Origin of the sequence: Corynebacterium sp. c8Ua_99, assembly GCF_039907185.1 — a bacterium.
GTDB classification, from domain to species: Bacteria; Actinomycetota; Actinomycetes; order Mycobacteriales; family Mycobacteriaceae; genus Corynebacterium; species Corynebacterium jeikeium_D.
Genome location: NZ_JASBOG010000002.1, coordinates 173,015 through 230,685, shown reverse-complemented (window position 1 = coordinate 230,685; position 57,671 = coordinate 173,015). Strand labels below are relative to the sequence as shown.

Here is a 57,671-nt window from a genome sequence, read left to right as displayed (position 1 = left end):
GCGGGTTGACCTTCGCCAGCCCCTCAATCTCCTTCGCCGCCGTGGAATAGCCCGTCTTCGTCTTCTTTGTCTTGGGCATTCCCAGCTGGTCAAACAGGACCTCTTGCAACTGCTTCGGCGATCCGAGATTCAGCTCAGGCTTATCGACGAGGTTGCGAGCCTCACTCTCCGCCTCATCGGTAGCCGCCTGCGCCTGCTTGCGGAGCTCCTCGAGCGCATCAACATCGACAGCGATACCGGCACGTTCCATCCGGCCCAACACTGGAGCGAGCGGGACTTCCAGGTCGGCGTACACACTGTAGAGCCCGGCCTCGTCGAGTTCGACAGCCAATCGCTCAGCCAGGTCGATGACGGCGGCGACATAGGAAGCGTCTTCGGCCGGGCCATCGAGCAGGGTCATCTGGCCCTCGGCCTGCGAAAGAGTCTGGCCCAGGTGACGCTGGACGACGTTGTCCAAGCTGTAGCTGCGCTGGCTTGGGCGCAGCAGATACGCAGCCAGGAAGGTGTCGTGGATGACCCCGGCCAGCTCGAAGTCGTAGTTCCAGAGTGCATGCATGGCCGTTTTAGAGTCATGCACCAGCTTCGGATGGTCGCCAGCGAGCCACTCGCGCAGTGCGTCGGCATCTTCAGTGGAAAGCCCGCCCAAGTCGAGAGAAACAGCCTGACCGGAGGTCTTGCTTTTCTCATCGGCGGAGCCAATCATCAGGGTGTGCTCCCCGACCTGCAACGCGGCCGGCTCGTGCAGATTATCGAGCCAGGCAGCCAGGGCGCCGTCGTCAAGCGAAACAGCCTCGAGCTTTGTCGCGCTGTCGCTGATGGAGGCAGTGACGCCCGCGCCTTCGATGGAAAGGGTGCGGAAGACGCGTTCGCGAAGGTTGTCGCCGAATTCGAGGCGGTCGAAGAAGTCGATGATTCCCTGGGCGTCGGCGGGACGGAGCTCGAGCTCGTTCGGACCGTACGGCAAGGGCAGATCCTTGACCATTTCGGTGATGTCGCGGTTCAGCTGGACGTTTGCGACGCGCTCGCGGAAGTTATCGCCGACTTTGCCGCGGATTTCGTCAGCGTGGTCGATGAGGTTTGCCAGCGTGCCGTACTGAACGATCCACTTCGTCGCGGTCTTCTCGCCGACCCCCGGAATGCCCGGGAGATTGTCGGAGGGGTCGCCGCGGAGAGCCGCGAAATCCGGGTACTGAGTCGGCGTCAGACCGTACTTCTTCTCGATAGCAGCAGGCGTGAAGCGATGCAGCGTGGTGACGCCGCGCATTGGATAAAGCACCGTCGTGGTGTCGTTGACCAACTGGAACGAGTCACGGTCACCAGTGACGATGAGCGTTTCGAAGCCCTCAGGCTTGGCTTGGGTAGCCAACGTCGCGATAATGTCGTCGGCCTCGTAGTTGTCCTTTTCCAGCGTGACGATGCCCATCTCTTTCAGCACCTGCTGAATAAGCGGCACCTGACCACGGAATTCCTCAGGAGTCTTCTCACGCTGAGCCTTATACTCCGGGAAGATCTCGTTGCGGAAGGTCTCGCGGGCGACATCGAAGGCGACCGCCACGTGCGTGGGCTTTTCCTCGCTGAGGATATTGGACAGCATAGAAAGGAAGCCGTACACCGCGTTCGTTGTCTGACCACCGGTGGTTGAGAAATTATCCACCGGAAGGGCAAAGAACGCGCGGAAGGCCATGGAATGACCGTCGATAAGCATGAGGGTCTTCTTCATGACATCCCAGTGTAGGAAAATATTGAACAGCGTAGGAAAACTGAGATGCGCGCTGAGGAATCGCGGGCTGCGGAGGATGAGCTGTTGGCCGGTCAGCTTCAGTGAACAATAATTACGGTAATCAGGCTGCATTTTGAAACGGATTCAGCAGCCCCTTAGTCCACCTGAACAGTGATTCGCAAGAGTGAGCCTCTCGAGCGTCGCTTGGCACCTGGTTTCAGTTTCCGAAATGCTGTAATCCAACTTTAATATTCGCCTTATTTTCCTGGAGTTTTTCCATCTTTTCCAGCGATTGTTCAACAGCATGCACGGAACCTGCCCCAAATGAGGCACCTAGAAATTACCCCCTCTTTGAGGTGGCCGCGAAAACATATCACCACGTCCTGCGCATGCCTCTGAAATCAATTGGCGTAGTTACGCTTTCATGGCTTTAGACTCTTCAGCATGAGTGAGTTCGATTCGACCGATTTCCAACGGAGCGCCCAGTCCACCCGCGAGCGCATCATCGCGGCTGCAGCTCGGCACTTCGCGCGCAAGCCTTTGCGAAGCGTGCCGCTGAAGGAAATTGCCAGCGATGCGGGCGTTAGCGCGCCGCTCATCATCAAGTACTTCGGCTCCAAAGAAGGTCTCATGGCCGAACTGATTGACTTCAGCCAGTTCAAAGGCACACTCAGCCGAGCTCCCTTCAATGAACTTGGCCAGCGGATGGCCAGCGCTATTTTGACTGGTCAAGGAATGGCCGGACAGTCCATGATTCCACTGATTGTCGGATCCCTCGACTCCGAGGAAACCGCAAAAGTCATTGCCGAGCGGTTCAATGAAGCTGTTGCAGATGACCTAATTCGCCGCGTCGAAGCGGACGGACCGGAAGACGTTAGCCACGACACTGCTGTGCACCGCAGCCAGATGGCTATTTCCCTCTGCGTCGGATACCTAGTTCTTTCTGATACTGGTCTGATCGATGAGGCCAACGCGCCGAGGATTTCGGTGGAGGCCCTGGGCAGCTGCCTGCAGCAGATCATCGAACACGGCTAAGAACTGAGCACGGCTAAGAAAGCAGCTCCACTGCCCACCGTCTACTGCCCCCCCACTGCCACCGACTACTCCTGCGTAACTCACTGAATCAGCAGCGCCACCCCAGGCGCTGCTTTTTTGTTTTGTGTCCTTAATCGCACCCCGAAGCCACTAATACACACACGGAAATACGCTTCTTCTCAGGTGGAAGACATACAATGGCCTGCGATGTCTACTGAAAATACGAGCGCTCCTGGCGCAGAGTCGACCACGCTGCCGACCACGAGCCCCTACTCTGAAATCCCGAAGCCGACCCCGCTGGGTGTCATCGCCAACGCAGTTCGCGGTGGCCTCATTGGTCTCGCCGAGACGATTCCGGGGGTCTCCGGCGGCACTCTTGCGCTGATCACGGGCATCTACGGACGCCTGATTGAATCGGCCAAGCGCATCACCGACCTGCCGCGGGCAATTTCGAAGGGCACCTTCAAGGAGGACCTTCGCAGAATCGACTGGTGGCTGCTCATCCCGGTGGCTATCGGCATGGTTGCCGTGGTCTTCTCCATGGCAGGCGTCATGGAGAACTTCGTCACCAACCAACCAGTCGCTTCTCGAGCACTGTTCATGGGCATGATCGCCGCCTCGATTACCATGCCGCTGAACGAGCTACCGCCAGGCGCTCTGCGTCAGCCGGGCATGCGCGGCAAGGCCATCGCCGTCTTCCTGTTCTTCAGCATCGCCCTGTTCGCGCTTACTTCCCTGCCACAGGCCGCACCGACGCAGCCGCCTCTCTGGCTCGTACTCATCGCCGCCTCGATTGCCGTGTGCGCACTGGTTCTGCCGGGCGTTTCGGGCTCTTTCTTCCTGCTGGTCATCGGACTCTACGCACCGACCATGGGCGCAATTCACGACCGTGACTTCGCCTACATCGGCACGTTCTTCGTCGGCGCGCTGATCGGCATCGTCCTGTTCATCCGCCTCCTCGAATGGCTGCTGAGTACGCACCAGGCGCTCACGTTGGTCGCCATGTCCGGCCTCATGCTCGGTTCACTGCGCGCTCTCTGGCCGTGGCAGACCGAAAACAACGAGCTCCAGGGCATCGGCTCCGACTGGGGACTCGCCCTCGGGCTCTTCATTCTCGGCGCCGCAATCGTCAGCGTCGTCGCTTATGCGCAGCGCCGTTTTTCTAATTCGGGGTCGATGGACTAAACTAGTCAAAGTCGCTTCGATAGAGCATTTTCGCTTATCGACGGCTTTGCGCCCCTGTAGCCCAATTGGCAGAGGCAACGGATTCAAAACCCGTCCAGTGTGAGTTCGAGTCTCACCGGGGGCACGATTTGAAAACCCGCTTTCACCTGGCTTTTAGTCTGGTGGGGGCGGGTTTTTGCTTGTCTGAGTATTCACTATCTTTCACTCTTTTTCACGCACTTTCACGTACTTTCACGGGTATTTTGCACCAAAAATGAGCCAAAAAAGAGCCACGTATTGCCTGCTGAATCCTGCGTTAACTCCTGGGTGAATCTGTTTTTGGGCATAAGAAAACCCCGCCACTACCGATTGAGTGAACGAGGCAGTGCCATGGCGGGGACTCGCACCCCGCGAATGTGGCTACTCCATGGCTTTTGAGTCCGTTGATTTCAACAGGCGAGCATATGCTCTGAAAACTTCTTCATCGCCATCGACGTACTCGGAAATCCCACTCAACAAAGCTTGCCGCTGCTCTTCTGTGATGGAGACTCGAAACTCAGCGATGTCTTCTGCAAGATAGGTGGCTGCGTCTGCGTAGCGGCGCAGTGTCGCGGTTACTTCTGATTTGCCGCCGCGGTCGCCGATGCGGGCGCGGTTGATAAACGGCACGAATTGTACCGCGCCGAAGTTGTGCTGCAGACACTCGCTCAACTGCCCGGTCACGCATTAAAACTGCCAAGAGGGTTTCCGCTTCACCAGCAGCCGTTCAGTGTGCAGCAAATGCATTCTGGTGAAGCGGAAGCCGTTCTTTTGCAGCAGGCATCCAACTGGACTCTGGCCAATTGGCGCCATCAACAAACGAAGCCCGCTGCTACAGGTTATCCACCGCGTACTGAGCTTCCTCCGGAGTAAACTGCTCGCCGTATTCCGACGTCAGCTGCTCGTAAACCGCATCCGGGGACATTGCCATCGAATCCTGGTAGATTCTCGCCTTTTCCAGTGCGTTCTTATTCCAGTCCGCTTCGAGATTGTCCATCGCATACTGGGCTGCCTCCGGTGAGAATTTCTCGCCATACTCCGAGGTCAGCTGGTCATAAATACCGCCCTTCGACATGTGCATGCGATTCGCGTAAATCTCTGCCTTGCGGAGAGCATTCTTGTATTCGGTCGGAACCTTCTCATCCTGCTTTTGCTGCTCCCCCGTCTGACCTTGCTGCTCATCTACACCTGCCTCGGAAGACTCAGCGAAATCGGCATTCTCAACAGTCCCAGAATCAGCCGCAACGGCAGTCTCCGAACCAAAGAGAGATGCAGCTTCAGAATCGGAACCCGACTCAGTGTCACCGCCACCAGTCAAGCTGGCCGCCACAGCGAGGACCACGACAGCGCCCGCGGCAATACCACCCCATTTGAAGCAGCCACCCTTCTTCTTTTCTTTCGGAGCCGGAGGCATCTGCCCCGCTGCCGACGGACCCTGCGGGTAGGGCTGCTGGCCGAGCGGATCCTGCGGGCTGTGCTGGTAGGACTGCTGCCCCAGCGAATCCTGCGGATTCTGGGAGCCGTACGGATTCTGGGAGCCATACGGATTCTGGGAGCCATACGGGTTCTGTGGACTCTGCGGGTTCTGGGGGAAAGTGGAATCGGACATCGTAAGAAGCCTCCTGCGTAGAAGTTGCAATAAACGAACAGCTCTCTGTCGTCAGTTGGAACTATCCCAGGAACTCCGGATTCAACTTTCCGCACTACACAAATATTTTCGATTCGCGAACCATAAGGCACCACTGAAGGTAAGAAAAAACCAGGCCTCTACCCCATAGAACAGGGCTTGGAACTGGTTAATCTCTTTAAAAACTAACCTTCAACCCCGGCCAGCGCTTACTCAATATCGGCAAATAATATCGCCAACATTCTCCAAACCAATAGAAGGCCAAAAGCGGCCAAGGCATGGAGCCCCTCCAACGACAGCCGCCCATATGGAACCCGACAGCACATAGACACCCCACCGAAGGCACTTCCTAACAAAGATGCTTCCGAGCAAGCTCGATGCACACCTTCATCACAAACGACGCAGCTGAGTAGCCCTTAACACAAACGATGCCATGGCAGGACTCGTCGAACTCGGCAAAAGCCGGGGTTCCGGCATCACGCCCGCGGCCGCCAGCCCCACGACACTTCCCAAATCCCCGCTCCCCCAACCGCAAAGATTTTATTTTCCACCCCACTGTCCATATAATGAGATACCAATCCCGTATAGCAAGACTGGTTTAGTTTTTACGCACACCACTACGTATCACCTGCCAAGCTTTGCTCCCGGCTTTACGCACTGCCCACCAGCAGCTCACGCCGCGGTCGAGTTTTCTCAAAGTACAAAGTACTCAGTACTCAACACGTTTTGGACTGTCATCATGCCTGCTGCGAATTCCCCCTCTAGCTCCTCCGCCCACACTGCGAACGCGAACTCCGCTAAGACGCCACTTCACGCAGTACCGGAGGACACCGCCCCCACAGATCCGTCGACCATCACCGATGCGGAAATCTTCGAGGCACACCGAGGCGGCAAGCTCCGCTCCCACTCCACCATGAAGCTCGAGACAATTCGCGACCTCTCCATCGGCTACACCCCAGGTGTCGCTCGCGTCTGTGAGGCCATCCACGAAGATCCGGCTCTGGCCCGCACCTACACCTGGACCGGCCAGAACGTCGCAGTGGTTTCCGACGGCACCGCCGTGCTTGGCCTTGGCGACATCGGGCCCAAGGCCGCGCTACCGGTGATGGAAGGAAAAGCCCAGCTCTTCGAGCAGTTCGCCGGCATCTCCGCTGTGCCAATCGTCCTGGATACCCTCAATACAGAGGAAATCATCCAGACGGTCAAGGCGCTGGCGCCGTCGTTTGGCGGAGTGAACCTCGAAGACATCTCCGCGCCTCGCTGCTTCGAGATCGAGCAGCGTCTCGACCAAGAGCTCGACATCCCCATCTTCCACGACGACCAGCACGGCACCGCCATCGTCATCGCCGCCGGCCTGATCAACGCCTGCAAGCTGACAGGTCGCAGCTTCCAGGATCTCCGCGTGGTCATCTCCGGCGCTGGTGCCGCTGGTGTCGCTGCGACGAAGATGCTGCTGTCCGCTGGCGTGTCCGACATCGTCGTCGTCGATTCGCGCGGCATCATCCACCCAGACCGCGAGCCACTGAGCGACATCAAGCAGTGGGTCGCCGGCATGACTAACCCGCGCGGTATCACCGGCGCGATCAACGATGCGCTTGTCGACGCTAACGTGTTCATCGGCGTCTCTGCCGGCCGTATCGGCGAGGATGCGATTAGCCAAATGGCCGCTGACCCGATTCTGTTCTCGCTGGCCAACCCGATTCCGGAGATTCCGATGGAAGTCGCCCGCAAGTACGGAGCCGTCGTGGCCACTGGCCGCTCGGATCATCCGAACCAGATTAATAATGTGCTGGCCTTCCCGGGTCTGTTCCGTGGCGCACTGGAGGCGGGTGCCAAACGGATCACCGAGGCCATGAAGCTGGCTGCTACTCAGGCCATTGCAAATGTTGGCGTAGAAGACCTGAGTGCCGACCGCATTATCCCGTCGGCGCTGGATTCGCGCGTCATGCCGGCCGTGGCGAAGGCTGTCCGCGATGCTGCGCTGAGCGACCCGGCCTCCGGCGCGGTCGGCCCGCTCGACGTCACTGGCAATGGCTTTGCTGCAGCTGAAGCGAACTAGAAAACCGGCGCTGACTATCCAACCCGCGCTGACTATCCCTCGGGAGGTCTGAAAAGTGTGCGGTTTTCCTGCACCAGCCTGAAGCGCAGCTGAATAGGGGTACCGAATTTAAGGTATTCCTGTGCCTAGGTAACATATTCAGATATGAAAAGCCCCATCGCATTGGCGGCTGCCACGCTGACTGCGACCTTGTTCTTAGGGCTTACAGGCTGCGTCACCAATGACGAAAGCGGTAACCCCGAGGGCTGGTCAGAGATCAAACCGGCAGCGGTCCCCGAACTGGCGAAACAGGTCCCAGCAGATCTTCGTAAGCGCGAAGTATTGCGCATCGGCACCAACCCAACATTCGCCCCGGCAGAGTTTAAGGATTCCGCCGGTTCCATCATCGGATTCGACATTGACCTCATGCGGGCCATGGCCAGCGTCCTGGATCTGCGGCTGGAAATCCAAGAACAGGATTTCGCACTGATTCTGCCGGCCCTGTCGGCCGGCGCAGTTGATGTTGGTGCCTCCGGCTTCACTTCAAACGAGGAGCGCCGCAAGACCTACGACTTCGTCGACTACCTGGATACCGGCCTGCAGTGGGCACGTCGCCCGGGCAGCGACGCCAGCTCCGACAACTACTGTGGCAAAACTGTCGCTGTTCAGCGCAATACCGTCGCTGACATGGAGGACCTGCCGGTAAAGAATCAGGATTGTCTGGATCGCGGTTTGCCACCAATTAACAAATTGGCCTACCAGGATGCTGGTACCGCAGCTACCACCGTGGTGCTGGGGCGTGCTGACGCGCTGGCAGCTGACTCACCAGTCAGTGCCTACGCGGTCAATCGTTCTGAGGGCAAACTCGAACTTGCCGGAGATATCTACGATGGTGCCCCGTTCGGCTTCGCTATTCCGAAGGATTCAGAACTCGGCCCAGTACTCCAGCAGGCGCTGCAGTACCTCATCGACAACGGCCAGTACAAGCAAATCCTGACCACATGGGGTTTGGAAGACGGTGCTTTGGAACGCGCCACTATTAACGGAGAGGAACTTTAAGTGAGCGACTCATCTGCGTCTGGCGCCCGCTACGAGGCCACACAGGCGGAACTCAACGAAGAAATTAAGGCCAAACCGCTGCCGCACCCGGGTCGCTGGATCACCGCAGCAGTGCTGCTTGTGCTCTTCCTGTGGTTCATCATCGGTGCCGCCCGCAACGAGGCCTACCACTGGGATGTTTACTTCCAGTACCTGTTCGACACACGAATCGCCGCTGCCGCTGGCTGGACCATTGCACTAACGGTCCTGGCCATGCTCATCGGTATCGTCGGCGGTGCCATCGTCGCCGTACTCCGAATGTCGGACAACCCCGTGCTGTCCACTGTTGCTTGGTTCTACCTGTGGGTTTTCCGAGGAACTCCGGTCTACGTGCAGCTGGTCTTTTGGGGCCTCCTCGGCACTATCTACTCGACGATTGACCTGGGCGTTGCCGAGGTTGATCTCAGCACTGTCCTGTCCAATACCTTTGTGTTAGCGTTCGTCGGTCTCGGCTTGAATGAGTCCGCATACATGGCTGAAATTGTCCGTGCCGGCATCCAGGCTGTCCCAGAGGGCCAGACCGAAGCATCGAAGGCACTGGGTATGAGCTGGTGGCAGACTGTACGCCGCACCATCCTGCCGCAGGCTATGCGCATCATCATCCCGCCGACGGGCAACGAGTTCATCTCCCTACTGAAGACCACTTCGCTGGTCATCGCAGTGCCGTTCTCGCTGGAACTCTACGGCCGCTCCACGGACATCGCCAATGCGCTGTTCCTGCCGGTGCCGATGCTGCTTGTCGCCGCCACCTGGTACTTGGTCATCACATCGATTCTGATGGTCGGACAGTTCTACCTTGAGCGCTACTTCGCCCGCGGCGCTACCCGTCAGCTCACCGCCCGCCAGCTGGCCGCGCTTGCCGACGCCGAAGGTGTGCCGCTTGCAAATGCTCGCGTTGTCGATAAGGACGAAGAGCACTTCTACCGAGAGGATCCGCAGTAAATGACTACCAAAGATTTGATGGTTGAGGCGCAAAAGGTTCGGAAGAACTTCGGCCGTCTCGAGGTCCTCAAGGGCATCGACCTGGAAGTTCCACGCGGTACGGTTACCTGCCTCATTGGTCCTTCGGGCTCCGGTAAGTCCACGCTGCTGCGCTGTATCAACCACCTGGAGAAGGTCAATGCCGGCCGTCTCTACGTCGACGGTTCCCTGATTGGCTACCGCGAAAAGAACGGCAGCCTCTACGAGATTTCCGCCGCAGAAGCTGCCCGTCAGCGTCGCGATATCGGTATGGTTTTCCAGAACTTCAATCTGTTCCCGCACCGCACGGTGCTGGGAAATATCACCGAGGCACCGGTGCTGGTAAAGGGTGTCTCTCAGGAGCAGGCTGAAAAGCGTGCCATGGAGCTGCTGGAGACTGTTGGTCTGGCTCACAAGGCCGATGCCTACCCTGTTCAGCTCTCGGGCGGTCAGCAGCAGCGTGTTGCCATTGCTCGAGCCCTGGCCATGGAGCCGAAGCTAATGCTCTTCGATGAGCCGACTTCCGCTCTTGACCCCGAGCTCGTCGGTGAGGTTCTCAACGTCATGCGTGGTCTGGCCGATAAGGGCATGACCATGGTCGTCGTGACGCACGAGATGGGCTTTGCCCGTGAAGTCGCCGACCAGGTCGTGTTTATGGCTGACGGCGTGGTCGTGGAGAAAGGCACCCCGGATGAGGTGCTGGGTAATCCGCAGCACGAGCGCACCCGCAACTTCCTGTCTTCGCTGTTGAAGTAACAGCAAGCCTAAGCGCCAAAAGTTGCGGAGATTCCGCGAAACATAGTGACTGCCGCGCCGGTAGTCGCCAGAATGACCGCGAGCTTTCGGGCTTGCACAATGGGCACTCGTCGGGAAACGCGAGTGCCCAAAAATATACCCACAATCATGGCAACCAAACACAGCGGCCAGAAGATAACCGGTGTGGTGGCGAAGACAGATACGTCACCGCTGATTTCCTTGAACAGCAAGGACAACGCGCCGGAAACAAAGAAGAGCGGTTGCAGGGTGGCTGCAAATGTCTGCGCTGGCCAACGGGAAGCCTGTGCGTAAACGGTAATGGCTGGGCCCGCAATGCCGGCCAGGGTATTCATAAAACCGCCGGCCACGCCTGAGGCAACGGCGTATTGTGGGCCGTCGACACGCATGCGCTGAGGCATAAACGATGTCACCAGCAGCGCAAGTAGCACGAGCCCGCCGACCAACACCTGGAGCGGCCCGCTGGGCGTGTTGTGAACCACCCAAGCGCCGGGCAGTGCGCCGAGAGCCATCACCGGGCCAATCAGCCAGAATTTCTTCCAATCGACGTTTTCTCGCACCGAGATGGTCTGCATGATCGCATTGACCGATGCGAGCACGTTAATAATCAAAATTCCTGCTACGGGACCTGCAACCAGTGAGAGGACCGGACCTCCCAACAGTCCGAGTCCCATACCGGCTATCCGCTGCATCAGGGCCCCGATGAAAATCGTTGCCACGATAAAGACAAAAGCCCACACTGATAACTCCATGGGAGGGAGTTTACAGCGTGGGCTTTTTGGCTATTCGACGGGCGGGGTCGCCGAGGATCCGTCGTAAAGCGGAAACGTTAGCAGACTAGATGACGCCCTGAGCCAGCATTGCGTTAGCGACCTTCTTGAAGCCAGCGATGTTGGCGCCGAGCACGTAGTTACCCTCGTGATCGTACTCAGCGGCGGTGGTCTCGCAGTTCTTGAAGATGTTGGTCATAATGCGCTTCAGGCGCTCATCGGTGTAGGAGAAGGACCAGGAATCGCGGGTAGCGTTCTGCTGCATCTCCAGAGCGGAGGTAGCAACACCACCGGCGTTAGCGGCCTTGCCCGGCGCAAAGTGGACACCGTTGGCCTTGAAGACCTCGATAGCCTCCGGGGTGGACGGCATGTTTGCACCCTCAGCAACGAAGCGGCAGCCGTTTTCGACCAGCAGCTTGGCGGACTCGCCATTGAGCTCATTCTGAGTTGCACACGGCAGTGCGACATCAGCCTTGAGCTCCCAGATGTTGCCGCCCTCGTGGAACTCAGCGCCCTCAGCCTCAGCGACGTACTCGGAGACGCGAGCACGACGAACTTCCTTGATCTCCTTCAGCAGCTCGACGTCGACACCGTTCGGAGTGGAGACATAACCGGAGGAGTCAGAGAAACCGACGACGGTAGCGCCGAGCTCCTGAGCCTTCCTAATGGCGTAGATGGCGACGTTACCGGAACCGGAAACGATGACCTTGGCACCGTTGATGTCGGCACCGTTGGCCTTCATCATCTCTTCAGTGAAGTAGACACAGCCGTAACCGGTGGCCTCGGTACGAACCAGGGAACCGCCCCAGGTCAGGCCCTTACCGGTGAGAACGCCGGACTCGTGCTGGTTGGCCATACGGCGGTACTGACCGAACAGGTAGCCAATCTCGCGGCCGCCGACGCCGATGTCACCGGCCGGGACGTCACGGTACTCACCGATGTGGCGGTGCAGCTCTGTCATGAACGACTGGCAGAAGCGCATGATTTCCAGCTCGGACTTGCCCTTCGGATCAAAGTCGGAGCCACCCTTGCCGCCACCGATCGGCAGGCCGGTCAGGGAGTTCTTGAAGATCTGCTCGAAGCCCAGGAACTTAATGATGCCGAGGTTCACGCTCGGGTGGAAGCGCAGACCGCCCTTGTACGGGCCCAGCACAGAGTTGAACTGAACACGGAAGCCACGGTTGACCTGGACCTGCCCCTGGTCGTCGACCCACGGCACGCGGAAAATAATCTGACGCTCCGGCTCACACAGACGCTGAACCAAGCCGTAGTCACCGTAGTGTGGGTCCTTTTCCAGGACGACCTTCAGCGACTCCAGAACTTCTGCCACTGCCTGGTGGAACTCCGGCTCACCGGCGTTTCGGGTGAGAATCTGGTCATAGAGTCCCGAAACCTTCTGCTCGATATTCAAAATAAACCTCTCTGCGAAACCATTATGGCGCCCACGAAGAACAAACCGTCAGCGGTTGTAAACCACTTCTCGGTTGCCGTAACTCGGTGGCACAGGTTGTGTGCACAAGGACTGGGCAACTGTAGATATTGAAGCGGACATAATTATACAACGGCATATTGCTGGGAAAACTCGTAGCGATTCGCGCTACACCCGTTGGCCAAGCCAATCACTGACTCTGTGGAGGCTTACACTTTTCACGAATTAGGTAGGATATTACCTAAATACGGCAACATTCCAGGGATACGTCGCAACAGATTCGAGCATTTCGTCGAACTCACGCAGCACTGGGTCCGGGGGCAATTCTGCACGCGGAGTCAGTAGCTCAGAGAGGTCCATAGCGAGTTCATTGAGAGAACCGCCGTGCTGATCGAAGCTCAAGAGATAACGGAATACCTTCCTATCCCCCAACGGCTCCTTCGGGTTCTCACGCTCCCACTGCTCCACCAACTGCGCGTCCGTGTCCGCCGACGCCACCGAAACATCCACGTCACTAATTCGCCCGGCGCGGTCAAACTCACTCAACTTGGTACGAAATGCCTCGGCCAGCGCCTCCGATTCGGTCGGCTTCACCAGGCAGTGAAAAACAATCTTCGACATAACTTCACAGGCTAAGCCACGCGAGACGGCCAGACAATAGCTAACCGTCGTCAAGCCCTGTCCCCCTACGTTGGCGCGCCGACCGGCAGCAAAGACGTAGTGTTGGACTTATGCAGGCTTTCAGCAATCCCCTCATCACGCTTGCCGACGGCACGGTGAAGCAAGTCAATCCTTTTTCCGGTACCCAGGTGTGGACAGTCCCAGGTCGTGGCAATCGGCCGTTGGGAATTAAGCACACGGATCCGCAGCCATTGAGCGAGGAGGATTTTGGATCCCGCGACTCCTTTGGCTGGAACAACCTGCTGCAAACCCCGCCGGAGAAGGCCCGCGTTGTCCTCGACGAATCGGTATTCGGCGGCTACAGCACGGTGACCGGAGTACTGCCCGACCAGCTTTTCGACACCACTGCGGAGTTCCGCCGCGTGCCCAACCTGTTCGAGATCGTCTCCTATGACTATTGGTCGGAAAACTACGGCTTCGAGCCCGACCGCGAAACTCAGCAACGTATGGAGGCCTACCTCGACGACCCGAAGGGCCGCGAGCACGTGCTCAACATCATTCGCACGCGCTACCGCGCCGCTGGACGCAGTGAAGAGGAAATCAGCGCGCTTTCCGACGAGGATTTGCTGCGCCGCGCCCCAAGCTATTTCGCCGGCGGCCACGATGTGATTGTTGCCCGTCGCCACTTTGTCGACGGCGCTACTCACGATAATCAGCTGGCTTCTTCTGGCACATTGAGTGTTGCCGAGCACCGCGCACTCATTGCGTTTACCGTCGAGTCGATTGCTGACCTGTACCGACGTAACCGCTACGTGCGTTATGTGGCCGCTTTCCAAAACTGGCTAAAACCGGCAGGCGCAAGCTTCGATCACTTGCACAAGCAGCTTGTGGCCATCGATGAGCACGGCGAGCAGCTCAAGCGCGAAGTGCAGGCGGTGCGCAAGAACCCGAATATCTACAACGAATACGCAGTGGACTATGCGGCCCGCCACAACCTGGTTATCGCGGAAAACGAGCACGCGGTGGCTTTCGCAGGATTCGGACACCGCTACCCGACGCTGGAGATTTTCTCGAAGTCAGATGTCTGCGAACCGTGGCTGCAAACCCGGGCTGAGATCGACGCAATGTCGGACCTGATTCACGCATGTCATGCCGCTGCCGGGCCCACCATTCCGTGTAACGAGGAATGGCACCACCGCCCTGTCGATTTGGATGCCCGCATGCCGTGGCGCGTAATGATTAAGTGGCGCACCTCAAATTTGGCCGGTTTTGAAGGTGGCACCAAGATTTATCTGAACACCATCTCCCCATGGGATCTGCGCGACCGCGTTGTCCCGGAGATGTACCGTTTACGGGAGACCGGAAAGATTTCGGACAGCATTCACATTGCGACCGAGTGCCAGTGCCAGCCAAACTCGCTGAAGTACAACCCGCTCGTCGAAGACGGGTCGCGACTGTAGTTCTCTGGCACAGAGTAGAGAGAAGTTAGGAGTCTTAATCCAGGTGAGCAACAATGAAGCACGACTGAGCCGCATTCGCGACCTCATCGCCACTCATCGAGTGCCATTGGACAGGCAGTGGGAAATCTACCGTTACCTGCACCAGCACCCGGAGCTATCTCAGGCGGAGGAGAAAACTGCCGCGTATCTGGCCGGTGCTCTTCGCGACATGGGCACTTACACGGTGTATGAGGGAATCGGTGGTCACGGCCTCGTTGGTGTCATGGAAAATGGCCCCGGCCCTACCGTGCTGTTCCGCGCTGATATCGATGCGCTTCCGGTGTTCGAGGAAACAGGTGTGGATTTCGCTTCCTCTGCCACCGGTACCGCCCGCGATGGTTCTGCCACCGCCGTCATGCACGCCTGTGGCCATGACATGCACATGACGGCCGGTCTTGGTCTGGCTAGCCTGATGGCAGCAACTAAGTCTGAGTGGTCGGGTACTTTCATTGCCCTGTTCCAGCCCGCCGAGGAACTAGCCTGTGGTGCACAGGCTATGATTGACGACGGCCTGGCAGACCTCATCCCCACCCCAGATGTGTGCTTCGGCCAGCACATTGTTCCCGGCCCCGCAGGTCAGGTAATGACCATGCCCGGCCCGGCACTTGCTGGCTGTGACACCATTAGCATCACGCTGACAGGTCGCTCCGCACATGGATCTATGCCGCACAACGCCATTGACCCGACGTACTTGGCTGCCGCAATCGTTCTGCGCTTGCAAGGAATTGTGGGGCGCGAGATTCCTCCCCACGAGTTTGGTGTTTTGTCCGTCGGCACGCTGCAGTCCGGCAATTCGAATAACACAATCCCCGGCCAGGCCAAGATTGTGCTGAATATTCGCTACTACTCCAACGATGTGCGCGCGAAGCTCGTTGCGGGCATTGAGCGCGTTGTTCGTGGCGAGTGCCTGGCTTCCGGCACTGAGGTTGAGCCTGTGATTGAGTACTCCGATCACGGCGAAGTCACTGACAATGATCCGGAGGCGTTTGCCACGATTCGCCCGGTCATGGACGCTGTGCTCGGCGACGATTCCACCGATGCTGTGCCGTGGACCGCGTCGGAGGACTTCTCAGACCTGCCGCGTGGGCTGAACTGCCCATATGTCTACTGGACTGTTGGCGCCACACCTCGGGATACGTGGGAAGCCGCCGTTGCTGCCGACCGCGTGGTCGAAGACGTACCGTCGAATCACATGCCGACATTCCTGCCGGACTTCGAGCCGACGGCTACCTCCGCGACTTCTGCCGCCGCTGCCGCCGTACTGTCCTACTTGGCAAAGTAAGGGCTGCGTGCCGGCCGCTTGCCACCGCGCACAGCGCAATGATCCCTCCGAACAGCCCGACAGCCCAGGTCGAAAGGCTCCAAGCAAAAAGCCGGTAAGCCCCAAAAGGGCTTACCGGCTTTTCCTAACGCGCCAGAGAGCTAGCGAGCGTCCTCGCCAATAACGTGGACGTGAATCATGTTGGTATTGCCCTCATTTCCTGGAGGGGTACCAGCAACAACGACCAGCGTGTCGCCAGCGTTGTAGTTTTCCATGGTCAAGAGCTGCTCATCGATGACCTGCATGATCTCATCCGTGCTGTTAACCTCGCGCACCAAGAAGGTCTCCGCACCCCACGTCAGCGCAAGCTGCGAACGAACCTGCTGATTCGGAGTGAATACCAGCAGCGGCAGGCGAGAGTGCAAGCGTGCCACACGGCGAGCGGTATCACCCGAGGTGGTGAAAGCAACCATAGCGCGGGCATTCAAGCGCTCACCGATATCGCGAGCTGCGTAGGAAATCACACCACGCTTCGTGCGAGGCATGTGGGTCAGCGCAGGAACTTCCCCCTCGCGCTCAGCGGCGGTGACGATGCGAGCCATGGTCTTAACCGTGGACTGCGGGTACTTACCAACCGAGGTCTCACCCGAGAGCATCACGGCATCTGCGCCATCGAGCACAGCGTTGGCCACGTCGGAGGCCTCCGCACGAGTCGGGCGCGAGTTCGAAATCATGGAGTCGAGCATCTGGGTGGCGACGATGACCGGCTTGGCGTTCTCGCGGGCAATCTGAATAGCGCGCTTCTGAACCAGCGGAACATCTTCCAACGGCACCTCAACACCAAGGTCACCACGGGCGACCATCACGGCATCGAAAGCCAGGATGATGGCCTCGAGAGACTCGACTGCCTCTGGCTTCTCCAGCTTGGCGATAATCGGGACACGACGGCCAACCTCATCCATGACCGCATGGACCAGTTCGACGTCGGAAGGCGAACGGACGAAGGACAGCGCGATGAAGTCGACTCCCAGCTTCAGAGCGAAGCGCAGGTCGGCGATATCCTTCTCTGACAGAGCCGGCACCGAGATGTTCATCCCCGGCAGGGAAACACCCTTGTTGTTCGAGACCGGACCGCCCTCGATGACACGGCACACCACATCGTTGCCATCTACCTCGATGCACTCCAGGCCCACCTTGCCATCGTCGACAAGCAGGCGATCGCCCGGACGGGCATCGTCAGCGAGATTCTTGTACGTGGTGGAGACGCGGTCGTGCGTGCCTTCGACATCGTCGACGGTGATGCGGACAATCTCGCCGTCAGCCCAATACGTCGAGCCTTCCTTAAAACGACCGAGGCGAATCTTTGGTCCCTGCAAGTCGGCGAGAATACCGACGGCATGTCCCGTAGCGTCGGATGCTTCACGCACCCAGTGGTAGTTCTGAGCGTGGTCCTCATGCTCACCGTGAGAGAAATTCAGGCGGGCAACATCCATGCCGGCGTTGACCAGCCCGGTAATCCCCTCCAGCGAAGCAACTGCTGGACCGAGGGTACATACAATCTTCGTTCGTCTAAGCACGGCCTCCAGCCTAGTCCCTTAACGGGCTATGCGTCAGTTGGAAGCACTGTGAGCTTCAGCAGCCTCGCGCTCTCCCCTGACTTCAGCTGCGGTTTCGCGGCTCTTGGACCGCAGAATCCACAAAGCAATGACAGCGCAGAAAAAGACCACGAGCGACGTGATGTTATTAATACGCACACCGAATATCAGCGTTGCGTCATCGACGCGCATGAGTTCAATGAAGAAACGCCCCAAAGTGTAGGCCGCGACATAGAGCGCAAAGACGCGTCCTCCGCCCATCTTGAACTTTCGGTCCGCCCACACAATGACCAGACAGGCGAGGACGTTCCACACCATCTCGTAGAGAAACGTTGGATGCACCACGGCCAGCACTTCGCCTGTCGACGTTCCGGTGACAGGGGCAACCCGGCCAAACTCATCAACTCGTTGGTAGATTTCCAGGCCCCACGGAAGTGACGTTGGGCCACCGTAGAGTTCCTGGTTGAACCAATTGCCCAGACGCCCAATGGCCTGTCCAAGGATGATTGCGGGTGCGGCCGCGTCAAGAACTGGCGCAAACGGTACCTTCCGCCACTTGGCGACCGCCCACGCGGCCAGCACCCCCAGCGCCACCGCTCCCCAGATGCCGAGGCCACCATTGGTGATTTTCAGTGCATCAGCGGGATTGGCGCCGGGGCCGAAGTACTTCTCCCAGTCGGTAGCGACGTGGTAGAGACGGCCGCCGATAATGCCCGCAGGAATAACCGCAATGGCAATGTCGAGGACTAACTCCGGGTCTCCACCCCTGGCCGCGTAGCGGCGCTGCATCCAGTAAATGCCGACGAGTACGCCAATCAAGATGGAAATCGCGTAACCACGCAGTGGTAACGGCCCTAACTGCCACACCCCCTGCGGCGGAGAGGGAATGTTGGCCAGATACGTCGTTGCAGTCTCAGCGAGAACAAGGGTGGAACTCATAAATGCGCTAGCTCTCTCCTCGTACGCCCGCGGCGAGTTCACGGGCGAGCGTTACCAGGTCATCGGTGCTCTTCATCGCGGCCTTGATCAGTGCCGAGCCAACGATTACGCCATCCGCAAACTCGGCAATCTCCGCGACCTGTGCCCCATTGGAGACACCCAAACCGACGCACACCGGTGTATCGGTGACCTCGCGCGTGCGGGCAACCAACTTGCCGGCGGCCGAGTCGACGCTAGCCTGGGCACCTGTGACACCCATGTGGCTGGTGGCGTAGACGAAGCCGGTCGACGCGGTGGCAGTTAGCTGCAGACGCTCGTTGGTCGATGACGGGGCCACCAACATGATGTTGGACAGACCATTGGCCTCAGCTGCACGCTGCCATTGGCCGGCCTCCTCGGGGATAAGATCCGGGATGATGGTGCCACGACCACCAGCGGCGGCCAAGTCCTTGGCGAAACGCTCCGGACCATACTGGAGAATCGGATTCCAGTAGCTCATGACCACACAGGTACCGCCGTGCTCGGTGACTTCGCGAACCACCCGCATAATCTCACGGGTACGGAAGCCCGCATCCAGAGCCACGTTGGCGGCATCCTGAATAGTTGGGCCATCCATCATCGGGTCGGAGAAAGGCAGACCAACCTCGATGATGTCGGCGCCAGCGTCGACAATCGCCTTGATGTTCTCAATCGACTTATCGGTGGTCGGGAAACCCGCTGGGTAGTAGCCGATAAATGCTGCGCGGTTTTCCTCACGGACCTTGTCAAAGACGTCACTCAGACTCATTTAGGACTCCTCCATCAGATCAAACCACTTAGCAGCGGTGTCGACATCCTTGTCACCGCGACCGGAAACATTGACGATAATCAGCGGCTTACGGCCCAGCTCTTCATTCAGATCATCGCTGATGAGTCGGGCGGCAGCTACCGCGTGTGCGGACTCGATAGCGGGCAGGATGCCCTCCATCCGAGTCAGGTCCTGGAATGCCTGCATCGCCTGGGTATCGGTCACCGGCAGGTAGGACGCGCGATCAATATCGGCCAGGTACGAGTGCTCCGGGCCCACGCCCGGGTAATCCAGACCCGCGGAAATCGAGTGCGACTCTGTAATCTGACCGTCCTCGTTCTGCATCAGGGCGGCGAAGGAGCCCTGGAACACACCCGGATTACCGGCGGCCGAAATCGGTGCTGCATGGCGACCGGTCTCAACACCGTCACCGCCAGCTTCAGCGCCAATCAGTCGAACCGATTCATCATCGATGAAGTGGTGGAACGCGCCGATCGCATTAGAACCGCCGCCGACACAGGCCACGACAGCGTCGGGAAGCGAGCCAGTTTCCGCGAGGATCTGCTGGCGTGCCTCGGCGCTGATGATGCGCTGGAAGTCGCGCACCATTGTTGGGAACGGGTGCGGGCCGGCTGCAGTGCCGAAGCAGTAGTAGGTGTCATCGGCGTGTGAAACCCAAAAACGCATGGCCTCATTGATTGCGTCCTTGAGAGTCTTCGAGCCAATCTCGACCTCGATAACCTCGGCACCAAGCAAACGCATGCGAGCGATATTAAGGCGCTGGCGGATTGCGTCGACCTTGCCCATATAGATACGGCAGTTAAGGCCGAGCAGCGCACAGGCAGTCGCGGTTGCGACACCGTGCTGGCCGGCACCGGTCTCGGCAATGATGTTCTTCTTGCCCATGCGCTTGGCAAGCAGAACCTGGCCCAAGACGTTATTAATCTTGTGGCTACCGGTGTGATTCAAATCCTCGCGCTTGAGCCAGACATCAGCGCCGATATCAGCGGAGAACTTCTCCGCGTAGTACAGCGGCGAGGGACGTCCGACATAAGTACGCTGCAGCCGGTCGAGCTCATCGAGAAAATCCTGATCAACGCGGGCCTTCGCGTAGCCATCGGTGACCTCACCGATAACGGCCATCAGCGCCTCCGGCACAAACTGGCCGCCCCACTTACCCCAGTGCCCAATGGCATCTGACTCGTGGTTCGTTGTCTCCGCGATAACCTCACCCATCGTGGGCAGGCGGTCACCGCGGGCATCATGATTCTTGAAATCTTGGTCACTCACAGTTATCTATTGTGGACTATCCCCACCCGTTGCGGGGACATAAGGCCTAAGAAACTGTGGTGTGCCAGCACAACAGGTGTGACACGCAACCAAACTAGGCGCAGTTCGCAGCGCGGTACAGCTGCTTATCGCAACTGCGGTCTATCACTACTCGCTGCGGAGTGTCGGGTGGACACCGGCGGCAACGAGACGTCGGCAAGCCTCACCCGGCTTGCCCGCAGTAACCAGGCCCTCGCCCACCAGTACCGCGTCGGCGCCGTGGGAGGCGTAGTAGCGCAGTTCCTCCGGCCCCTTGACACCGGACTCTGCCACCTTCACAACATGATCCGGCAACATCGGCGCAAGGCGTTCGTACACGGAGAGATCCACGTCGAGGGTCTTTAGATTGCGGGCGTTGATGCCGAGGATCTTGGCACCAGCGGCCTCGGCGCGCTCGACCTCTTCTTCGGTGTGCGCCTCAACCAGAGCGTTCATGCCAAGCGACTCGGTGCGATCCAGCAGGGACTCCAGCGTCGGCTGATCCAAAGCGGAGCACATCAGCAGCACCAGGTCGGCACCGTGTGCGCGGGCCTCATGGACCTGGTACGGAGTGACGATGAAATCCTTGCGCAGCACTGGAATGTTGACCGCGCGGCGCACGGCATCGAGGTCGGCGAGCGAACCGCGGAAGCGGCGCTCCTCAGTCAGACAGGAAATGACAGCCGCGCCACCCTGCTCGTACTCTGCGGCCAAGACCTCCGGCGAAGGGATGTCAGCCAGCTCTCCCTTCGACGGAGAGGCACGCTTGACCTCTGCAATCACCTGCACCCCGGGCTTAGCCAGTGCCGCCACGGCATCAATCGGCGACGGCGCCTTCAGCGAGAGCTCCTTGATTTCACCGTAGGAAATCTTGGCTTCCCGAGCAGCGAGATCTTCCCGCACGCCCTCAATAATCTTGTCCAGAACGTTAGCCACAGCCTTACTCCTTATCCAGATCCGTAGGATCTACACCGGCATCCAAAGCATCCCACAGAACTCGACCCGACTGCGGGTCTTCCTCCAGGTCCTCGGCGATACGCTGACGGCGTACCTCCGGGGTCTCATACGCGCTGGACTTCTGCTTCTTCACAGTACCCGGTCGACGCACCAACAATACCGCCCCGACCAGCGCCAATGCGCAGCACAGCAAGGCCAGGGCTGGCCCCATCGCATGCACTTCAATCGCTGAGATCTGCGCCCAGTCTGCCACAGTCACCGCATCACTGGCGCGCTGTGAGGCGCTTCCCGACGTCAACAAATCCAGTGCCCGCTGGGAATCCACCCCGTCTTCTCCGCTGGCAAGCAGAGTCATCGGAGTCCACGACGCCGCAATTGCGAGCAGCGCCGCGAGGCCACCGACGATACGGCGCCCCAGTGAGCCCAAAATGGTGGTGGCAAACAGTGCAGCCACCATCGCCAGCGCAATCGACGTCAACTCTGGAGCCCAGACGGCGCCCACCAAATCTGTGGTCGCCGGACCGGACTTGTCATCAACAGTATCGACCGTCAGCCACGCACTACGGCTGCACAACCACATTCCCGCTGCGGCCACACCAATGAGGCCACCGGAGAGCATCGTTGTCGACTTCATCGAAAACCTAGCTCCTTTCCGCTGGGACTAGTGTCTCAGCTGCCGCGACAGCTCGCAGCACGGCCGCGGCCTTGTTGCGGGTCTCCTCATCCTCTGCCACCGGGTCAGAGTCACTGACAATTCCGCCGCCAGCCTGAACATAGACCGTATCGCTCTTCTTCACACCTGTGCGGATGGCAATTGCCTGATCGGTATTGCCCCGGAAGTCAAAGTATCCAACAGTGCCGCCGTAAACACCCCGACGCGTGTCTTCGAACTTGTCGATAATGCTCAGCGCGGAAGGCTTCGGCGCACCCGACAGCGTTCCCGCTGGGAAGGTGGCCGCGAACGCGTCGACGGCAGTGGCGTCGCTGGAAAGCTCGCCGGTGACCGTAGAGACCAGATGCATAACGTGACTGTAGCGCTCAATATGACGGAAGTCGTGCACAACAACACTGCCTGGGCGGCAGACACGTCCGAGGTCATTGCGGCCAAGATCAACGAGCATCAGATGCTCACTATTTTCCTTCTCGTCTGCCAGCAAATCAGCTTCCAGCGCATTGTCCTGCTCCACCGTGGCACCGCGCGGACGTGTGCCCGCGATGGGATTGGTGATGACCTCACTGCCCTGAACTGCCACGAGTGATTCCGGGGAGGAACCGACAATTTGAAAAGCGGTAGCGGAGAAGTCCTTGGTTGGAACGTTGACCAGGAACATGTAGGGCGACGGATTGGAAACCCGCAGGAGGCGGTAGATATCAAAAGCTGACGCCTGCGTGTCCATCTCGAACCGCTGCGAGAGCACAATCTGGAACGCATCACCGGCGCGGATGTGATCTTTGCAACGCTCAATGCGATCCATGTGGTCCTCGGCGGTGCGCTGGCGACGAATCACCGGCTCTGGGAAGCTAACTTCCGCCGGACGCAGATCAGAGGGCTCCGACAGCCGCTCCACCATCGCATTGACACGATCACAGGCGGTGTCATACGCCTGGTCAATCCGCTCATCCGAGCCGTCCCAGTTGACAGCATTGGAAATCAGCCACAGCACACCCTCGTGGTGGTCAAAAGCAGCCAGATCCTCGACCAGCAGCTGCATGAGCTCCGGAATCTGCAAATCATTGTCAGTGGTATCCGGCAGCTGTGGCTCGATGTAGCGGACAATGTCATGCCCGAAGTAGCCAACCAGACCAGAGGTGAGCTTGGGCACCGAGGCATCGTCGGCAAGCGGGAGTTCCGTGTGCAGCAGCTCCAGCGTGCGACGCAGCGCATCCAGCGGATTTCCGCCCTCTGGCGCACCCGACGGCGCGTTGCCAATCCAGGTGGCCTCCCCCGCATCATCCACCGTCAGCGCGGCGCGACTGCCGCAACCGATAAACGACCAGCGCGACCACGACTGCCCCACATCGGAGGACTCCAGCAAGAAAGTGCCGGGACGATCGGCCGCGAGCTTGCGGTAGGCCGACAGCGCCGTTTCGCCGTCCGCCAAAACCTTGCGAACCACGGGCACGACCCGATGGTGTGCAGCCAGTTCACGAAAGCGCTCACGCGTGGTCATGGTGATACGAGTCATAGCCGCTATTGTGCCACGCACCCCGGATTGCACATCACTTAACCCCGGACTTCACCGGAGGTAGTCGCGCTTGACGACGAATTCCCCACCTCGGCAACCCGGATCGACTGATTAGCCCTCGAACACGGGATGCACGTCAAAGCAGCTATGCGAGCCAGTGTGGCATGCCGCGCCGTCCTGCACTACCTGCATCAGCACGGTATCGCCATCACAGTCCAACGCCAGTGATGTCACGGTCTGGAAATGGCCACTAGTAAGCCCCTTAATCCAGTACTCCGACCGGGACCGTGACCAGTAAGTGCCGCGCTTGGTAGCGATGGTGTATGCCAGTGCGTGGGAATCCATCCACGCCATCATGAGCACGCGACCAGTGGATTCTTCCTGCACAATGGCGGGAATCAAGCCGTCAGCGTTGAACTTGGCGATGTTCGCGATATCTGCTGGGAGCGTGTACTCACGCGGATCGTCTCCGGCGCCGTGAGCTGCAGCGCCCGGGGCTAGACCAGTCACTGGCGTACCTCGATTCCCTCGCGGTCCATCTCTTCCTTAACCTCAGCAATGCTGACCTCGCCGAAGTGGAAAATGGATGCGGCCAACACCGCGTTGGCACCGGCGTGCACTGCTGGCGGGAAGTGCTCTGCCTTGCCCGCACCGCCAGAGGCAATCACCGGGACGTCGACGGCAGCGCGGACTTTTTCCAGCAGCTCCAGGTCGAAGCCATCCTTGGTGCCGTCGCCATCCATGGAGTTCAGCAGAATCTCGCCGACCCCGAGCTCCTCGCCACGGCGTGCCCACTCGACGGCGTCAATCCCGGCCGAGCGTGAACCACCGTGCGTCGTCACCTCGAAGCCCGACGGCTGCGGAGTACCTCCCTCGGGAACGCGGCGGGCATCCACCGACAGGACGACACACTGCGCACCGAAGCGACGCGACAGCTCGCTGAGCAGTTCTGGACGTGCGATCGCAGCGGTATTGACACTGACCTTGTCAGCTCCGGCGCGGAGCAGCTGATCGACATCCTCGACGCTACGCACGCCACCGCCGACCGTCAGCGGAATGAAGACCTCACTTGCGGTGCGACGCACCACGTCGAGCATGGTGCCACGGCCATCCTTGGAAGCCGTGACATCCAGGAAGGTCAGCTCATCAGCGCCCTCCTCGCCATAGCAGCGAGCCAGCTCCACCGGATCGCCGGCATCACGGAGATTCTCAAAGTTGACCCCCTTGACGACCCTCCCATCGTTGACATCCAGGCAAGGAATCACGCGTACTGCCAGAGACATAGTTTTTAAGTTCTCCTCGTGTTAGCTCAAAGTTGTGGCTCGACGGTTTGCGCAACCACCCAGCTCAGGGGCGTCGCCCACGGTTTAGCTCCGGAAAGTCTCCGGACGACCCAGTTGGTCAATAATCGACCGCAGCGTGGCATGAACATCTCGAGTTCCCGCCAGCACGCCTACGGAATCATGCCGCCAGGGATTGCCCGCCAAGTCTGTGACCACGCCACCAGCTTCGGAAATCTGCAGTACACCAGCTGCGTTATCCCACACATGCGGTGAGAAAGTCACCGTGCCACCGAATGCCCCCATCGCGGTGGAGCCCAAGTCCACGCCGACAGAGCCAGTAATTCGAATCGTCGGATAGCGCTCGCCCACCTTTGACAGCAGCAGTTGGCGCCACTTGCGCGGGAGTGTGCCGTCGGTACTCGCAATGACGGAGCCGAAGGCAATCGAAACCGGGCGGCCGGCCTCGGCATCGATGTTGACGCAACGGCCGTTGACGAACGTTCCGCCACCTTTAGCTGCGGTGATACGACGGCGCAGCAGAGGCATGGAGGTAATTCCAACCACCGGCTCCCCCTCATGCATGAGCGTGAGCAGCATGGCACACAGCGGAAAGCCGTTGGAATAGTTTGTGGTGCCGTCAATCGGATCGATGACCCAGGCGGTATGTTCCTCGGGAACCTTGCCACCGAATTCCTCGCCGTAGACGGGCAGGCCGGAATACTGCGTGAGGAGCTGGCGCAGACGACGCTCAATTTCCAGGTCGGTCTCCGTCGCGAAATCTCCGCGCGGCTTCATGACAACCGGGTCCGCGCCCACCTGCTGCGTGAACAGGCCTTCGACCTCATCGAGCGCCGCTTCAGCAATAGCGAGCATCGCCCGCGGTTCCAGGGCATCCATACTTTCTAAATCCTTCATCCGCCGTCTCAGCCGGGGTGCCGTTTGCTCGTTAACGCTTTCGCTTGACGACGTCTCCCCGGTCCGGCCACGAAAGTGTTCTCTTTAGCCGCGGGCTACTGCCAGGGCCTCTTCCAGGGTGAAACGCCCTGCGTAGAGCGCCTTACCCACAATTGCGGAGTCAACGCCCTCATCGACCAGTGTGGCAATAGCTGCAATGTCGTCCAGGCTGCTGACACCGCCAGAAGCGACGATTGGAGCATCGGTAGCAGCAGCGACCTCGCGCAGCAGTTCCACATTCGGCCCCTGCAGGGTGCCGTCCTTGGAGACGTCAGTCACCACGAAACGGGATGCGCCCTGAGCATCCAGGCGCTCCAGCACCTCCCAGAGGTCACCGCCGTCGGAGACCCAGCCGCGACCGCGCAGGCGCCACTGACCATCTTCGTTAAGAACATCCAGGCCAATGGCCACGCGGTCGCCGTAGTTGGCGATAACCTCGCGGCACCACTCCGGGTTCTCCAGTGCGGCGGTGCCAATATTGACGCGGGCACAACCGGTGGCCAGCGCAGCCTCGAGCGAAGCGTTGTCACGGATACCGCCGGAGAGCTCCACCTTCACGTCGAGCTTGCCCACCACGTCGGCAAGCAGGTCGTAGTTCGAACCGCGACCGAACGCGGCATCGAGGTCGACCAGGTGGATCCACTCAGCGCCTGCGTTCTGCCAATTCATGGCAGCTTCCAGCGGTGCACCATAGGAAGTCTCGGTTCCAGCAGCACCCTGAACAAGGCGCACAGCCTGGCCATCGGCTACGTCTACAGCGGGCAGCAGGGTCAAACTCATGGGGGCTCTACTCTCTTCGACTTTTGGGCGTTGTGGCGATTGTCACCACGATGCTTGTTGCTAGTTATCTCAGTATAGGTGGTCTAGGTGGCGAAACTCCGTCACCTACCAGGTAGTGCGGTTAGGGCAGATACTACCGATTGGGCAACTACAGCGTGTCCACCCAGTTCTGCAGCAGCTTCAACCCTGCTTCACCAGACTTCTCAGGGTGGAACTGCGTGGCCCACAGCGGACCGTTTTCCACGGCTGCGATAAACCGATCGGATTCGTGGGCAGACCACGTCACCAGCGGCGGAGCGATGCGAGAATCCGTATTAAGGTCCCACTTGCGCACACCGTAGGAGTGGACGAAGTAAAAACGCTGATCTTCCAGTCCCTTAAACATCTTTGAGCCTTCCGGTACTTCAACCGTGTTCCAGCCCATGTGCGGCAGAATCGACGCCTCGAGACGCTCGACAGTACCGGGCCATTCACCACAACCCGGGGTGCCGGTGACAGCTGCGGATGCGTCGGTCTCCGCTGCGTGGATGCCGTCGGCGTACTCGACGCCGCGGTCAAAGAGCACCTGCATACCGACGCAGATTCCCATCACTGGTCGACCACCTGCGAGTCGAGAGCCGATCAGGCGCGGCCCTTGTACTCGATGCAAACCCTCCATGCATGCGGCATAAGCGCCGACGCCGGGAACGAGCAGACCATCGGCCTCCATCACGGTCTTCGGATCGGCGGTCACAATAACCTCGGCACCCGTGGTGGCCACAGCGCGCTCAGCTGAACGCAAATTACCGGAGCCGTAATCAAGGATGGCAACGGTCGGGGTCTTCGTCGAAGGTGAGACTTGTTCCATAGTTGGACATTTTAAGGCGCTGGGAATCGATGTTTGCCACTTACCCCAAGAAAACTGCCTGGATAGGCAAAAGCACTGGTATACAACTACCGAATACTTTGGTAAACTCAAGGTTAACAACAGGTTAACTAAGTTATTGATTTATCCCTAATACCCCTGATTACTTTTTCACAGAGAGGCTCCGACGCCATGACTACCGCATCCGTTCTTAGTAAATCATTTGCCATTGTCCGCGAGGACCTTCACCGGCTCTACGGTGCAGCCTGCGATGCTGCGACCATCGATTCCATCCTCGACGATGTCATTGCAGAGCTGTCCAACTCTGCGAAGGTGACTAACTTCCTCCCCGTCCTCGCCGAACGCGAGGCCACCGAACGCATCAAGGCCGCGAGCGGATGCAAGGACTTCGCCCCGCGCCAAGAGATTCTCTTTGCCGATAGCCGCGGTTCCGGCCGCAGTCAGATTGCCACTGCCCTGGCCTACCACCTGGTTGGCGACGAAGTCTTTATCCGCACTATCGGCCTCAATCCAGAGGATGGCCTGAACCCTCGCGTCGTCGCGGCTCTTCACGACCGTGGCGTGGACACCTCACGCCTCACCCAAAAGGCGATTACTCCCCGCGTTTCCCACCGCGCCGATGTTGTCGTGCTCATGGGCATCGACGAGACACCAGCAGTCCCCGGCGACCGCTACGTGGAATGGGATGTCGCAGATCCGGACAATCTCGCAGACGATGAGCTCCAGTCGCTTATCGACGATATCGAAACCCGCCTGCGGGCTCTCTTCACCGAGATGGACGTCGCCGTCGCGTAAACAGGCACGGCTGACCCCACACCGGGGTGCATTTATTAACCAAAAAGAGTGGCTGCGCAAGAACTTGCGCAGCCACTCTTTTTCAAACGTCTCTTTGTATGTAGTTACTTCTTCTTGCGGTCCCGAACCGTCAAACGCGTCACTGCATTCTTTGCCGGGCGGGCAACGCGCACAGCGGCCTCCGGCGTACGACGCTTCACGGCATCCCCCAGACGACGCAGCGTAGCGCGGGTGTTCTGGTATTCCGCCACGCGGTGCTTTCCGATGATTCGGTCGAGCACCGCACCAATGAGACCAACTGCCAGCAGAGCTGCCGCAAAGGCAAAGACAGCCGGGTACGGACGGAGTGCAGCCGTGGCTACGGCTCCCAGAACGAACGAGCCGATACCTGTGCCCGAGTCAAAGGACATGTTCCAGAAGGCACTGGCCTCAGCAGTACGGTCACGCGGCAGGCGGGCAAACATCAGCAGCAGAGCCTCATTTTGCACTATGCCGAAGCCCGCGCCGTAGAAAATGGCCGCAACCAGCAGCAGCCAGGCCGACAGATCAAAGAGAACCACGCCGGACATCATCAGCAGGCCAATAAAACCACTGATCAATGCCGGAATCAGCAGAATTCCAGCCTCCGACTTCCGGTCGGCGTAGATTCCTGCGAAATAACGGAACACCATCTGCGCGCCACCGAGAACAGACAGCGACAGGCCAGCCACAACCGCACCGGAGACCAGATCAATTTCGCGAGCTGCCGGGGCAAGGAATGCGGAAATACCACCAAAGCCCATCGCAATCGTGCAAATTGCGAGCGCGGGAATGGCCACCAGCTTCCATGTGGCAACGTGCTCAACGGGGCTCGGCTGAGTTGCTGCAGATCCGGGCACAGGATCGCCGACGTCTTCCTTGCCGCCCTTGCCCTCCTTCGGCGCTGGCTTAATCTTCGGGATAAAGAGTGCCATCAACGAACCGACAAGCGAGATGACGGCGCCCAGGACATAAACAGGGGTGTAAGAACCCGTCTTGTCCGCAATGATTAGTCCTAGTGGCAAGAAAATGAGCTCAGATAAACCAACTGCCACACCGAGAACGCCAGAGGCCTTACCCAGAAATTTCATTGGCACTAGCTCGGCAATCAATGCGGACTCGGCGACAGTCAACGCACCGAAGCCCATACCGCGGAGAACCGCAATGATGAGCACCAAAGCAGCATCGGTGCCAAAGATGTGCAGAATCGTCGGCAAGCCCAGAAACAGACCTGAAATCAGCATGGTCATGCCGTAGCCAAGACGGCGACACATACGTGGAGTCTGCGTCTGTGTGAGAACGGTAGCGGCCATAAAAACACCGGTGTAGGCACCTGCGAGCGAGGTTCCACCGCCATCGTCAAGAATTGCCTGCGGAATGACAGGCATGAGGAGTGACCAGCCACCGAAGGCGGCCATCACGGCGACTAGCGTAGGTACTAGTCCGGGCGCTTTCCACATGCTGTCCAGTTCGTCCAACTGCCTGCGGTCCATCACCCGGGACGCCATTTACTCCATCACTCCTATCAACCACAAAATTGCGCCGGCGAGCGCGATCACAGATAAGAGACCAAGGACAATTGTTCCGACCCTCGATCCGGATTTATAGAGTGACCATGTTCCGCCCACCAGCAGACCAGCGACAATGAACAAAAAATAAGTGCTCAGCGTCGATGCGGTAGACACCTGCGCTAAAAGCACGTCTACAGACGTTGTTACCATCGATTCCCCTAAAATGCCAGCTAAGGCGGATTTTCCGGTTTCCTACAGCGGCCGTCTACTTCAGCTGCGACCTACAGAGTGCCCTTGGTCGACGGCACACCGTGGACGCGCGGGTCGTCCTCGACGGCAGCACGCAGGGCACGGGCCACAGCCTTGTACTCAGCCTCGGTGATGTGGTGCGGATCGCGCCCGTAGAGACAGCGAACATGCAGCGCAATACGGGCATTTAGGGCGAAGGACTCAAAGAAATGCTCGTTGATAACCGTTGCGTAGTGACCACCAATAACGGCAGTCAACATCTGCTCTGGTTCGCCAGTGCCAACAAAATACGGACGGCCCGACACGTCAACCACTGCGTGCGTCAGCGTTTCATCCATCGGGATATAGCAGTCACCAAAGCGACGAATACCAGACTTGTCCCCCAACGCCTGGGCGAAGGCCTGCCCCATCACAATGCCGGTATCCTCCACCGTGTGGTGCGCATCGACCTCGGTGTCGCCGTTGGCGTGCACAGTCAGGTCGAAGCTGCCGTGGGAGCCGAAAGCGGTCAACATGTGGTCGAAGAACGGCAGACCGGTCGAAATATCGGTCTTGCCGGTGCCATCGAGATTCACCGAGCAGACGATGCTCGATTCGCGGGTGGCGCGCTCGATACGGCCAACGCGCTCAGTGCGCTCTGCCTCCAGATGGTCCTTATCACTGAAGTGCATAAGTCAGATCTCTCCTTGTAGTGGGATGTACCGGCAGCATTTCGCTTAAGCCAGCGCGGTCGCTGCCAATTTCTTGGCCGCCGCCAGCAGCGCATCATTTTCGCTGGGCAGACCAATAGTGGCACGCAGACGACCGGGCACGCCAACATCGCGGATGAGTACTCCCTCATCCAAGAAGCTCTGCCATGCCGTCGCGGCATCGGCGAAACGACCGAAGAAGACGAAGTTGGAGTACGAGTCAATCACGTCGTAGCCATAGCTGTTCAGGGCGGCTACGACGCGGTCACGCTCGTCTGCAAGCTTTGCGACGGTCGACAGCGTCGCATCCGAGTGGCGGAGTGCAACCGTGGCTGCGGCCTGCGTCAACGTCGACAGGTGGTATGGCAGACGTACGAGCATCACAGCATCAATAAATGCTGGGTTAGCAACGAAGTAGCCAAGGCGGCCTCCGGCGAAGTCGAAAGCCTTGCTCATCGTGCGGGAGACAACCAGCTTCGACGGGAACTCAGCCAGCAGCGTTGTCGCCGACGGCTCCTCAGTGAACTCGGCGTAGGCCTCATCGACAATGACGATGCCCGGCGCGGCTTCAATAATGCGGCGCAGGTCAGCGAGCGTGGTCAGGTTGCCAGTCGGGTTGTTCGGAGTCGTGATGAAGATGACGTCAGGACGGTGCTCGGCAATGGCCGCGAGCGCACTATCCATGTCGATGTCGAAGGTCTCCGGGTCGCGGTCGATGCCGATGAACTCCGTCTGCGTGCCGGACGAGAGGATCGGGTGCATCGAGTAGCTGGGCACAAAGCCCATTGCGCTGCGCCCCGGCCCGCCAAATGCCTGCAGCAGCTGCTGGAGAATCTCATTGGAGCCGTTGGCGGCCCATACCTGGTCGACGGTGATGTCCACGCCGGTCTGGCGGGTGACATAGTCGGCGAGTGCGCTGCGCAGTGCTACTGCGTCACGGTCCGGGTAGCGGTTGAGGTCAGAGGCGACCTTCTCCACTTGCGCCACCAGGTCGGCGATGAGGTCATCGGATGGCGGGTACGGGTTTTCGTTGGTGTTCAGGCGAACATCGACGTCGAGCTGCGGAGCACCGTAGGCTTCCTCGCCGCGCAGTTCGTCGCGCAGTGGCAAATCTGCCAGCGCCAACTTGGCCACCGACGGCTGTGGCTGATTCTCAGGCTGGTTGCTCATTAGTTGTTCCCCTTTTCTGCGCCATTGATCTCAGAGCCGAGAAGCGTCTCAAAGCGGGCACGGATGGCCTCGCCGTGCGCTGGCAGTCGTTCTTCGTTGGCCAGGACTACCACGCTGTCGGCAACTTCCTTCAACGCGGCCTCGTTGTAGTCAATCATGTGGACCGACTTGAGGAAGGTGTGCGTTGACAGGCCCGAGGCGTGGCGGGCGGTGCCGGAGGTCGGCAACACGTGGTTAGAGCCGGCCGAGTAATCGCCCAGTGGCACCGGCGAGAAGCGACCGATGAAGATTGCGCCGGCATTGGTAATGCGTTCGGCATCGGCCTGCGCGTTTTCGGTGTGGATCTCCAGGTGCTCAGCGGCGTAGGCATCTGCAACCTGGATGCCGATATTCATGTCGTCGACAAGCACGATGCCAGACTGATCGCCGGTGAGCGCCTCGCGAACGCGGTCGGCGTTCATGGTGACCTCGTAGCGGTTTTCGACCTCGCGGTCGACGGTGGCGGCGAAATCGGCGTCGTCAGTGATAAGCACGCTGGCGGCCATGACGTCGTGCTCAGCCTGGGAAATCAGGTCGTAGGCGACGGAGACAGGATCAGCGGTGTTATCTGCGAGAATGGCAATTTCGGTCGGGCCAGCTTCGGCGTCGATACCGACGACCGAGCGGCACAGGCGTTTGGCGGCGGTAACGAAGATGTTGCCCGGACCGGTGACCATGTCGACCGGCTCGAGGCTCTCGTTTTCATCGCCGTATGCGAGCAGTGCGACAGCCTGTGCACCACCGACGGCCCACACCTCGGTCACGCCAAGCAGCTTGCAGGCAGCCAGGATGGTCGGGTGCGGCCAGCCGTCGTTGTCGGCCTGCGGCGGAGAGGCGACGACGAGGGACTCCACACCAGCTTCCTGAGCTGGGATGACGTTCATCAATACGGACGACGGGTAGACGGCGTTGCCCCCGGGGACGTAAAGACCGACGCGCGAAACCGGAATCCACTTCTCGCGGACAATGCCGCCGGGCAGAATTTCAACAGTCTTATCATTCGGCTTCTGAGCAGCGTGGAACGCGCGCACGCGCCCGATGGACTCCTGCAGAGCAGAGCGGACATCGTCTTCCAGCGCAGCTTCCGCGGCATCGATAACCTCAGCTGGAACGCGCATGGATACCGGACGAATACGGTCGAACTTCTCGGAGTACTCCATCGCCGCTTCCACACCACGGGCTGCCACGTCATCGACAACGGGCTTGACCGTGGGAATCATCGAATCAACGTCTGCCGCACCACGCGGCAACACTCGACGCAGAGTGGCGGTGGTGGGAGTCTGACCGCGAAGATCAATAGTGGACAACATAATTAATTAGTAACCGCCTATTCGCACGATGGATTCATACGTGAGCACTTCAGAGTGACAAAGAAATGACAACAAAGTATTGAAAATCTGGGTCAAAGCCAAAGACTTTATCCACGGTTTTCGCTACTATTCGCCCTTAAAGGCACCCTTGAGTATGAACTAAGCATATCTTTCTCACGTTAGGTTCATACCGATTGCCCCATATAACCCCTCATACTGTGGCGCAAGTTAGCTCCGCCACAGTGACCCATTACAGTGTTAAGGAAAGTAGTAACCAGTCGTAGAAAGGTCAGCTGTTGAACCAGGAAGGAAACAGCCCGGATTTGCCGGAGCTCGTCGCAGCCTATGCAGACGCGACCGCAGCCGACAATTCCCTGGCCACGCGCCAACTGGAATCAGTTTTCGCGCATCATTTCTACAACCCACAGCTCTTTTCTGACCCGGAAGCCCACGGCGTTACCGAACACGTCGGCGCGTTTTACCGCATAGTCCGCGAGGTCACCGAATCGCTCGGCATGATGACGGCTGCGCACGATGCCGCCCTGAACTGGATGGTATGGGCATCCGATGACGACAACGTCCCGGAGTACTGGCGCGCCCGGGCACGGCTAGCGGCGGATGAAGCCCGCCGCTACACCACCTTTATCGCCGATGGCCCCACCTCTGCTGCCGCAGAGACCGAAATCCCACTCATCGCACGCATGAGCAGGGAGATCACCTCGTACCGGGCACTCGTGCTTGCCGACGATCTGGATGCCCCAACCAGCAGTCACAGCGCGGTGACCACGGATTCGGATGGGCCGCGGCCGCAGGAATCGTCGGCAAGCGAAGAAGCGGAGGAGCCGTTTAGCCCACGCCAGTGGAAGAAGCGGGCGGCACTGACTGACGCGCTGATTCGGATTGCAAGCGCCCTGCGAAAGGTCAACCGCGAGGACTTGGCACGGGAGCTGCACGAGATGATTCGTGCACTGCCAAATGAGGATAAGTTTGAGTCGATTGCGCTGGCGAAGACTCTGACGGAGGCATCACTGCTGCACCGAGCCGGGAAGGTCGTCGACGCAGCGCGACTTTGCGCCTCACAGCTCAATGCAATCGGTAACCGCTCCGTAATCGCGGGCCTTGAGCTGAGGCAGAATTTGGCACGGTACTCGATAGAGACCGGTAATAGCGATACCGCGTTCCGAATGCTGTCAAACAACGTGGCAGTCGCGGACCAGCACAGACTGGACACTGACTATATTCTCGCGGTTCGTGAGATGGCAGACATCAACTTCGAGGTGGCACATGACAAGCCCGATGCCGCGGAGATGCTGAAGCTAACTCAGCGCGCCCAGGATGTGTCGGCAGACTACCCCAACTGTGAAGTCACCATGGAAATCGCGCTGCTGAAGGCAACGGCACTGTACGAACTCGGAGATTTCCGTCATGCCGGCCAGGAAGCAGAGTCGGTTGCAAAGTGGTCTGAGCCTACCCAGGATGCCGCACGTACTGATTTTTCCTGTGCCATTGCGGCGGAATCGGCAGTCCAAGAGGGAAATACTGAGCATGCCGCAGTACTCTTCGACGCACTGGCCGATATTCGTGCCGGATACTCGTCCCCGATTTCGCCTGCGGAAACTCTGATGGATGCCGCACTATCACTCAGTAACGTGGGCGCCACAAGTGAGCTGACCGACCACCTGATGGAACGCTCACGTGGCTACGTGGTTGGGTCCTGGGAATCGGCCAAGTGGCACGAAGCACAGGCGCTGTTGTGCTGGTCTGTGTGGGACAACGACGGCGTGTACAAGTACGCCGACGAAGCTGCCGAGCTTTTCTTAGAAGCCCACGCCCCTGCCGACGCCGCCCGCACGCTGACCATCGCGGTGCGTGCTGCTGCTAGTGATAACAATGAGGATCGCGCCCGCCGGTTCGCGGTTCGTATCGGCGACCTAGTCGGCCCGGATCACCCAGTGCGCGATGAAGTTCGTGGACTAATGCGTAGCTTTTCAAACCCGGATTAACAGCGCACCCGACTGCACAGGTCTGAAAAACAAAGCAGTTTTTGCATCTTCCCGATGCCACGGGCGAAGATAGTCCAATGGTCTGGTGGGAAGAAGAAAACTCTGAGTCTGGAATTCAAGTTGGCGATTGGGATACCGGCATCGCGGCCGACTACGCGTCAGGGAATTCAGAAAACGCATCAGCAACGGAGAACTCGTCCGAACCCCTGGACTTTCCTCCCCTGCCCAATCCGCTAAAGGCATTACCGGACTCACTTCCGGAGCTGCTGGTTATTTCCCGCAGGGCCGGTGCCACGCTCGACCACGTCACCAGTTGGCGCGCTGTCACCAAGTTCGCCCACACGCACTGGTTAGCCGACGCGCCTACCAACTCCCCCGATGTCGTTGGCGAATTCCACGCACTCAGGCACGCAGTCGCCGACCAACTGGAATTAGTAGAAGAAGCCGCTGCTGCACGCGCCGAGTGGCTGCGCTGGGCAACTGAGGCCAACATCCGCCCCGCGATCTTGCACGCACGCTCCTACGGAGCATTCGCCGAGGCAGAGGCCTTCATCGACGCCAACCCAGGTGATGCCATCACCGGCCGGCGCCCCGAGGACTCCGAAATCCCCGAGCTGATCAGTCTTACTAAGGACATCGTCGCCACCACTCCACAGCCCGGCGAGGCCTATTACTACCTGGTCAGCGCGGCTGTTGCCGGCGCCGCAGCATCGCTGGCGCGCCGGGCGGAAATCGCCGGTCAACTCTCTGAATGGTCCGCACGCTGGGCACCAAAGCGAAGCAGTTTCGACGACCGCAAGCTGTTGGAGGCGCAGCTCGCACACAGCCGTGGTGAGCTGCGCAGGGCCGCCCGCATCGCAGCCAGCGTCGCGGCAGCCCCTCAGTCGGAACCCGTCACCACGACGATTGAAGCACGCCAATTCCTGGCTTTCCTCTCTCTGGAAGCTGGTGAGGAAGCGGAGGCAATCCGCCAGCTACGCCCAATCGTGCAGGCTGGTCTCGATGCAGGACTCACAGTCGCGGTGCTTCGCAGCGTGCGTCTGCTCTGTGCGCTTCTCAACGCCCACGGCGATTTCGCGGAATCCGCCGACATTGCCCGCCGCGCGCTCGCCAGCGCCGAGGGCATGCCGGTCAACCCCATCACCATGGATATCCAGCTCGTTTTGGCCCGCAGTCTCCTCGATGCCGACGAGGTTGACGAGGCGCTGCGCTTTGCCGAACCAGTTGCGCACTGGTCAGCATTTACCGCCGATGAAGAACGCACCGACGCGGCATTTTCTATTGCCTCCACAGCCGCGGGTCTCGGTAATAATCCCCGCCGGGCGGCAAAGCTGCTCATCGAACACGGCGAGCACCTTGAACGCAACGGCGATACCAAGGGTTCTGCCAAGGCCTATCGCCAGGCTGCGCGTTCCATCATTCATGTCATTGACCTGGTCATTTCCGAAGAGGGCTCCGAATTCACCGCCGAGATCGTCTCCGAGGACGCTTCCGCCGCCATTGACCACACGCTCAACGAGGCTGAGGACCTGCTGCTGCGTTCTCAGAAGCTCATCTCCGACGACTGGTCACTCGCCGACTGGCACGACGATGCCGCCTACGTCTTCTACTCCGCTGGCCGCGACACTTTGGCCATCAACCATGTGGAAGCCGCCGCGAAGGGCTACCTGCAGTCCGGCGATGGCGAGGAAGCCGCCCGCGCGCTGCTGGCGGGGGTTCGCTACCGTCTCGACGCGGGTGATTCCGACGGTGCCGCCACCTATGCTCGGCGCGTCGAAGAGCTTCTGCCCCGCGACGTGTGGGAAGGCCATCCTGTTCTCGATGCCCTTGACGTCATCATCATTCAGTCGCTTGACGACGAATACTAGCGCCCCGCCCACTTCGGTGCTGGCGGTGGCACAAAGTAGAGTGTTAGGTCATGACTACTTCTGGTGATTCCGCGATTTCTAGCCCGCAGCAGCTTTTCGACGCCGCCACGGCATTGGCTGAGGAAAACAACCTCTGGGAAGCAGCCCTAACTCTGATGCAGGGGTTCGAGGAGCTCGGCGACAAGGCTGATGCCCCGCAGACCGACAGTCTGGGGCGCCCCATCCGTGGCTCTGCACCGAAGCTGATGGACAAGGCCGCGGACTGGTTGGATTTGCTGGATAACCTGGAGAAAGACGGCTTCGAGCCGACTGCGGACACGCCACCGCGCCACCTGCGCTGGGCGATGTGGCACACCTTGAACGGCCAAGCAGAGATTCGTCGAGGACATCAGGGGCGCGCCATTGATCACCTGGAGTTGGCGGCGGGACTTTTCCAGTCCGATAACCTCAATATCCAGGCCGTTCCTCTGCTTGCACAAATTGCACAGTGCCACCTGCATTTGGGCGATGTCGCTGCTGCGGAGAAGGCGCTTTACCGCGCACAGGAAACCTGTGATGAGCAATCGCGGGAGCGCTGGGGGTCGGCACTAAGCGAGATTGGCGCAGAAATCGCCCGTCGCTTGTAGGCGAAGCTGCGAAGCGATACCGGGGGGGGGCTGATTCAGCTACTGCTCGTCGAAGTCGAGTCCGACATCGAACACCTTGGCCGAATGGGTTAGCGCGCCCACAGCCAGGTAATCGACACCACAGGACGCGTACTCACGAGCCACATCGATGGTCAGTCCACCAGAGGACTCAAGCTGCGTGGCCGGAGAAATCTGCGAGCGGCGCTGCACCGCAATCTGGGTCTCCCAGACCTCGAAGTTGTCCAGCATGACAATATCCGGCTTCATCGGCAGGATCTCATCGAGCTGTGCGAGGGTATCGACTTCCACCTCACACGGCAGCTCCGGGTACTGATCCCGCACCCTCTTCAACGCACCGGACACGGAACCGACAGCCACCACGTGATTGTCCTTAATCAGTGCTTCATCGCCCAAAGCGTAGCGGTGGTTAATTCCGCCGCCGCAGGTCACAGCATACTTTTCCAGGTTGCGCAGCCCCGGCAGCGTCTTTCGGGAATCGCGCACCCGCGCACCGGTGCCGATAATCGCGTCAGCCCACTGGCGCGTCGCAGTAGCTACACCACTGGCGTGCGTGAGGATATTCAGCATTGTCCGCTCAGCAGTCAGCAACCCCCGAGTCGGTGCAGAAATCGTTGCCAGCACTGTGCCAGGACGCACCAGGCTGCCATCTTCAACGTGCTTTTCGACGGTGAACTCACCCGAGATGACCTCCTGCAGCGTCCACTCCACCGCATCAATAGCCGCGATAACGCCCTCTTGCCGGGCCACCAGGCGGGCGCGTGCCTGCGCAGATGCCGAGACTGTCGACAGCGAGGTCACATCCGGCCCGAAGCTCATGTCTTCCTGTAGTGCCGTCCGAATGAGGCCACGGGTGATGTTTTCGTTCAGCACCCCGCGCAGAGTGTCCTTCTCAAGAGTCATGGTTAGCTAATCCCCGTCCTTTTCAAACCAAGTGTGGCACCCCAAAGTATATGGTCGTGCCAATGCCGCTTCGACGACTTTCCTTGCGGCTACGACCTGAACCGATTGCGGGAGCCGATCGATAACCGCCAACGCCTGCCGCAAACTCTGCTCATTGCGCGTTACACCAGCGCCTTCCTGCATCGCCGTCTGCAACCGGAAAAGCTGCCGTGGTTCCAGTTCTGGCCGTGGCTGCGGCAGGCTTTCAACGGCCGCTGCGAATTCCTCGTCCCCGACCGGCACAGCGTGTGTTTCAGCGACTTTTTCGGCCACCCGCTTGCCGACGACCAGTCCCTCCAGCAACGAATTGGAGGCCAACCTGTTGGCACCGTGGAGCCCTGTTGCGGAGCATTCGCCGGCCGCATAGAGGCCCGGCACACTAGTTGCACCGAATGGGTCGACGGCAATACCACCACAGGTGTAGTGGACCGCCGGGGCCACGGGAATGAGGTCCTTGCTCGGATCAATCTCCGCTGCGGTCAGGCCCGCTGTGATCGTCGGAAAGCGGGCGGCGAAGTTGTCGATGTGACGTGCGTCGAGGAAGACGTGGTCCTCGCCGAGCTGGCGCATGCGGGTCGCGATGGCGCGCGAGACGATATCGCGCGGAGCCAGGTCCCCGCGAGGGTCAACGCCGGCGGTCACACTGTTGCCCCGGGAGTCGACGAGAATGGCTCCTTCACCACGGACCGCCTCGCTGATGAGATGGCGTCGGCCGGTGCCATCTGATGCCGAGCGCTCGTCATAGAGCACCGTCGGGTGGAACTGGATAAACTCCATGTCCCGAATCTCCGCGCCAGCATCGGAGGCCATGCCGATAGCCTCACCGCGGGCACCCGAGGGGGCTGTGGTCGCGCGGTAAATATGGCCCACGCCGCCGGTAGCCAGCAGAGTGGCGCCTGCTCGAATAGCTCCACCCCCACGGGGATCCGCTACCAGCGCCCCCAGCACGCGGCCGTCTTTGCCAACGATGAGCTGGCGCGCTGTGGCGTTTTGTAGTACTCGCACGCCGGTAACTGAGGCTTCTAGGGCGCGCTCGATTTCAGCACCAGTGGCGTCACCGCCGGCATGAATGATGCGCCGCGCGTGGTGTCCGCCCTCTTTAGTGCGGGAATAAACGGCCGGGTTATCCGGTGCCGGGTCGAATGTAGCGCCTAGCCCGATCAGCCACTCGGTCGCCGCAGCGCCGGCGCGGATGATGGAAACCACAGCCTCTTCATCGCAGTGTCCGGCACCGGCATCGAGAGTATCCGCGATGTGGGAATCAATGGTGTCGTCGAACCCGTTGGCCACATGGCCGCTGGGGTCGTCGTCAAGCCCGACGACCGCGAGCCCGCCCTGTGCGAGATTCGTGGCCGCATCGGCGAAACGTAGCTGTTTGCGGGCACCGACGCGCCACTCGACGCTGTCGATAACCAGCACGTCGAGGCCGAGCTCAAGGGCCCGACGCGCAGCACTGAGCCCTGCGACTCCCCCGCCGATGACGAGGAAGTCACACGTCAGTGTCCAACTGTCGAATGATGGGCGCAGACCAAACGTGTTACTCGCCTCCGCCTGGATTACCGATGGCGATCATGCGCTCGACCGAAGCGCGCGCCTTGTCGGCGACATCCGGCTCGACATCGACTTCGTCGGTGCCTTCGACGAGGCAGCGCAGCAGAGCCGCCGGAGTGATGAGCTTCATGTACGAGCAGGAAGCGCGGTCGTTGACCGGCTCAAAGTCGACATCCGGCGCGGCCTTGCGCAGCTGGTGGAGCATGCCCACCTCAGTGGCCACGAGCACCTTGCCGTTGGGCTTGTTCTCCTTCAGCTTCTGCGCCTCGGTCAGCATCTCGCCGGTGGAGAGCATCTGCACGCGCTCGGGCTCGATGGTGCCTTCACCTGCGAGGTAAATCGCAGAGTTCGCGCAACCGCACTCCGGGTGAATGAACAGCTGCGAATCGGCGTTCTCCTCCGCACGGTACGCGAGTTCCTCACCGTTGATGTTGGCGTGGACGTGGCACTCACCAGCCCATACCTTGATGTTGTCGCGGCCGGTCTCACGGCGGACGTGTGCGCCGAGGAACTGATCCGGGTTGAACAGGATCTCCTGGTCTTCCGGGATGGACTTGACCACGTCGACGGCGTTGGAGGAAGTACAGCAGATGTCGGTCAGAGCCTTTACGTCTGCCGTGGTGTTGACGTAGCTGACTACCAGTGCGCCGGGATTCTCTGCCTTCCACTCGGCCAGTTCGTCTGCGGTGATGGAGTCCGCCAGGGAGCAGCCGGCGCGCTCGTCCGGAATAAGGACGGTCTTCTCAGGGCTCAGAATTTTGGCGGTTTCCGCCATGAAGTGGACACCACAGAAGACGATGACGTCGGCATCGGTTTCCGCAGCGATGCGGGAAAGTCCGAGGGAGTCGCCGGTGTAGTCGGCAATATCCTGAATCTCCGGCAGCTGGTAGTTGTGCGCAAGAATTACGGCATTGCGTTCGCGGGCGAGGCGCTTAATCTCCTGGGCCCAGCGTTCATCTGCAATTACGCCACCGTAGCGGCCATCTTTATCGACTACCGATTCGTACAGATCCGATTCGAGGCGCGGCAGGCTGGAAGCATTGGCCGCAAGGCTGGTATTCACGGAAAACTACGTCCTTACTTCAATGGGCTGTGGCTACGACCGGAGAAAATGCCGTCACCGTTACCGGCAACGGTCCCCGGAGGCATTCGCAGCGGACTCAAACGGGCAAGTGCAAGAGACCTAAGCTCGCCACACAATATCGAAAAAGCCCCTAAATCGGGGCGAATACTGACATCGAGGACGAACCTATTTCCCAAAATTGTAAGGCTTGTATAAGCCTATTTCCCAATAACTACCCCTGTTCAGTAGGAATTAGTGCTTTACGACGGCCCCCGCGCAGAACCTCACCGTCTCACTTAGTGACCGAATCTGCGTCCGTAGCATTGTCTGCAGCGCTCTCGTTGCCTTCCGTGAAGTCCGTTTGGAACAACACCCGGGACCACAGTGCGAGCATGGCAACCAGTGGCGCGACCAGCAGTGCTACATAGGTTTTGAAGTCTGGAATCACCGAGAACTTATCGCCCGGCTGCATTCCCGCCAGATCCGGCTGGAGCAATGCCGCAACCGACTGACCGACGAGGTACGTCACTGCTGCGCTCATCAACGCGGAGAAACCTGCCCATCCAATTGCCGTGAGCATCTGCACAGGAGTCGTGATGGCACGGTTTCGGAAGGTAGTAATTCCCAGCACCAGGCCGCTGATGGCAGTGACAGCAACAAACCAGAGCAGCCCGATAAAACCAGCGTCAACGGTTTCCTGAATAATCGCCAGTTGGTTATCTGGGAGCATTTGCACCTGCTGCTTGGGGCGTAGGAATGCCCAGGCCACTCCGGCTATCGTTCCCGTTACAACGGAAAAGAGAACAATACCCGAGGCCATTGCCACGCTCTGCTTTTCAACGTGCGGGACTCGGGTATTTTTCATAGTCATAGTTGCCTAATTTACCTCACGGCGCACATCCAGTACTAGCGTGCCCGAATGGCGCACTAGCACAACCAGCGCCTTTTATCGCTGCTCCAACATAACGGAGTCCACTTCGCCGTGGCGCGAGCACTTTGCAGTCCAGCCGTCCGGACGCACCTGCACCACCATCCGGCGCCCACAGAGCTGGCAGAACCGAGGCGCCTCCAGTCCAGCTTTTGCACCATAGGAGCGTTCGCGCACTTCACCAGCTTCGAGGTCGGCGCCGGTAAAAGGATCGAACTTGGGATCGTCTCCCAGCACCATGGCCTGGAGCAGCTCCGTGGAGTCGACTTTCTTACCCCGCGTCGCACGCGGGCTAGATGTCCGAGGCTTAGACAGTTGCATTGAGGGCCTTAATTGGAAGTCGTACCTTGCCAAGCATGTCCAGATCCTGCTCCGCCGGACGGCCCAGCGTGGTCAGGTAATTACCGACAATGACAGCGTTGATACCGCCGAGCAGCCCCTTTTCTGCGCCCAGGTCGCCCAGGGTGAGCTCACGACCACCAGCAAAACGCAGGATGGTCTTCGGCAGGGCCAGACGGAAGGCACCGATGGCGCGCAGTGCGTCCTTGGCTGGCATCGGCTCGCGACCGGCGAACGGAGTGCCCGGACGCGGGTCGAGGAAGTTCATCGGCACCTCGGTCGGGTTGAGCTCCGCCAGGTCCTGAGCGAACTCGGCACGCTGCTCAAGGGTCTCTCCCATACCCAGGATGCCGCCACAGCAGACCTCCATACCGGCTTCGCCGACCATGCGCAGGGTGTCATGGCGCTCTTCCCAAGTGTGGGTGGTCACGACCTGCGGGAAGTAGCTCTTAGCGGTCTCAAGGTTGTGGTTGTAGCGGTGAATACCAGCCTTGGCCAGGCGATCCACCTGCTCCTGCGTCAGAATGCCCATAGAGGCGGCCACATTAATGTCAATCTCTGCCTGAATGGCGGCGACGGCCTGTTCCATCTGGCTGAGCAGTCGCTCGTCCGGCCCCTTTACTGCAGCAACGATGCAGAACTCAGTCGCACCCGACTTTGCAGTCTGCTTTGCGGCGTCCACCAGTGCCGGGATATCCAGCCATGCCGAACGCACCGGGGACTCGAACAGACCCGACTGCGAACAGAAGTGGCAGTCCTCTGGGCAGCCGCCAGTCTTCAGCGAGATAATGCCTTCAACCTCGACCTCTTCGCCGCACCACTTCAAGCGCACCTCATGCGCCAGTGCCAGCAGATCCTCGATGCTGTCGTCATCGAGGTTCAGAACTGCCAGGGTCTCCTCATAGTTCAGCCCCTCACCGCGGCCGAGCACCTTTTCTCGGGCGAGTTCCAAAATGTCCTGCTGCTGTTGAGTCATGGGGGTGATGCTCCTTGAGGCTGGGGATAAAACTTGAACACCGTTTCAGAAGTTGTTCAGTTATCAAACTTAATACCGCAGCTACAGAATGTCGAACAGGGTTCAATTCCCGTCGTGTCGCGGATTTACGCTCCCCATTTCAGCCTTGAGACATCTTCCAGATGGTTCTTCTTTCGTCTACGGTAGGCAGTGTGCAATTGACCAAGGACATCATTGTCGACGCAGCTCTCACCATTCTCAACGAGTACGGACTCGGCGATCTCACGATCCGCCGCCTGACTCGCCACTTGGGTACCGCCGCTGGCGCAATGTACTGGCACTACCCTTCCAAGCAGGCACTGCTGGGCGCCGTCGCTGACCGCATCTTGGCTCCCTGCACAGAGTTTTCCGCCACAGGCGATTGGCGTGCCGACATCGAAGCCGTCGCCGAGCTGCTCTACTCCTGCCTCACCGCTCATCGGGATGGCGCCGAGGTCGTCTCGGCCGCGCTCGCTACGGGCACCGCCACGATTCGCCCCGAACAACTGCTTGCCGACGTCCTGGAGAATGCACCCGAAACCTCCATCAGCACCCCATCAGCGGCTGATACCGCGTCCGTCCTCGTGTACTTCATTCTCGGAGCGACAGTCGACCAGCAGACAGCCATCGCGCTTGACCTGAACGGCGCCAAGGGCGTTTCCAACAAGGGCGACACCAGTGGCGAGAACGCCGATGATAAGGATCTTGAGGTCGAGACTTCCTCTGAAGATGCTGCTGCACAGGCAAAAGAGCTCGGCCGCCAGCGCATTGCACTGGGAACCGAGCTCTTTATCGCCGGAATTGCGGGGGTTGCGGGGGTTGCGGGGACTAAGGGAATCGCAGGTCAGTAAGCCCCGCTGAAACAATCACGCTCACGGTCAAGCCCCGGCGCTAGAGCACCAGAGCTGCTACCCAACCAGCTGCCAGCAGCGGCAGGTTGAAGTGCAGGAAGGTCGGAATAACCGAATCGCGAATGTGGTCGTGCTGCCCGTCGGCATTGAGACCCATCGTCGGGCCGAGCGTCGAGTCCGATGCCGGCGAACCAGCATCACCTAGAGCACCTGCAGTACCAATGATGGCGACGGTAGCCATCGGCGAGAAGCCCAGCGACAGACACAACGGCACATAGATGATGGCGATAATCGGCAACGTCGAGAAGGACGAACCAATACCCATCGTGACCACCAGACCAACGACCAGCATGGCGAATGCAGCGGCAGGCTTGTTGCCCGCAAACAGCTCTGCAGTAGCGGTCACCAGCGGCTCGATCTGGCCGGACTCCGACATCACCGAGGCGAAGCCCTGTGCAGAAATCATGATGAAACCAATCAGGGCCATCATCTTCATACCGGCGGTGAACACGTCGTCCGCCTCACGCCAGCGCACGGCGCCGGTGAACATGAAGATTGCCAGACCAGTGAGTGCACCAATCAGCAACGGATCGGCATCGGTCTCCATAGAATTCATCACAATCTGGACGACGAAAGTCACCACGATTGCAACGAGAGCGACGATAACTCGGTACTTCGACACCGGTTCGTCAGACTGGGTTTCTGCGTGTGAGGACTGGGCAATCGGCCGATCTTCGTAATGCCGTGGCTTCCGGTAGGAGAAAAATACGGCAATGGCCAGACCGGCCAGCATGCCGAGAGCCGGGATGCCCATCGTCATCATGATGTTGATATTGGAAACATCAAGGCCAGCATTCTCGATGTTCCCCAGCAGGATGTCGTTCAGGAAGATAGAACCGAATCCGACCGGAACCCACATGTAGGTGGTGACCAAACCGAAGGTCATCACACTGGTAATCATTCGACGGTCGATGTTGAGGCGGTTAAATACCGGCAACAGCGGCGGAATAATCAGCGGGATAAACGCAATGTGAACTGGGATGAGGTTCTGCGACATAATCGCCATGGCCAAAATGCCGGCGACCATACCCCACTTGGTCCATGCCTCTGCCTTAGATTTAGCGCCTTCATCCTCCGTACCGATCTTGGCAATCAGCCAATCGGCCAGCAATTTGGGCAACCCAGAGGATGCCACTGCCATGGCAAAGGCACCCAGCATGGCATAGCTCAGGGCAATCTTCGCACCACCAGAGAGGCCTTCCTGGAAGGCAACCATTGTGGCATCGAGCCCCATACCGGCGGAAAGACCACCGACTAAGGCGCCAATAAACAGCGCTAGCACAACGTGTACCCGGCAGACCGCCAGGATTAGCATCACCAAAACGGCGAGAAGAACGGCATTCATAAGGAAAATATTAAGGCAACCTTAAGTATTTCCAGCAACCGGGGCTAGAAAGACTTCACCCCAAAATCTTTACACCCCGGCTAATGCGGCTAATCAATCGAGACGAGTCCCTGGCCGCCCTGCACTGCGTCGCCGACTTCGACATGAATAGAGCCGACGGTGCCTGCAGCCGGGGCCGTAATCTCGGTTTCCATCTTCATTGCCTCGAGAATGAGCAGCACCTCCCCAGCCTCAATCTTCTGGCCTTCCTCGACCAAAATCTTGCTGACCGAACCTGCCAGTGGCGCCACCACCGAATTGGCGGAGACACCCGAGACACTAGCGGTGGCCGGCTCAACGGAAGCGCTCGACGATCCACCCAACACGATGGGCGAAAGACGCTTGGGCTCCTCAACTACTTCAACGTCGACATCGTAGGCAATGCCGCCGACAGTCACTTTCAATTTCATGGCTCAACAATCCTCACGTAGCAAAAGTCAATGAGTCAGACTCAATTAAGTCGGGTATCGAAAATTTCCAACTAACGCAGGTTGCGCTGCTGCTGGATCTGGCGTCCCTGCGCAGCCCACGTCTTATGGCGGTTGTATCGAATTGCCTTCACCTTGCCGCGATTGCCCAGGTACGCAGACACCGCTGCCGAAATGGCGATGACAGTATCCTCGGGGATATCTGCGTCCACGCGTTTGCGCAGTTCAGCCAACTCGCTTTCTGCCTGATTCAGGCGTGCCGTGGCCTTCTGCAAGCTTGTCGAGGTCGCATCCAACCGGTCGGTCAGTTCAGCGACGAGCGCTCGCAGCTCCTTAATCTCACCGATGCCGTCAGACATTACTGTGGCCCCAATCCGTGCTTCTTGGCCGGGCGAACCTCGCGCTTGTTACGCAGAACCGACAGTGCGTCAGCCACACGCAGGCGGGTTTCCGCCGGGTCAATCACGTCGTCGACCAGTCCGCGCGAGGCGGCGACATACGGCGTCGAGAAGCGTGTCTTGTATTCGGCGATACGCTCGTCGCGCACGCGCGCCTGCTCTTCCTCGTCGCCCGCGGCGGCAATTTCCTTTCGGAAGACCACGTTGACCGCACCCTCTGCGCCCATCACCGCAATTTCCGCGGTCGGCCATGCGAATACGTAGTCCGCACCGAGGTCCTTCGAGCACATCGCCAGGTACGCACCGCCGTAGGCCTTACGCATGACGACGGTCACCTTGGGCACAGACGCTGCGGAGTATGCGTAGAGCATCTTTGCGCCGTGGCGGATGATGCCGCCATGCTCCTGGGTGACGCCCGGCATGAAGCCAGGAACGTCAACCAGGGTGACCAGCGGGATGTTAAAGGCATTGCAGAAGCGGATGAACTTTGCGCCCTTGTCCGAGGAATTGATGTCCAGCACACCGGACATCACGTTCGGTTGGTTGGCGACAAAGCCCACGGTACGGCCCAAAACTCGACCAAAGCCGACAACCAGGTTGGTGGCAAAACCCGCCTGGCACTCGAGGAAGTCGCCATTGTCGGCGATACGGATGATGACCTCGCGGACGTCGTAGCCCTTCTTGCCATCGACGGGAACGATGTCGCGTAGCTCTGAATCCGGCTCGGCGTCGAATACCGGATCCACGATTGGCGGCTCTTCCGTGTTGTTCTGTGGCAGGAAGCTTAAGAGCTTCTGCGCAATCAGGATGGCCTGCTCGTCATCGTCGGCAACGAAGTCAATATTGCCGGCCTTGGCCATGTGCGCATCAGCGCCACCGAGCTGCTCGGAGGTGACTTCCTCGCCGGTCACCGACTTAATAACGCCCGGGCCGGTGATGAACATCTGTGCCTTGCGAGTCTGAATGATGAAGTCGGTCAGCGCTGGCGAGTAGGCAGCGCCACCAGCACATGGACCTGCAATGATGGAAATCTGCGGCACCAGACCGGAAAGCCAGACATTGTTGTAGAAGACCTGGCCGTAGCCCGACAGAGAGTCAATCCCCTCTTGAATGCGAGCACCACCGGAGTCGTTGATAAACACGAACGGAGTGCCGTTGTCGGCAGCAGCGCGCATGGTGGCCGCAACCTTGCGGGACTGCGTTTCACCAGCGGAGCCACCCATGACCGTGAAGTCCTGGGAGGCCACGTGCACTGCCCGGCCGAGAACCGCGGCAGTGCCGGTGACCACGCCGTCGGCAGGCGCTTCGGCAGTATCCATGCCGAAGTCGGTGGTGCGGTGAGTCATAAACATGCCGGTTTCACGGAAAGTGCCCTCGTCGACGAAGTTGTCGATACGCTCGCGGGCAGTCATCTTCCCACGTTCGTGCTGCTTGGCCTGGCGGGCTTCACCGCCACCGGCCTCAACACGGCGACGCTGAGCATCCAAATAATCCAGGCGCTCCGCCATCGAGGCATCGACGCCCGGCGCGACGGCATCCGCCGAATTCGGCTGGTTTGCTGAACTTTGCGACATTGCTATCTCTTCTCCCGATGTTCCTAGGCGGGTTCCACTTGGACGGTCTGTGAGCGACCGCCAACGGTGACCTTGTAGCGAATTGGCTCGCGAATGGCATTGGCAGCACCTGAGGCCTGCTCCGCCTCGCGCTTGAGCTGTTCGGCAGTCTTACCGACGTTCTTCGGCCCTTCGCCGCGCGTGGTGAAGAATCCCGGTGCGACGGATGGGAACAGTGCGTTGGTCAGGACGTCCTCGGCGGTGCCGTTGTAACCGTCGAGCTCCTTGGCCTGCTTGACCAGGTCGTCCCACTCTGGCTCGAGGAGATCAGCCGGGCGAACCGTGATTTCTTCCTTCTTGGTCTGTTCCGCTGCCTGCTTAATCAGCTCTGGGTTGCGCTCACCCGGGCACTGCCCGTAATAGCCGAGCATGAGGTCAGCGAACTCAGCCGTCATAACCTTGTAGCGTCCCATCAGCACGTTAAACACAGCTTGCGTGCCGACGATCTGCGAGCTCGGAGTCACCAGCGGCGGGTAACCGGCGTCCTTGCGGACAATCGGTACCTCACGCATGACCTCTTCGACGCGGTCACCCGCGCCCTGGGCCTTGAGCTGGTTTTCCATGTTCGACAACATGCCACCAGGAATCTGCGACATGAAAATGTCGGTATTGACCAGGGTTTTCGACTCGAACTCTGCGTACTTCGGACGCACCTCGCGGAAGTGGTCACGAATGGTGATGAGGTTATCCATGTTCAGGTCGGTGGTGTAGTCGGTTCCCTCCAACATTTCCACCAGCGACTCGGTCGGGTTGTGCCCCGGGCCCAGCGACATCGACGAAATTGCCGTGTCCACGACATCCGCACCAGCTTCGATGGCCTTCATCAAAGTCACCATCGTGACACCGGTGGTCGAGTGACAGTGGACGTTAATCTGGGTGTCCTCGCCGTACGTTTCCTTGATGCCGCGGATGATGTCGTAAGCCGGCTGAGGTTTCAGCAGCGCTGCCATGTCCTTCAACGCAATGGAATCCGCCCCCATATTCAGTAGACGACCAGCGAGCTTCACGTACCCGTCGACGTCGTGAAGCGGAGACGTCGTGTAGCAGATCGTGCCCTGCGCATGCTTGTCGACGTTCTTAACTGCGCGCATGGCGTGCTCGAGATTGCGTGGGTCGTTAAGCGCGTCGAAAACACGGAATACGTCCATACCGTTTTCAGCGGACTTCTCGACGAACTTGTCAACCACCATGTCCTCGTAGTGGCGGTAACCGAGGAGATTTTGACCGCGCAACAGCATCTGCAGGCGACTGTTCGGCATCAGCTTGCGGAATGTCCGCAGGCGCTCCCAGGGGTCTTCATTAAGGAAGCGGATGCAGGCGTCAAAGGTTGCGCCGCCCCAGCACTCCACACTCCAAAAACCGGCCTTGTCCATTTCTTCACAGACATCGACCATGTCTTCCATAGCCATTCGCGTTGCCATGAGGCTCTGATGAGCGTCTCGGAACGCTACTTCCGTTACACCAATGGTTCGTGGACTCATAACTCCAAAAGTAAAGGCCTTTGGGGATCTTCGCGCGTTGGTGACCGCGAATATTGGGGATTCGGCGCCCGCCAAGGTGCGTTTAGAGTGTCAAATTGCCCACTTGCAGGGTTAAATACTTATTTTCACGCGAAGTTTATGCTCTTAATCGTTCGACTCGAATTTTTCCTTGGGGGTCGTTTTTGCGAATTGCGCTCGACAGATGGGACGGATGGCGCGCCCACACGGGACCGAAAAAGGCTCATGTTTTTTACAAAACGGTTAAGGTAGTCACATGAACCAAGCAAATACAGTCGGCGATTATCAAGTATGGCCGGGTGAGCCTTACCCGCTCGGATCTACCTACGACGGCGCTGGCACCAACTTTGCACTCTTTTCCGACGTTGCGGAAAAGGTTGAGCTTTGTCTGATTAGCGCCGAAGGCGAAGAAACACGCATTGAGTTGGAAGAAGTCGATGCGCATATCTGGCACTGCTACATCCCGTCCATCATGCCGGGCCAGCGCTACGCCTACCGCGTGCACGGCCCATTCGATCCGGCCAACGGTAAGCGTTGCGACCCCAACAAGCTGCTGGTCGACCCATACGCCAAGGCTTTCGACGGCGAATTCGACGGTCACCCATCACTGTTCAACTATGACATTCATGACCACTCGAAGCGCAACACCGAGGACAGCCTGGGACACACCATGACCTCCGTGGTCATCAACCCATTCTTCGACTGGGGCGCTGACCGCGCACCTCGCACGCCGTACAACGAGACCGTGATTTACGAGGCCCACGTCAAGGGCATGACCATGACTCACCCGGAAATTCCGGAGGAGCTACGTGGTACCTATGCCGGTCTCGCGCATCCGGCGATTATTGACTACCTCAAGGACCTTGGTGTCACGGCTATCGAACTGATGCCGGTCCACCAGTTCCTCCAGGACGACCACCTGCGCGAAAAGGGGCTGCGCAACTACTGGGGCTACAACACCTTCGGTTTCCTAGCACCACACCAGGACTACTCGGCTTCCCAAAAGCCAGGCGGAGCAGTCAGCGAGTTCAAGGGCATGGTGCGCGCATTTCACGATGCCGGCATTGAGGTCATCCTCGACGTGGTCTACAACCACACCGCCGAGGGCAACCACATGGGCCCAACCATCTGCTTCCGAGGCATCGACAACGAGGCCTACTACCGCCTGGTCGAGGGTGACCGCCAGCACTACATGGACTACACCGGCACCGGTAACTCCCTGAATGTGCGCCACCCACACTCGCTGCAGCTCATCATGGATTCGCTGCGCTACTGGGTCTCCGAGATGCATGTCGACGGCTTCCGTTTCGATTTGGCCTCTACTCTGGCTCGAGAATTCCACGATGTCGATCGCCTCTCCGCCTTCTTTGACTTAGTGCAGCAGGATCCGATTGTCAGCCAGGTCAAGCTCATTGCAGAACCGTGGGATGTCGGCGAAGGTGGCTACCAGGTCGGTAACTTCCCACCGCAGTGGACTGAATGGAACGGTAAGTACCGCGACACCATCCGCGACTTCTGGCGCGGTGAGCCATCCACGCTCGGCGAGTTCGCTTCACGTATCACCGGTTCCTCGGACCTGTATGCAAACAATGACCGCCGCCCAACTGCGTCGATTAACTTCGTGACCGCGCATGACGGTTTTACTCTCAATGACTTGGTCAGCTACAACGAGAAGCACAATATGGCCAACGGCGAGGACAACCGCGATGGCGAGTCCCACAACCGTTCGTGGAACTGCGGTGTGGAAGGCCCGACCGACGACGAGCGCATCATTTCGCTGCGCGCTCGCCAGCATCGTAACTTCCTGACCACTCTCCTGCTGTCCCAGGGCACTCCGATGATTAGCCACGGTGACGAAATGGGACGTGGCCAGAAGGGCAACAACAACGTCTACTGCCAGGACAACCGTTTGGCCTGGGTCGACTGGAATCAGACTCGTACCAACTCTGAACTGGTCGAATACACCCAGTTCCTGACTGAGCTGCGTGCGGAACACCCAGTCTTCCGACGCCGCCGCTTCCTGCGCGGTGGCCCGCTCGGTGCGGAAACCGACGATCGTGACATTGCCTGGCTGACCTATGAGGGTCGTGTCATGACGACCGATGACTGGAACTTCGACTTCGGCAAGTCGTTGATGGTCTGGCTCAACGGCGATGCCATCACTGAGCCTGACCGCCGAGGTCACAGGATTGAGGATGACTCCTTCCTGCTGTGCTTCAACGCCCACCACGAGGACATCATGTTCCAAATTCCGGGCACCGAATACGCACACAGCTGGGAAGTCATCATCGACACCACAGAGATCACGGGTCGCCCGACCCGCGAGCGCATCGTTGAGCCAGAAGGCGAGCTCCGCGTGCCAGCCCGTTCTACCATCGTGCTGATCGAGCGGCACTAGCCGCGTCCGCGTTGGGTGTAGGGGCCTGGGCCTGGGTTGGTTCCTACACAAAAATCCCCTGTCGGCGGAAGGCTTTTCTTCCACTGACAGGGGATTTTCGGCTCTGAGTTCAACTCAAAACAGGGTTTGGGTCAACACAGCACTGCGGGAGCCGAGCTGGCGTGAAGTCTTCTTACGCAGATGCGCGCATATTGAACTCCGCCTGAGAGTTCAACCAGTACTCCGGCTCGGTGTCAAAGTAGTCGGACAGTCGATTTGCGAGGTCAGTAGTGACCGCAGTGCGGCCGGTGCGAAAGCGCTCCAGAGTTGAGCTTGGCACGCCGATGGCAAGAGCCAGTCGGTAGATAGAGAGGTGTCGCGGCTCGAGGAAATTATCGTTCAAGATAGAACCAGGGTGCACAGGATGCGTGCTCAAAATGTTTACTCCTTATTTCATCGCTTCACTGGCATACGTTGTTTCCGCTTTGCCCTACGCTTGAGCTCGAAAGCTCGAACGACCAGTTACCGCCGTTCGTCGAAAAGTATAAGGAGCGCCCGCTCAAAATGCATCCGGACATTTAACCCCCCAAAACATGTGGTTTTCAGGGGTACAGACACCCCCGCTGTCCGAACATCCCATAAATATTCCTATTTTTGTGGGCATTTCCACATTGCCGGAAGCCACATGTACTCGGCGACAGCCGCAGGTACCGCAGCCTCTATGGGGCTCAATCCGCCATCGGCGCTACCATCTAGTGCATGACTACGACCACGCCATCCTCCGAGCCCGCCGTCGTCTTCGAGCTCACCGGCGACACGGTGACTATTACCGCAGATGGGCTCCGCCTTACCCACACCATCAACACGGCTAGCACCGCCCCCGCGAAGCCCCTCCCGCTTGCCGACGTTGCCGAGGTCGCATCGGCAAGTAAAAACGGTGTCTACACTCCGGCCAACCGCTTTTTCCCCGGCACGGTAGACCTCGGGGTAGCTTTGCCAAAGGCCCGTGTGATGCCTCATCGTCAGGCAGCAGCGCAGTTGCTGGCTGACCTCATGGCGGAGATGGCCAAGAATCCGGAGTTCTACAATTCAGCAGATGCTTTTACTTCCACGTTGATGCCGTGGGTGGCACAGCGCGCGGCAGTCACCGAAGGCGTGAGTGTGGTTGAGGGCGCGGGCGACGTCGTAAAGCAGTCTGTGCCTTTTGCACCGCTTCCTACTGGGGATGAGGTTGCGGCATCGGACATCGCACCGTTTGCAGCGTTCGATGTAGAGACAGCGAACGAAGACACCGGCTCGATTATTCAGCTTGGCGTTGCGGTCGTGCGTGGCGGGAAGGTGACGGAGCGTTATTCCTGGATGTGCCGTCCGCCAAAGGGGCTGGAGTATTTTGATGAAGCCAATGTCGCGATTCATGGCATCACGGCGGCGGATGTGGCCCGTGAGCCGTCATTTCCGGAGCAGCTGGCGAAGTTTATTGACGTCGTTGGGGATTTGGACGTAGTTGCTCACAATGCGCGGTTTGATTTCACTGCCCTGTCGCGGGCGTGCCGGGCGGAAGGCATTCCAGCACCGAAGTTGAATTTTGCGTGTACTTATATGTGGGCTCGGCAGATGCAGTTGGGGCTGCCCAATTTGAAGCTGCCGACGTTGGCGGAGGCCGCGGGGGCGTCGCTGGAGCATCATCATGATGCGACGGCAGATGCGGTCGCATGTGCTGAGGTAGCGCTGTGGTTGATGGAGCAGCAGCGCGCGACATCGGTGGCTGATTTGAGCCAAAAGGTCTCGCTGAGCTTGGGCCAGATTGGCAGTGGACGAGTGCGGATGGTGCGCTATGACCCGTCTGGTGTCACCAGCACTGGTGCCGGGACCAACGCGGGCACTGGTGCTGGTGCTGGTGCGCAGTCCGGCAGTTCCGCGCCGTCACGTCGGCCGCGTCGCAATGCGAAATGGGATGCGGCAAAGACACCGGACACCATTCCAGACCCGAATCCGGACGCGGATCCAAGCGGCCTGCTGTACCAGCAGCGGGTGACACTGACCGGCGATTTTGCACCGTATGACAAGGGCTTTCTGTGGGATAAGATCGCCTTTGCAGGTGCGAATATCAATAAGGGTGTCACGAAGAAGACGACCATTTTGGTCGCCGGTCCGTGGGATTCGGTGACGTCGAAGGAGAAGAGGGCTCGACAGCTGCAGGCCGAAGGCCAGGAAATCCAGATTTGGACTGAGAAGGAGCTCTTCACCGCACTCGGGCTGAATCCGGAAGAGGATGGCGCGTCCGAAGCAGGAGACGCTGCGGAAGGAACACCGAGCGCCAGCGCCGGGGACAACTCCAGTGAGTCGGTTCCAATGTTTGGTTCCACTTCCCTGCCGGGCGATGACGGAATGCCACCCTTCTAGGCCATGTTCACGAGAAGAAATTCGCATTCGGACGGCGGGTGCAGACTCTGGGGCTAGCTGCTGCCACAGCGGTCCGGCAGCAGCTTTTCCTGGTGGGCGGTATAAAGGGGAACATGAGTCGCCGACCAATTACGTCCACCTACCGTCTCCAACTCCGTGGCCCCAAGGCCGACCCAAACGGGCGCGCTTTCACGTTCGCTGACGCGGCTGAACAGGTCGGCTACTTGGCAGACCTCGGAATTTCACACCTGTATCTGTCGCCTATCCTCACCGCCGTACCGGAGTCTAACCATGGCTACGATGTCATCGATCCGACGACGGTGAACCCGGAGCTCGGCGGCATGGAAGAGCTGCAGAAGCTCGCGCAGGTGGCGCACAAGGCCGGTCTGGGCATCATTATCGACCTGGTACCGAACCACCTCGGTGTTGAGGAGCCCAAGCTCAATGCCTGGTGGTGGGACGTTCTGACCTATGGCAAGGATTCTCAGTTCGAGCCATACTTCGATATCGACTGGCACGAGGACAACGGTGCCAACGGCAAGATGGGGTTGCCGATTCTGGGCTCCCCGGAGGATATCGACAAGCTGGAGCTCGACACGTCTGGTGACGAGCCACTTCTGCGCTACTACGACAACACATTCCCGGTGCGCCCGGGCACCGAGGACGGAACCCCGCAGGAAGTACATGATCGCCAGGCCTATCGCCTGATGTACTGGAAGGACGGGGTCATTGGCTACCGTCGATTCTTCAGCGTCAACGGTCTGGCCGGCATCCGCCAGGAAAACCCGGTGGTATTCGAGCACACACACCGCATCATCCGCGAGCTGCTGGCAGCGGACATCATTGACGGTGTCCGCATTGACCACCCGGATGGCCTCAGCAACCCATTCGGATACCTCAGTGAGCTGCGCCGTCTACTCGGCGATGACAAGTGGCTGGTTATCGAGAAGATTCTGGGTGCCGAAGAGCCACTGGATCCGAGGCTCCAGGTTGACGGCACCACGGGTTACGACGCCTTGCGTGAGTTCGACAATGTCTTCGTCAACCGCGACTCCCGAGACGCCATGAGCATGTTGGCTCTGCAGCAGTCCGGCTCAACCTGGGACAAGACTGCCGTGCAGGCAACTGCGCAGGCTCTCAAACACGATGTCGCGGCTCACGAGCTGGCTGCGGAGGTCCGTCGTCTAGCACGTGCCCTGCGCCGCGATAACTGGTCTATCAGCGGCACCAGCGTCAGCGATGAGGTACTTATCGACACCATCTGCAAACTGGTCGCTGCCATGCCTGTCTACCGTTCGGACTATGTCTCCCTGTCGCGAGTGGCTTCCACGGTCATTGGTGAAATGGCAGCGCGTTTCCCCTCTCGTGTCTTTGCCCTCGACCTCATTTCGGCAGGTTTGGTAGCCGGTGGTGAGGCCGCCACGCGGTTCGCTCAGGTTTGTGGTGCGGTCATGGCAAAGGGTGTCGAAGACACGACCTTCTACCGTGCCTGCCGCCTGATCAGCCTAAACGAAGTCGGCGGTGATCTCGGTCGCTACGGCATGTCTGCGGCGGAGTTCCACCTGTTGCAGTCGGAACGTGCTCGCCTCTGGCCACGAACCATGACCACGCTGTCCACGCACGACACCAAGCGCGGCGAAGATGTCCGAGCCCGCATTCTCCAGCTCTCCGATGTCTCCGGCGACTGGGCTGAAAATGTCCGCAACTGGATGGCCATCACCCCCGCCCCGGACGATGCCACCGGCTACTTCCTGTTGCAGAACATCATCGGAGTCTGGCCGACCGACGGCGTAATTACCGATGAACTGCGCGAACGCCTCCACAACTACGCCATTAAGGCCATCCGTGAGGCAGATGTTCACACCTCCTGGACGGAGCCGGTCGAGGAGTTCGAACTCGGCATCCGCAGCTGGATCGACGCGCTTCTCGACGGCCCCCTGACCGACTCCATCACAGAGTTCGTCCGCTCCATTGCGCCAGCTGCCCTGACCACGTCTCTGTCGCGCAAGCTCCTCCAGCTTGTCGGCCCCGGTATCCCCGATACCTACCAGGGGACGGAGTTCACAGAGGACTCCCTGGTTGATCCCGACAACCGCCGCTTCGTCGACTACGATGCGCGAGTCGCGGCGCTGGATAAGGTTGCCCGCGATGAGGTCACGTCGGTGACCAAGAGTCCAGAGCACCCAGCTGAGCTGCCGGAGGACTTTACGGATGCCGATGCGGACGTCGCAAAGCTGATGGTGACTCACCACGGAGTGAAGCTGCGTGCGGAGCGTCCGGAGTCCTTCGTTGGCGGTGCCTACCAGCCAGTATTCGCCGTCGGTGTCGGCGAGCGTCATTTGGTCGGTGCAGCACGTGGACCGAAGGGCGAGCCGGAAGATGTTATCGCGCTGGTGACGCGCCGTCCGCTGGGACTGCAGCGCGAAGGCGGTTGGGGCGACACTACAGTGACACTTCCCAAGGGATTCTGGACCGACCGTTTCACTGGCCATACTTGGTCCGGCACCATCGCCGTGGCTTCTCTGTTCAGCTCCTTCCCAGTAGCACTGCTGGTACGCGAGGACGATGACGACTAATCGAATGAAGGATTCGCTTGCCGACGGTTCCCGCGATCAGACCCGCAAGGCTCAGTTGGCGGAGGATCGAGAGGTTACACGTGCGCTGCAGTCGAAGTACGACTCGTGGGCAACTCGGCACCCCACCGCCGCGCAGGACTTTGTCGATGCGATTAAAGAGATTCTCTCCGATGCCGGTTTGGCCTTTGACAATGTCACGGCGCGGGTGAAGTCTTTCCGCTCATTGCGGCAGAAGGCCCTGCGTCGTGAAGCGGATGGCAGCTACGTCTACCCTGACCCG

The 57,671-nt window shown here is 59.4% G+C and carries 51 protein-coding genes and 1 tRNA gene (2 of these 52 running past the window's edge); 18 read left to right on the top strand and 34 right to left on the bottom strand.

What is annotated here, in order from left to right:
• Positions 1-1,720, bottom strand: partial view of a DNA polymerase I gene (polA, locus tag QKE19_RS02320; protein ID WP_347890287.1) — the 5' portion only. It extends 926 nt beyond the left edge of the window; 1,720 of the gene's 2,646 nt are visible here — the first part of the coding sequence; its start codon is at positions 1,718-1,720; its stop codon lies beyond the left edge, outside the window.
• Between the two features lie 444 nt (positions 1,721-2,164).
• On the opposite strand from polA, the gene QKE19_RS02315 reads away from it, so the two are divergent.
• The 3 genes from QKE19_RS02315 to QKE19_RS02305 all read left to right on the top strand — a co-directional run bounded on the left by QKE19_RS02315 (position 2,165) and on the right by QKE19_RS02305 (position 4,064).
• Complete coding sequence (locus tag QKE19_RS02315; RefSeq protein ID WP_284857881.1) at positions 2,165-2,755, top strand: TetR/AcrR family transcriptional regulator; 591 nt, start codon at positions 2,165-2,167, stop codon at positions 2,753-2,755.
• Between the two features lie 207 nt (positions 2,756-2,962).
• Positions 2,963-3,940, top strand: coding sequence for a DUF368 domain-containing protein (locus tag QKE19_RS02310; protein WP_076771965.1), 978 nt, complete (start codon positions 2,963-2,965; stop codon positions 3,938-3,940).
• A 50-nt stretch (positions 3,941-3,990) separates the two neighbouring features.
• Positions 3,991-4,064, top strand: a tRNA-Leu gene (locus tag QKE19_RS02305).
• Positions 4,065-4,339: 275 nt separating this feature from the next.
• Here the strand turns inward: QKE19_RS02305 and QKE19_RS02300 are convergent.
• Positions 4,340-4,642, bottom strand: coding sequence for a hypothetical protein (locus QKE19_RS02300; RefSeq protein ID WP_347890285.1), 303 nt, complete (start codon positions 4,640-4,642; stop codon positions 4,340-4,342).
• A 148-nt stretch (positions 4,643-4,790) separates the two neighbouring features.
• On the bottom strand, positions 4,791-5,567 hold the full coding sequence (locus tag QKE19_RS02295; RefSeq protein WP_347890284.1) for an Ltp family lipoprotein: 777 nt from the start codon (positions 5,565-5,567) through the stop codon (positions 4,791-4,793).
• A 757-nt stretch (positions 5,568-6,324) separates the two neighbouring features.
• Here QKE19_RS02295 and QKE19_RS02290 point away from each other — a divergent pair.
• From QKE19_RS02290 to ehuA, 4 genes are all read left to right on the top strand, one after another.
• On the top strand, positions 6,325-7,644 hold the full coding sequence (locus QKE19_RS02290) for an NADP-dependent malic enzyme (protein WP_147766812.1): 1,320 nt from the start codon (positions 6,325-6,327) through the stop codon (positions 7,642-7,644).
• A gap of 144 nt (positions 7,645-7,788) precedes the next feature.
• Positions 7,789-8,682, top strand: a complete 894-nt coding sequence (locus QKE19_RS02285) for an ABC transporter substrate-binding protein (protein ID WP_347890282.1) — start codon at positions 7,789-7,791, stop codon at positions 8,680-8,682.
• A complete protein-coding gene (locus tag QKE19_RS02280; protein ID WP_016422931.1) occupies positions 8,683-9,663 on the top strand; it encodes an amino acid ABC transporter permease in 981 nt (326 codons plus the stop codon).
• Entirely contained in the window at positions 9,664-10,437 is a 774-nt protein-coding gene (gene ehuA, locus QKE19_RS02275) for an ectoine/hydroxyectoine ABC transporter ATP-binding protein EhuA (protein WP_016422932.1), read from the top strand.
• Between the two features lie 8 nt (positions 10,438-10,445).
• Here ehuA and QKE19_RS02270 read toward each other — a convergent pair whose 3' ends face one another.
• From QKE19_RS02270 to QKE19_RS02260, 3 genes are all read right to left on the bottom strand, one after another.
• A complete protein-coding gene (locus QKE19_RS02270; protein ID WP_347890280.1) occupies positions 10,446-11,207 on the bottom strand; it encodes a sulfite exporter TauE/SafE family protein in 762 nt (253 codons plus the stop codon).
• 85 nt (positions 11,208-11,292) lie between these two features.
• Complete coding sequence (gene gdhA / locus QKE19_RS02265; protein WP_048734612.1) at positions 11,293-12,636, bottom strand: NADP-specific glutamate dehydrogenase; 1,344 nt, start codon at positions 12,634-12,636, stop codon at positions 11,293-11,295.
• A gap of 255 nt (positions 12,637-12,891) precedes the next feature.
• Positions 12,892-13,275 carry a hypothetical protein gene (locus tag QKE19_RS02260; RefSeq protein ID WP_042388759.1) on the bottom strand — a complete coding sequence of 128 codons (384 nt, stop codon included), beginning with the start codon at positions 13,273-13,275 and terminating at the stop codon, positions 12,892-12,894.
• A gap of 110 nt (positions 13,276-13,385) precedes the next feature.
• On the opposite strand from QKE19_RS02260, the gene QKE19_RS02255 reads away from it, so the two are divergent.
• Together QKE19_RS02255 and QKE19_RS02250 are read left to right on the top strand one after the other, a co-directional pair.
• Positions 13,386-14,735: a DUF4921 family protein gene (locus tag QKE19_RS02255; RefSeq protein ID WP_347890278.1), complete on the top strand. Its 1,350-nt coding sequence runs from the start codon at positions 13,386-13,388 to the stop codon at positions 14,733-14,735.
• 43 nt (positions 14,736-14,778) lie between these two features.
• The gene (locus QKE19_RS02250; RefSeq protein ID WP_070545573.1) at positions 14,779-16,056 is read left to right on the top strand and encodes an amidohydrolase; all 1,278 of its coding nucleotides are present in this window, start codon (positions 14,779-14,781) and stop codon (positions 16,054-16,056) included.
• Between the two features lie 140 nt (positions 16,057-16,196).
• Here QKE19_RS02250 and pyk read toward each other — a convergent pair whose 3' ends face one another.
• The 12 genes from pyk to hisH form a co-directional block, all read right to left on the bottom strand.
• Positions 16,197-17,612, bottom strand: a complete 1,416-nt coding sequence (pyk, locus tag QKE19_RS02245) for a pyruvate kinase (protein WP_016422938.1) — start codon at positions 17,610-17,612, stop codon at positions 16,197-16,199.
• Positions 17,613-17,645: 33 nt separating this feature from the next.
• A complete protein-coding gene (gene lgt / locus QKE19_RS02240) occupies positions 17,646-18,569 on the bottom strand; it encodes a prolipoprotein diacylglyceryl transferase (RefSeq protein WP_048734621.1) in 924 nt (307 codons plus the stop codon).
• A 7-nt stretch (positions 18,570-18,576) separates the two neighbouring features.
• Complete coding sequence (gene trpA / locus QKE19_RS02235) at positions 18,577-19,356, bottom strand: tryptophan synthase subunit alpha (RefSeq protein WP_347890276.1); 780 nt, start codon at positions 19,354-19,356, stop codon at positions 18,577-18,579.
• Positions 19,357-20,592 (bottom strand): tryptophan synthase subunit beta, encoded by a 1,236-nt coding sequence (gene trpB, locus QKE19_RS02230; RefSeq protein WP_042389380.1) that lies wholly within the window; start codon positions 20,590-20,592, stop codon positions 19,357-19,359.
• A 201-nt stretch (positions 20,593-20,793) separates the two neighbouring features.
• Positions 20,794-21,600, bottom strand: coding sequence for an indole-3-glycerol phosphate synthase TrpC (gene trpC, locus QKE19_RS02225; protein WP_016422942.1), 807 nt, complete (start codon positions 21,598-21,600; stop codon positions 20,794-20,796).
• A 4-nt stretch (positions 21,601-21,604) separates the two neighbouring features.
• Positions 21,605-22,255 carry a TIGR02234 family membrane protein gene (locus QKE19_RS02220; protein ID WP_016422943.1) on the bottom strand — a complete coding sequence of 217 codons (651 nt, stop codon included), beginning with the start codon at positions 22,253-22,255 and terminating at the stop codon, positions 21,605-21,607.
• A gap of 7 nt (positions 22,256-22,262) precedes the next feature.
• Positions 22,263-23,807 carry an anthranilate synthase component I gene (locus QKE19_RS02215; protein WP_347890274.1) on the bottom strand — a complete coding sequence of 515 codons (1,545 nt, stop codon included), beginning with the start codon at positions 23,805-23,807 and terminating at the stop codon, positions 22,263-22,265.
• 111 nt (positions 23,808-23,918) lie between these two features.
• Entirely contained in the window at positions 23,919-24,242 is a 324-nt protein-coding gene (gene hisI / locus QKE19_RS02210; RefSeq protein WP_172954653.1) for a phosphoribosyl-AMP cyclohydrolase, read from the bottom strand.
• 71 nt (positions 24,243-24,313) lie between these two features.
• Complete coding sequence (hisF, locus tag QKE19_RS02205) at positions 24,314-25,090, bottom strand: imidazole glycerol phosphate synthase subunit HisF (RefSeq protein WP_069359165.1); 777 nt, start codon at positions 25,088-25,090, stop codon at positions 24,314-24,316.
• Between the two features lie 84 nt (positions 25,091-25,174).
• Positions 25,175-25,987 carry an inositol monophosphatase gene (locus QKE19_RS02200; RefSeq protein WP_069359166.1) on the bottom strand — a complete coding sequence of 271 codons (813 nt, stop codon included), beginning with the start codon at positions 25,985-25,987 and terminating at the stop codon, positions 25,175-25,177.
• A 102-nt stretch (positions 25,988-26,089) separates the two neighbouring features.
• Positions 26,090-26,824 (bottom strand): bifunctional 1-(5-phosphoribosyl)-5-((5-phosphoribosylamino)methylideneamino)imidazole-4-carboxamide isomerase/phosphoribosylanthranilate isomerase PriA, encoded by a 735-nt coding sequence (priA, locus tag QKE19_RS02195; RefSeq protein ID WP_048734641.1) that lies wholly within the window; start codon positions 26,822-26,824, stop codon positions 26,090-26,092.
• Between the two features lie 148 nt (positions 26,825-26,972).
• Positions 26,973-27,671, bottom strand: coding sequence for an imidazole glycerol phosphate synthase subunit HisH (hisH, locus tag QKE19_RS02190; protein WP_016422947.1), 699 nt, complete (start codon positions 27,669-27,671; stop codon positions 26,973-26,975).
• A gap of 189 nt (positions 27,672-27,860) precedes the next feature.
• Here hisH and QKE19_RS02185 point away from each other — a divergent pair, with 189 nt between their 5' ends.
• Complete coding sequence (locus QKE19_RS02185) at positions 27,861-28,484, top strand: protein tyrosine phosphatase (RefSeq protein WP_347890273.1); 624 nt, start codon at positions 27,861-27,863, stop codon at positions 28,482-28,484.
• Between the two features lie 104 nt (positions 28,485-28,588).
• Here QKE19_RS02185 and QKE19_RS02180 read toward each other — a convergent pair whose 3' ends face one another.
• From QKE19_RS02180 to hisD, 4 genes are all read right to left on the bottom strand, one after another.
• Positions 28,589-30,010 (bottom strand): MFS transporter, encoded by a 1,422-nt coding sequence (locus tag QKE19_RS02180; protein WP_347890272.1) that lies wholly within the window; start codon positions 30,008-30,010, stop codon positions 28,589-28,591.
• 284 nt (positions 30,011-30,294) lie between these two features.
• Positions 30,295-30,933 carry an imidazoleglycerol-phosphate dehydratase HisB gene (hisB, locus tag QKE19_RS02175; RefSeq protein ID WP_347890271.1) on the bottom strand — a complete coding sequence of 213 codons (639 nt, stop codon included), beginning with the start codon at positions 30,931-30,933 and terminating at the stop codon, positions 30,295-30,297.
• 45 nt (positions 30,934-30,978) lie between these two features.
• A complete protein-coding gene (locus tag QKE19_RS02170) occupies positions 30,979-32,121 on the bottom strand; it encodes a histidinol-phosphate transaminase (protein WP_070606970.1) in 1,143 nt (380 codons plus the stop codon).
• Positions 32,121-33,470, bottom strand: a complete 1,350-nt coding sequence (hisD, locus tag QKE19_RS02165; RefSeq protein ID WP_070858890.1) for a histidinol dehydrogenase — start codon at positions 33,468-33,470, stop codon at positions 32,121-32,123. Before hisD ends, QKE19_RS02170 begins: the two co-directional genes overlap by 1 nt.
• Positions 33,471-33,766: 296 nt before the next feature.
• Here hisD and QKE19_RS02160 point away from each other — a divergent pair, with 296 nt between their 5' ends.
• The 3 genes from QKE19_RS02160 to QKE19_RS02150 all read left to right on the top strand — a co-directional run bounded on the left by QKE19_RS02160 (position 33,767) and on the right by QKE19_RS02150 (position 37,967).
• Positions 33,767-35,473: a hypothetical protein gene (locus tag QKE19_RS02160; protein WP_347890268.1), complete on the top strand. Its 1,707-nt coding sequence runs from the start codon at positions 33,767-33,769 to the stop codon at positions 35,471-35,473.
• Positions 35,474-35,550: 77 nt separating this feature from the next.
• Positions 35,551-37,341, top strand: coding sequence for a hypothetical protein (locus QKE19_RS02155; RefSeq protein ID WP_347890266.1), 1,791 nt, complete (start codon positions 35,551-35,553; stop codon positions 37,339-37,341).
• Between the two features lie 50 nt (positions 37,342-37,391).
• The gene (locus tag QKE19_RS02150; RefSeq protein ID WP_347890264.1) at positions 37,392-37,967 is read left to right on the top strand and encodes a hypothetical protein; all 576 of its coding nucleotides are present in this window, start codon (positions 37,392-37,394) and stop codon (positions 37,965-37,967) included.
• Positions 37,968-38,006: 39 nt separating this feature from the next.
• On the opposite strand, the gene nadC is transcribed toward QKE19_RS02150, so the two are convergent.
• From nadC to bioB, 6 genes are all read right to left on the bottom strand, one after another.
• Positions 38,007-38,888: a carboxylating nicotinate-nucleotide diphosphorylase gene (nadC, locus tag QKE19_RS02145; RefSeq protein WP_347890262.1), complete on the bottom strand. Its 882-nt coding sequence runs from the start codon at positions 38,886-38,888 to the stop codon at positions 38,007-38,009.
• Between the two features lie 6 nt (positions 38,889-38,894).
• On the bottom strand, positions 38,895-40,454 hold the full coding sequence (gene nadB / locus QKE19_RS02140) for an L-aspartate oxidase (protein WP_347890310.1): 1,560 nt from the start codon (positions 40,452-40,454) through the stop codon (positions 38,895-38,897).
• A gap of 10 nt (positions 40,455-40,464) precedes the next feature.
• Positions 40,465-41,487, bottom strand: a complete 1,023-nt coding sequence (gene nadA / locus QKE19_RS02135; protein ID WP_284857501.1) for a quinolinate synthase NadA — start codon at positions 41,485-41,487, stop codon at positions 40,465-40,467.
• 346 nt (positions 41,488-41,833) lie between these two features.
• Entirely contained in the window at positions 41,834-42,412 is a 579-nt protein-coding gene (locus tag QKE19_RS02130; RefSeq protein ID WP_049190416.1) for a hypothetical protein, read from the bottom strand.
• Between the two features lie 75 nt (positions 42,413-42,487).
• Entirely contained in the window at positions 42,488-42,790 is a 303-nt protein-coding gene (locus QKE19_RS02125) for a hypothetical protein (protein ID WP_048734678.1), read from the bottom strand.
• Positions 42,777-43,784: a biotin synthase BioB gene (gene bioB / locus QKE19_RS02120; RefSeq protein ID WP_347890260.1), complete on the bottom strand. Its 1,008-nt coding sequence runs from the start codon at positions 43,782-43,784 to the stop codon at positions 42,777-42,779. Before bioB ends, QKE19_RS02125 begins: the two co-directional genes overlap by 14 nt.
• Positions 43,785-43,975: 191 nt before the next feature.
• Here bioB and QKE19_RS02115 point away from each other — a divergent pair, with 191 nt between their 5' ends.
• Positions 43,976-44,653, top strand: coding sequence for a TetR family transcriptional regulator (locus QKE19_RS02115; RefSeq protein WP_347890259.1), 678 nt, complete (start codon positions 43,976-43,978; stop codon positions 44,651-44,653).
• 40 nt (positions 44,654-44,693) lie between these two features.
• On the opposite strand, the gene QKE19_RS02110 is transcribed toward QKE19_RS02115, so the two are convergent.
• The 5 genes from QKE19_RS02110 to QKE19_RS02090 form a co-directional block, all read right to left on the bottom strand.
• Positions 44,694-46,058 (bottom strand): Na+/H+ antiporter NhaC family protein, encoded by a 1,365-nt coding sequence (locus QKE19_RS02110; RefSeq protein ID WP_049193985.1) that lies wholly within the window; start codon positions 46,056-46,058, stop codon positions 44,694-44,696.
• Between the two features lie 89 nt (positions 46,059-46,147).
• Positions 46,148-46,507 (bottom strand): biotin/lipoyl-containing protein, encoded by a 360-nt coding sequence (locus QKE19_RS02105; protein WP_016422964.1) that lies wholly within the window; start codon positions 46,505-46,507, stop codon positions 46,148-46,150.
• A 71-nt stretch (positions 46,508-46,578) separates the two neighbouring features.
• Positions 46,579-46,884, bottom strand: a complete 306-nt coding sequence (locus QKE19_RS02100; RefSeq protein ID WP_016422965.1) for a hypothetical protein — start codon at positions 46,882-46,884, stop codon at positions 46,579-46,581.
• Positions 46,884-48,497 carry an acyl-CoA carboxylase subunit beta gene (locus QKE19_RS02095; protein ID WP_347890257.1) on the bottom strand — a complete coding sequence of 538 codons (1,614 nt, stop codon included), beginning with the start codon at positions 48,495-48,497 and terminating at the stop codon, positions 46,884-46,886. Before QKE19_RS02095 ends, QKE19_RS02100 begins: the two co-directional genes overlap by 1 nt.
• 23 nt (positions 48,498-48,520) lie before the next feature.
• Positions 48,521-50,017, bottom strand: coding sequence for a methylmalonyl-CoA carboxytransferase subunit 5S (locus QKE19_RS02090; RefSeq protein WP_347890255.1), 1,497 nt, complete (start codon positions 50,015-50,017; stop codon positions 48,521-48,523).
• 274 nt (positions 50,018-50,291) lie between these two features.
• Between QKE19_RS02090 and glgX the strand changes: the two genes are divergently transcribed.
• Positions 50,292-52,433, top strand: coding sequence for a glycogen debranching protein GlgX (glgX, locus tag QKE19_RS02085; RefSeq protein WP_347890253.1), 2,142 nt, complete (start codon positions 50,292-50,294; stop codon positions 52,431-52,433).
• Positions 52,434-52,605: 172 nt separating this feature from the next.
• On the opposite strand, the gene QKE19_RS02080 is transcribed toward glgX, so the two are convergent.
• Positions 52,606-52,848 carry a HigA family addiction module antitoxin gene (locus QKE19_RS02080; RefSeq protein ID WP_005510305.1) on the bottom strand — a complete coding sequence of 81 codons (243 nt, stop codon included), beginning with the start codon at positions 52,846-52,848 and terminating at the stop codon, positions 52,606-52,608.
• Between the two features lie 323 nt (positions 52,849-53,171).
• Between QKE19_RS02080 and QKE19_RS02075 the strand changes: the two genes are divergently transcribed.
• The 3 genes from QKE19_RS02075 to QKE19_RS02065 form a co-directional block, all read left to right on the top strand.
• Positions 53,172-54,815 carry an exonuclease domain-containing protein gene (locus QKE19_RS02075; RefSeq protein WP_347890251.1) on the top strand — a complete coding sequence of 548 codons (1,644 nt, stop codon included), beginning with the start codon at positions 53,172-53,174 and terminating at the stop codon, positions 54,813-54,815.
• Between the two features lie 113 nt (positions 54,816-54,928).
• Positions 54,929-57,391 carry a malto-oligosyltrehalose synthase gene (gene treY / locus QKE19_RS02070; RefSeq protein WP_347890249.1) on the top strand — a complete coding sequence of 821 codons (2,463 nt, stop codon included), beginning with the start codon at positions 54,929-54,931 and terminating at the stop codon, positions 57,389-57,391.
• Positions 57,381-57,671, top strand: the 5' portion of a protein-coding gene (locus QKE19_RS02065; protein ID WP_069359178.1) for a GTP pyrophosphokinase. Its footprint extends 876 nt past the window's final position; only the first 291 of its 1,167 coding nucleotides appear in the window; it begins with the start codon at positions 57,381-57,383; its stop codon lies off the right edge, out of view. The genes treY and QKE19_RS02065 overlap by 11 nt, the downstream gene beginning before the upstream one ends.

What these genes read in the sequence shown, in the direction of transcription:
- QKE19_RS02295 (WP_347890284.1), bottom strand. Translation starts at nt 5,567, where the DNA reads ATGTCCGATTCCACTTTCCCCCAGAACCCGCAGAGTCCACAGAACCCG.
- trpA (WP_347890276.1), bottom strand. Translation starts at nt 19,356, where the DNA reads ATGAGTCTGAGTGACGTCTTTGACAAGGTCCGTGAGGAAAACCGCGCA.
- hisF (WP_069359165.1), bottom strand. Translation starts at nt 25,090, where the DNA reads ATGTCTCTGGCAGTACGCGTGATTCCTTGCCTGGATGTCAACGATGGG.
- QKE19_RS02270 (WP_347890280.1), bottom strand. Translation starts at nt 11,207, where the DNA reads ATGGAGTTATCAGTGTGGGCTTTTGTCTTTATCGTGGCAACGATTTTC.
- QKE19_RS02090 (WP_347890255.1), bottom strand. Translation starts at nt 50,017, where the DNA reads ATGAGTCCACGAACCATTGGTGTAACGGAAGTAGCGTTCCGAGACGCT.
- hisD (WP_070858890.1), bottom strand. Translation starts at nt 33,470, where the DNA reads ATGTTGTCCACTATTGATCTTCGCGGTCAGACTCCCACCACCGCCACT.
- glgX (WP_347890253.1), top strand. Translation starts at nt 50,292, where the DNA reads ATGAACCAAGCAAATACAGTCGGCGATTATCAAGTATGGCCGGGTGAG.
- nadC (WP_347890262.1), bottom strand. Translation starts at nt 38,888, where the DNA reads ATGACTCTTGAGAAGGACACTCTGCGCGGGGTGCTGAACGAAAACATC.
- trpB (WP_042389380.1), bottom strand. Translation starts at nt 20,592, where the DNA reads ATGGGTGAGGTTATCGCGGAGACAACGAACCACGAGTCAGATGCCATT.
- QKE19_RS02095 (WP_347890257.1), bottom strand. Translation starts at nt 48,497, where the DNA reads ATGTCGCAAAGTTCAGCAAACCAGCCGAATTCGGCGGATGCCGTCGCG.
- QKE19_RS02155 (WP_347890266.1), top strand. Translation starts at nt 35,551, where the DNA reads ATGGTCTGGTGGGAAGAAGAAAACTCTGAGTCTGGAATTCAAGTTGGC.
- QKE19_RS02255 (WP_347890278.1), top strand. Translation starts at nt 13,386, where the DNA reads ATGCAGGCTTTCAGCAATCCCCTCATCACGCTTGCCGACGGCACGGTG.
- QKE19_RS02215 (WP_347890274.1), bottom strand. Translation starts at nt 23,807, where the DNA reads ATGACTCGTATCACCATGACCACGCGTGAGCGCTTTCGTGAACTGGCT.
- QKE19_RS02315 (WP_284857881.1), top strand. Translation starts at nt 2,165, where the DNA reads ATGAGTGAGTTCGATTCGACCGATTTCCAACGGAGCGCCCAGTCCACC.
- lgt (WP_048734621.1), bottom strand. Translation starts at nt 18,569, where the DNA reads ATGAGTTCCACCCTTGTTCTCGCTGAGACTGCAACGACGTATCTGGCC.
- priA (WP_048734641.1), bottom strand. Translation starts at nt 26,824, where the DNA reads ATGAGTTTGACCCTGCTGCCCGCTGTAGACGTAGCCGATGGCCAGGCT.
- QKE19_RS02150 (WP_347890264.1), top strand. Translation starts at nt 37,392, where the DNA reads ATGACTACTTCTGGTGATTCCGCGATTTCTAGCCCGCAGCAGCTTTTC.
- QKE19_RS02110 (WP_049193985.1), bottom strand. Translation starts at nt 46,058, where the DNA reads ATGAATGCCGTTCTTCTCGCCGTTTTGGTGATGCTAATCCTGGCGGTC.
- ehuA (WP_016422932.1), top strand. Translation starts at nt 9,664, where the DNA reads ATGACTACCAAAGATTTGATGGTTGAGGCGCAAAAGGTTCGGAAGAAC.
- QKE19_RS02260 (WP_042388759.1), bottom strand. Translation starts at nt 13,275, where the DNA reads ATGTCGAAGATTGTTTTTCACTGCCTGGTGAAGCCGACCGAATCGGAG.
- QKE19_RS02100 (WP_016422965.1), bottom strand. Translation starts at nt 46,884, where the DNA reads ATGTCTGACGGCATCGGTGAGATTAAGGAGCTGCGAGCGCTCGTCGCT.
- QKE19_RS02105 (WP_016422964.1), bottom strand. Translation starts at nt 46,507, where the DNA reads ATGAAATTGAAAGTGACTGTCGGCGGCATTGCCTACGATGTCGACGTT.
- hisH (WP_016422947.1), bottom strand. Translation starts at nt 27,671, where the DNA reads ATGGAACAAGTCTCACCTTCGACGAAGACCCCGACCGTTGCCATCCTT.
- QKE19_RS02125 (WP_048734678.1), bottom strand. Translation starts at nt 42,790, where the DNA reads ATGCAACTGTCTAAGCCTCGGACATCTAGCCCGCGTGCGACGCGGGGT.
- bioB (WP_347890260.1), bottom strand. Translation starts at nt 43,784, where the DNA reads ATGACTCAACAGCAGCAGGACATTTTGGAACTCGCCCGAGAAAAGGTG.
- QKE19_RS02220 (WP_016422943.1), bottom strand. Translation starts at nt 22,255, where the DNA reads ATGAAGTCGACAACGATGCTCTCCGGTGGCCTCATTGGTGTGGCCGCA.
- QKE19_RS02285 (WP_347890282.1), top strand. Translation starts at nt 7,789, where the DNA reads ATGAAAAGCCCCATCGCATTGGCGGCTGCCACGCTGACTGCGACCTTG.
- QKE19_RS02310 (WP_076771965.1), top strand. Translation starts at nt 2,963, where the DNA reads ATGTCTACTGAAAATACGAGCGCTCCTGGCGCAGAGTCGACCACGCTG.
- QKE19_RS02200 (WP_069359166.1), bottom strand. Translation starts at nt 25,987, where the DNA reads ATGGATGCCCTGGAACCGCGGGCGATGCTCGCTATTGCTGAAGCGGCG.
- QKE19_RS02130 (WP_049190416.1), bottom strand. Translation starts at nt 42,412, where the DNA reads ATGACTATGAAAAATACCCGAGTCCCGCACGTTGAAAAGCAGAGCGTG.
- QKE19_RS02170 (WP_070606970.1), bottom strand. Translation starts at nt 32,121, where the DNA reads ATGAGCAACCAGCCTGAGAATCAGCCACAGCCGTCGGTGGCCAAGTTG.
- QKE19_RS02185 (WP_347890273.1), top strand. Translation starts at nt 27,861, where the DNA reads ATGACTACCGCATCCGTTCTTAGTAAATCATTTGCCATTGTCCGCGAG.
- QKE19_RS02075 (WP_347890251.1), top strand. Translation starts at nt 53,172, where the DNA reads ATGACTACGACCACGCCATCCTCCGAGCCCGCCGTCGTCTTCGAGCTC.
- hisB (WP_347890271.1), bottom strand. Translation starts at nt 30,933, where the DNA reads ATGCACTTCAGTGATAAGGACCATCTGGAGGCAGAGCGCACTGAGCGC.
- QKE19_RS02290 (WP_147766812.1), top strand. Translation starts at nt 6,325, where the DNA reads ATGCCTGCTGCGAATTCCCCCTCTAGCTCCTCCGCCCACACTGCGAAC.
- treY (WP_347890249.1), top strand. Translation starts at nt 54,929, where the DNA reads ATGAGTCGCCGACCAATTACGTCCACCTACCGTCTCCAACTCCGTGGC.
- QKE19_RS02180 (WP_347890272.1), bottom strand. Translation starts at nt 30,010, where the DNA reads ATGGCGTCCCGGGTGATGGACCGCAGGCAGTTGGACGAACTGGACAGC.